Source organism: Wolbachia endosymbiont (group A) of Volucella inflata (genome assembly GCF_947250665.1).
Classification (GTDB): domain Bacteria; phylum Pseudomonadota; class Alphaproteobacteria; order Rickettsiales; family Anaplasmataceae; genus Wolbachia; species Wolbachia pipientis.
Map to the genome: position 1 here is coordinate 57,672 of NZ_OX366338.1, position 57,671 is coordinate 115,342.

Consider the following 57,671-nt stretch of genomic DNA (forward strand, 5'->3'; position numbering starts at 1 on the left):
GCAGAAAAACAAAAACTTGATTTTCTCAGCTAAATAGTGGACCATCAAAAGCACGCATAAATATCTACAATGAAAGAAAAAACTTTCACAATCATCGATGGCTATGGTTTTCTTTTCAGAGCTTACTATGTACTACCTCACTTAATTACCACAACAGGAATGCCAATAGGTGGTGTATATGGCTTTCTGAATATGGTTCTTAAGTACATTGCCCATTCGGACTACTTAACTATAGCACTTGATGCAGGGAAAAAGAATTTTAGGCACAATTTATATCCTGAATACAAAGCAAACAGAGTAACGCCTCCTGAGGATCTAATTCCACAGTTCACCATACTGAGGGAAGCTGTAGAAGCTTTTAACCTCAGCTATGAAGAAATTGAAGGTTATGAAGCAGATGACATAATCGCAACACTAGCTGCAAAATACGCCAACCACCAAGACTTTAAAGTGGTAGTCGTTTCATCAGATAAAGATTTATTTCAACTCTTGAACCACAATATTTTAATATTCGACCCCATTAAAAATATATATATAGATGAAAAACAAATAGTAGAAAAATTTGGTGTAAACTCACACAAGCTTCTTGATTTATTTTCTCTAACTGGTGATGCATCTGACAACATTCCAGGTGTTCCAGGAATAGGGCCGAAGACTGCAGCTAAATTACTAGATGAATTTGATTCATTGAATAATATTATAGAGAACATTGATAACATCGAGCAAATGAGGATTCGTAATATTCTCACCGAACATAAGGAAAAAGCGTTAATTTCAAGAGAACTTTTATCACTATGTGAAAAAGTAGATCTTCAACATGATATTGCAAAATATGAGGTCCATTCTCCAAATATGGAGAAATTATTATCCTTTTTAAAGAAGTATGAATTCAATTCCTTAATAGGTAAAATGGAAAAGCTTTTTTCTTATAATGGATCTAGCAGAGAAAAGAAAACAGAATATAGTAGTGAAGAGTTAGAGAAATTTTTGGAGCATTGTAGATATGAAGGCAAAATTGTAATTCATTACCACCTTGAAAACAATGTATTAAGTCTATCTTATAGCGAAAGTAATATTTTTTATATAGAGCAAGACAGCATACAAGATGCACTCATTACAATTAACTCAACTTTACTCTCAAATGGGGTGCTTAAAATAATACATAACATTAAAGAGATCAGGAAAATCTTCCCTGCAGTAGAGAAGATGCTAGATTCAGTTGATGATTTGATGATAATGTCGTATAGCTTGGATACAGGAAAGCATGATCACAGTATTCCAAACATAGTTGCGCATAATTTGAGTGAAAATGCAGAAATTTTCTCGGCAAAAACTTTAATAGCAATTCATGAAAAGCTAAAGCAGAGGTTATTTCAGGAAAAATTGTTCACAATTTACGAGCGCTTCGATAAGCCACTTATGAAAGTAATATTTGATATGGAGAAAAATGGAATACTACTGGACATACAAAAATTACAGGAGCTGTCCGATAAATTTCAGCAGGTAATTGCCGTGCTTGAAGATGAGATATATAACTTAGCAGAGGAAAGATTTAATATTGCGTCACCAAAACAATTAAGTGATATTTTATTTAATAAAATGGGGCTAAGTAAAAAGAAGAAGTCAAAGTCTGGATCGTATAGCACCAATTATGAAGTTCTAGAGGCACTCGAAGAAGAAGGGGTAGAAATTGCAGGTAAAATTTTAAGTTGGCGACATTTAAGTAAATTAAAAGGCACCTACACTGATGCGCTAATAAAGCAAGTTGATCCCATTGATGGTAGGATACACACAAACTTTTCGACGACTGCAACTGCAACTGGAAGGCTGAGCTCCAGCAATCCTAATTTACAGAATATTCCTATCAGAAGCGAAGAAGGAAATCTCATTAGACAAGCATTTATTGCGCCAAAAGGACATAAGATAATTTCTGCCGACTATTCACAAATAGAATTGAGACTCTTGGCACACGTTGCAAACGTTGCAGCATTTAAAGAAGCTTTTGCAAACGGACAAGATATTCATGAGATCACCGCAAGGCAAGTTTTTGGAGTGCAAGAAATAGATGAGCAATTAAGACGCAAAGCAAAATCCATCAATTTTGGAATTATATATGGCATTAGTCCGTTTGGCCTTGCAAAACGGCTTGGAATTACCATTGCAGAGGCTGCTGAATACATTAATTACTATTTTTCCTGTTACCCAGAAATAAAGGCCTATATGGAAAAAGCAGTGTCTATCGCAAGATTGCATGGTTATGTAGAAACTTTATTTGGCAGAAGATGCTTTGTAAGAGACATAAACAATACAATTCCTTATGTAAGACAATTTGCAGAAAGGGCAGCAATAAACGCACCACTGCAAGGAACCGCTGCTGATATAATAAAACGTGCGATGATTCAGCTTTTTGATCAATTGAAAATAGGCAAAATAATCCTCCAAGTTCACGATGAACTACTGGTTGAAGTAGAGGACGAAAAGGTACAAGAAACGGCAGAACTTATGAAAGATATAATGGAAAATGCAATAGAAATTTCTGTACCACTTGAAGTAGAAATAAAAGTTGGCGACAACTGGGCTCTTAATTATGACTTAAACATGGCGGATTCTAAGAGTATAGATTATTTGAATTAATATGAAAAATATGCTACAATTAAAGTATAGTAAATGTGAGTAACTCAGTTATGACAAAAATATTAACTCCACAAACAAAGAATTTGGAACCTTCAAATCAGGTAACTAACAAAGATGAGAAAATTTTTGAAAAAGAGGAATATCAGGCAATCTATCGTGCTTTCCTAGATACTTTAAAAAATCCAGAAAATCTAGAAAAGCAAACGAAACAGGAAATAGAAAAGAAGAAACAGAAATTGAAAGAAGAACTTTCAGATAAAGAAAAACAAAAATTACATCGTGATCTGGAGTCATTAAACAAACAATTAAAGCGATTACAGAATGGAAATGAAAAGAAAATTTTTACTTTTGCATTTGAGAATAATAAAGATATATTCAAAAATGTCGATCCAGAAGATATAAAGTCACTTAGTGAAGAAAATTTCCTTCAGTTTTTAATTTCCGTATTTGAGAAAATTAGAGAAAAAAATTTAGCTAGCGGAGAGAATTTAGAGAATGGCGAAATAGGAAAAATAGTAAAGGGGTGTGTAGATGATATACGCGGTACAGAAGCTAAAGATTCACTAGTAAAGCTTGTTGGGTTACCATTTGGAATAAAGGTAGATCCTGAAAATATTTCCAGCTCTTTTATGAATGGGGTGAAAGAAAAAATACCATTCTTAGGTAAAGACAAAAAAGAGGAAGATGAACCACCGCTCAGTGATGAAGAGATGGTAACAACGTTCTTACGTAAGATTTTTCTTCCTATTTCTTTTTCCATTGCTTCAATATTAATTTTTGGTCCTACTACACTTGCGATAGTTGCTGCTGTTATTGGTACAATATTTGCCGTAAAGGGAGGAGTTGAAGTTCTTTTTTCAAATAACAGACCAGGTACTTTGTATAACCCTCATTCACTAGAAAAAGAAAGAAAAAAATGGGATAATGAAATTAGCGATGGTATCAATAAAATTTTAGAAATCGAAGTCGAAATAATTCCTGAAGGAGGCAAAAAACAGTCTATCTCTGAAAAAAATTCCCAGCCAGAAAACGAAAAGTCTACTACCCTTAAACAAGTTACTTTAGATCAGCCAACTAAAAATGTAAGACAGCAATCAAAACAAGACCTAGAGTGCCATAAGTGAATTGTGTAATAGGTTTACTATTAATTTATCACACATACAACAGGAGTATGATCAGACGGATTTTCTAGCTTACGCAATCTATCATCTATGTAGCATGTTTCCAATTTATCTACAGCTTGTGGCGATAATAGCATATAATCTATTCGCATTCCTTGATTATTTCTGAGTGAATTGCCTTGATAATGCCACCAAGTGAATTGTTGCAAATTTGGGTGAGATATTCTAAACGCGTCTTTAAACCCAAGATTCAAGACTGCTCTTAACTTCTCACGTTCTTTTATATGAAAGCACACTTGGCCATTCAATAAATTTGAATCAAAGACATCAATTTCATCCGGTGCAACATTATAATCGCCAGCTATAATAGTTAACTCTTCATTCTTTAACAAAGTGCTCATCCTTTCATATAGATTATCAAAAAACTTGAGTTTATATTCAAATGCTTGAGAGTCCGGGCTTTGACCGTTTGGAACGTATACACTTCCCACCCTTACCTTCTGATTATTGTGCTTTATTATGCACTCTATATAACGCGCTTCTTGATAACCTTCTACGATATCAATCTTAAACTTCTCCAGTATTGGATATTTAGATAAAACACAAACGCCATTTCTTGCAACTTGTCCATAGATAGCATATTCATATCCTAACTTTTCTATCTCCGCATAAGGAAATTGCTCTTCCGTACATTTTATCTCTTGCAGCAAAACTATATCTATCTGACTATCAACTATAAAACTACAAAGTTGGTTAACTCTTTTACGTATGGAGTTTACATTCCAAGTTGCAATCTTTAGCATCAGCAATCCTTATTAATTATATCAATTAAACTCTCCCCAGTAGGCAACCTCGATGTTATAATTTTTTTCCACTTGATTAACTTTAAACTATCAGCAATGTTTTTACTCATGGTATATGCAACTGTATTATTCATCACATGAGATAGCCCACTTTTTAGAACTAATGAACAAAATACCCTTGCTGTCTGTGAGGAAAAAAAAGCAACACTACTAATTTTACCATCCAACAGTAAATTTTTACACCTATTAGTTAGACTCCTTTTAATAATTGTTTTATAGAGTACAACTTCTCTTACGTTAAAATCTTCTTCAGATAATCTCTTTTTTAGGTCACATGATACTTCTTGTCCTCTTATATATAAGAACTTTATTGCACTTGAATAGTGAGCTTTTATGAATGATATCAGACCATCAACGTTGCTGTCTGCTGAGATTATATCAGAAAATCCCAAATTTTTTGCAGCCTGCATGGTTGAATTACCAACTGTAATAATCGGAAAGTCATCCTCTTTGCATATTTGACTAAAAGCCTTTACACTGTTTTTACTTGTAGATATCACAACGTCAAATTCGTACGCAGATATATCAGGATTTAAGTACTTTATTGTGAATACTGGTTCTATAAAAACTTTGTATCCATACTTTCTCAATATATTTCTTGTATTGAACGAGTCCAATAAAGGCCTCGTTAATAAAATAGACTTCATTCTGATTTATTTCACTACTAGTAAAATAGTACCCTTTATACACAAATTACTGAATAAAAACTTTTATTTTGATAGCTTGAGCAATTATTCAAGTAATTGATGTTGAAATAAGGATACTCATTTACCACTAAGCTTTAAATTCACTTATATTTTTTTAATGCTAATTACGTTGAACTCTTTTGAATGGCTTCCTTCAGTGGAATTATATAGCTAATATTCCTGTATAAGTTAAATAAGTTAATACTTAAGCTGCTCCTGCAGCTAGGAAGTGGTCATCAGTAGGTTTTTCTGCCTGTGGTTCGCTAATCATAGTTCGAACGATATTAGCTGCCATAATAGCACAGCCTAGAATAAAAAAAGGCGTAGAAACAAAATAAATAACAGAAGACTCAAAAAGCGACATAGATGCAATACCTCCTATTAGAAATGAAGCACTGGATGCTATATCAAGATAGATCTTTGTTAACTTTTTTTGTCCTGGAGTGTTTTTTATGCCAGATTGCTTATTAAGATTCTGTTGTCGGGAATGATCATTTAGTGACCATATATTTAAAGCAAACGAAAGTGCACTGAATATAGTGCCAGCAATACTAAAATACAGACTTAAGACAGGAATATTCAAGACCAATGCCGCTATGTATCCAATGAAAAAGATAGTAGATAGTGTAGTAACTAAGCGTTTCGAGTAAGTTCGTACCTTCTTTCTGTAGGCTAACTTATCTTTTTCACCATACATAGCATAAATATTACCTAATACGTTATATTATAGCATTAATTAATTCAACAAGCAATATGGAAGCTAAGAGTGCCCGAGAGAAGACTTGAACTTCCACAACTTAAAAAGTTACTAGCACCTGAAGCTAGCGCGTCTACCAATTCCGCCACCCGGGCTTTTTATAGTTTACTATGTTAAAGTTAAATAATATACTTAAACAATTTTTAGTTCAAAGGTAATGCCAAATCTAGATCAAATATTTTTTGCTCAAAACAATGTTAATATTAATAACGTATATAAAATAGTCAATAACGCTTTGAGCAATAGCGATGGTGGTGAGCTGTTTCTAGAATTTTGCCAGTCGGAGTCCCTGCTTTTTGAGGATAACATATTAAAACACATGGACTTGAATACTAGAAGGGGATTTGGTTTAAGGTCTTTTTGCGGGGATAGTACATCTTTCGTTTGTTCTTCTGAGATCAGCGAAAAAGAAATTAGTAATGCTGCTTCTATGGTAAAAAGCTCAGTGTCTTTAAACAAGACAAATTCAATAAATTTAAACGAAGAGACAAAAAGCCTATATTCGAGGATTAACCCTATAAATGAAATGGATCTGAATTCAAAGATTAAGCTACTCAATGAGGTTAATGAGTATGTAAGGTCCAAAAATAACTGCGTGAAGCAAGTAAAAATAACTCTAAGTGGAGAATGGCAAGTTGTACAAATAATAAAGGGTGATCACAGATTAAGCGATATCAGGCCTCTGGTACGTTTTAATGTGCTAGTCATTGTAGAAAAAGATGGCCGTACCGAAAGAGGTTCTGCAGGGCATGGTGGAAGGGACTCTTATAGTAAGTTTATTTCTGAGAAAAAGTGGAAAGAAGTTGCAAACCAAGCGTTAGAACAAGCACTGGTAAATCTTGAAGCAATTCCAACTCCAGCCGGAGAAATGACAGTCGTTTTAGGTCCAGGCTGGCCAGGAATATTGTTACACGAAGCCGTGGGTCATGGACTTGAGGGCGACTTCAATCGCAAAAAAGTCTCAGCATTTTCAAATTCTGTGGGTAAACAAGTAGCAGCTAGTGACATCACAGTAGTTGATGACGGAACTCTGCCCAATTTGCGCGGCTCTATCAGCGTAGACGATGAAGGCACTCCACCCAGTTATAATATATTGATAGAGGATGGGATCCTAAAAGGATACATGCAGGATCATATGAACGCTAAACTCATGGGTGTAAGCCCAACTGGTAATGGTAGAAGAGAAAGTTATAAAGAAGTTATTATGCCGCGCATGACAAACACCTATATGTTGCCCGGAAAGTATACACCGAAGGAAATAATATCTAGCGTAAAGAAAGGTCTATATGCAGTAAATTTCGGTGGTGGGCAGGTTGATATAACGTCAGGAAAATTTGTTTTTTCATCTTCGGAAGCTTACCTAATAGAAAATGGCAAAATTACACAGCCAGTAAAAGGAGCAACACTAATTGGTGACGGTCCAACAGTGTTGAAAAAAGTATCTATGGTTGGTAATGACTTAAAGTTAGATCCTGGTGTTGGCACATGCTCGAAAGATGGACAAAATGTGCCCGTTGGAGTTGGTCAGCCGACACTCAAAGTTGACGCAATAACTGTTGGTGGAACTGAGATATAGATAAGGGCTAAAACGGATTCCAGCGCACGGCGCACAGCTGTACGAACATCGTGATTTGAGAGCAATCTTCATAAGGGAGGATGTCATCCCAGTGCCCAGACACTGGGATCCAGTTTTCCATGCAATCTCGCAAAGACATTTGTTTGAGTATAAGACAGCTACTTTTACGCTCACCAGTTCAGTGTGCTTCTACAATAAAATTTCTGGATGCCAGTGTCACGCACTGGCATGACACCATCTGTTGTGCGAATTACCTCAACAAAAGCAAATGTTCGTACAGTTAGTGCGACCCGAAAGTCGTGATTTTGTGATGGTTAAATTCCATCTTCCCTAGGCTCTGTGGACAAAATTTTAGAGAAGCCATACAAGAGCTCCAACAAAATTGAGAAAACCCATAAAAACCTCAGCAGTTTTATCAAATCTGGAAAAAATGCGCCTAAAATTTTTAATTTTACCAAAAAAACACTCAATCAAATGACGTTCTTTGTAGATATGCTCATCGTAATACCTTTGCACTTTTCGATTCCGTTTTGGCGGAATAACTACTGTACATCCCTTGTCTTCAAGACTTGTAACAAAGGCATTGCTATCGTAGCCCTTGTCAGCTACTACAGTAGAGTTATAGATACTTTCGGTCAACACTTGTGCCTGCGTAATTTCATTTCTTTGACCAGGAGTCAGAGTAAATTTAAGTGGATTTCCAAGTGCATCGACAAGCGCATGTATTTTAGTTGTAAAGCCACCTTTGCTCCTCCCTAAAGCTTCTTGATCCTTGGAGTTTTTTGTATATCCAGATGAACATGGATGGCCTCGGATGATCGTACCGTCGATTATAGCAACTTCTAAATCAGGCTCTTGTTTAGTATATTCAAGCAATTTTTTCCAGACATCTCTTTCACACCATCTTTTAAATCGCTTATGTATACTCCTGTAATTACCATAAGTTTTTGGTAAAAGTCTCCATTGGCAACCACTTCGCACTATGTACCACACTGCCTCTATGAATATTCTTAAACGTTTTTCATCTTTGCTGTGCATTCCTTTTACGCTTTTTATGAACTCTAAAATTTGTTTCCAATTTTCCTCTTTGATGTAATATTGCATATGGTAGTTTCTCCATTTTTTACCTATTAGGCTAAACTACCATCTTTTTCTCTCTTTTCATATTTTTTGTCCACAGAGCCTAGGAGCACCAAAAGCAATAACAGCTACTGCAAGAAAAATGGCATGCATATTTTATAGTATGCTCAAATACGGACAGGAATATGTAGAAAAAGGAATGGAATACTATGAAACACGCTATAAAGATAGAACTGTAAAAAATTTGATCAAAAAAGCGAGCAAATTTGGCTACATATTAGTTCAACAAGAAGAGTTAGTTGAGTGAGTTTCTTAGGAGAAGTCTATTCCTTCATAAGGAGATGTAGTTAAAGGAATTTACTCTATTTCTCCCTCTTTTTTTATTATTTTTAATCTATAGTTAACGTAAAAGAGATATGCAAAAACTCTATTGATCCATAGTCTGCAAATTATTAATAACACTTACTTTAAAGAACCTCACTTTACGCTGATTTTTGAGCGCTCTTCTGTGGTATTTTGTAAGAGTATAACTTGTGAAATCGTCTTCCCTATAGATTAAAGAGTTACACTGCTTTATATGCGATGCTATCCACTCTGCATAGTCCTGATGATCGGTTGCAATGAATATTTCCCCTGTTATAAGTATTTTTTTTGCTAATAAATTTAAAAATTCCGTATTAATTAATCGTCTTTTATTGTGACTTCTTTTTGGCCATGGATCTGGAAAGAGAATAAAGAATTTTTCAACACTGTTATCAGGAAAATTTGCAATCAATTCTCTTGCATCTTCTGTCCATATTAAAATGTTTTTTATGTTTTGTATTTCTATGTTTGTTAGCAAGCGAGAAACCCCCTTTAAGTAGGGCTCACATCCTATAAATAATAGATCAGGTTCATTGAGCACCTGGTAAAGCATATTTTCACCGTTGCCAAAGCCTATTTCTACCCATATTCTTTTTTGTGAATTTACAATCTTCTCTATAGATTCCTTGCTGTTTTGAATAGAATATTTTTCCAATATTTCATCAACATCAGGTTTTAGCCTGGACCTTCTGGAGAACGATCTAATCCACTTGCTATTCTTAAATAGCATATTCTTGATACATATATAATTTTCTCACTATATTTTATATAGCTTAAACAATTCTCGAAATGAGTTAATGAAAAATTACTTGTCAATAATTGTTAATATTATATAATATATGAGTTCTAATAAAGTTTAAGTTAAAGGTATGAATAATAATAATCCAGTCGTAAATCTACCGGTTACTATCAGAAAGCTATCATCAAACAAATTTATAGAAGAGATATGTCAAGGCCAATTTGAGGATCAAGATAATACCTTGTTTGAAGATTCTTTTGTTAACAAAATTAAAGAAGGAGATGTGGTAGAAGGTGTAATTACAAGAATAAACCCTAACGACGTTGTGGTTGATATTGGTTTAAAATCTGACGGGAGAATTCTGATCAAGGAACTCGGTTGTAATGATGAGGTCATTATTGGCTCGAAAGTCAGAGTTTATGTGGAAAGAATTGAAGATTATCATGGTAATGTTGTTCTTAGTCGTGAAAAAGCAATTAGGGACGAAAAATGGAATAAGTTGGAAGAAGATACAGTTACAAGGGCTGAAGTAAGCGGAGTTATTAAACGCTCAATTAAATGTGGCTTTATTGTTGATCTTGGTGACGGAATAAGCGCTTTTTTACCGCTGAGTCATGTGGATTTGAAGCAAGTAAAAGATGCGAAGCACCTTATTGAAACTGAACAAAAGTTCATCGTGCTTAAAATGGATAAGAAGCAGGGCAATATTGTAGTATCAAGAAAGCTGGTGTTAGAAAAATTGCACGCTGGTGAAAAAATTAAATTTTTAGAATCTTTAAATGAAGGCGATATAATAGAAGGGAAAATAAAAAGTATCACTCATTACGGTGTATTTGTCGGTATTCATGAATCAGATGTAGTGGGAGTTATAGATGGATTGTTACATATTACAGATATCTCTTGGAGTAGGGTAAGTCATCCGTCTGCAGTTTTTACTTGTGGTCAGACTATAAAAGTTAAAATTATAAAAATAGACAAGGAAAATGCTAAAATTTCCTTGGGTGTGAAGCAGCTAGAAGATAGCCCTTGGCAAGATGCAGAGTCAAAATATCCAGTTGATAGTGTGCATAAGGGTTATGTAACAAGCATAGAAGATTATGGATTATTTGTTGAGCTTAGACCTGGAATTGAAGGTTTAGTGCACTCGTCGGAAATAACTTGGGTTAAGAGTAATTTACCAGTTAGTAGTCTCGTAACAAGGGGACAAGAAGTATATGTAAAAATTCTCAATATTGACATTGCTAAGAGTAGGATGAGTTTAAGCATGAAAAGGTGTGTAGACAACCCTTGGCAAGTATTTATCAATAAATATCCTCCTGGTTCTATTGTTTCTGGTGAAGTGAAGAATAATACCGGCTCATATGTATCTGTTGCTTTCGGTGATTCTGAAATAGATGAGAACGTAGAAGGGACAATATATGTGAAAGATTTTAGTTGGTCTAAAAATGGTTCAGATGAGATAAAGAAGTATAATGTAGGTGATAAAATAGAAGCAAAAGTAATAAGGGCTAACGTGAATCGGGCAAGAATTTATCTTGGAATAAAACAAATAGAGTATGATCCTCTTGAAGAACTGATAAAGAAAGTTAAGGTAGGTGATAAAATACAGGTTATTGTAGGTAAGAGAGAAGATAATGGACTAGTCGTTGAAGTTGAGAACGATGTAACCCTTCTAATAGATCAAGAGCATTTACCAGAGAATAAAAAATTCTCTATATCAGAAAAAATAGAAGTTGAAGTATTGGGTGTTGAAGAATATAACATAGCATTATCTGCTAAGTGATAAGGTTTACTTATTTTGGCTTCATATAAATGGCAACAAAGTCTGATATAATAGCGAGGGTAGCAAAAAGACATCCTTTTTTAGATAAGATTGTTATAGCAGCTATAGTTGATAGATTTTTTGGGATACTTTCAAGCACATTGAAACATCATAATAGAGTTGAAATTAGGGGGTTTGGTTCTTTTTCAGTTAGAAGTTATAACTTGAAAGAAACAAGCCATTTAATGTTACAGAAGTTTACAAAGAATCAATACTTTAAAACATATTTTCGTAGCAGTAAAAAATTATCTGATTTGATAAATGAATAAAAATTTATACCATAAATAAGATGAAAGTAGGGGTTTGAGTTTATACTGTACGATAGAAATTTTTAGCACCATATGCAAGTAGTAGAAATAGTTATACGTAATAACACATATAAAATATCTTGCGAAAGTGGGAAGGGGAATCATTTATTACGCCTTGCTAATAGTTTTGACAAGTTAGTTAGTTCTGTATCTCAAAAAACTGGAGGTAAGGGTTCGGATGCATTAAATTTCTTACTTGCAGCACTAATTCTTGAGGATAAAATTTTAGAATTAACAAAGCGATTAGATGAAGTAAATCAAGAGCGCGAAAAGTATAGAAACGAGAAAAGAATAGAATATACTAAGGTACTAGATAAGGTAAATAAGATTATCACTAATCTTGAGTGCATAAAGGATTAGCTTCAATAAAGCAAGCAATTAAATTGACTATCTGACTATTCAAGCCAGGAGGGAGGTTTGTCTTACGAGTTATGTAACAATATAATTCGTAATCATCAAGATCAACTATTTTTTCGTATTCGATTAGTTCGCTTAAGGAAAATTTATCAAGATATTTCAATGCGAAATGCCCTAAAAGTATATCGGTTTCTTTGCAACCCCTATGCCAGCTTCTATATATTAATTTTCTTCTGAGTAGTGAGGTATCTGTCATTACAATTAAACTTTTTTTAATTTAAAAGTTAAACTAAATACTTGTCAAGCGAGGCGCATTTTAATATACTTAATATTTTGTTAAGATCTAAATATACAGGTGGAATTAATTTCTAATCTTATCCATCAATTTAGCGATGGAATATATTATTTTTTATCATTTTCTTTAATAATTTCTGTCATAGTATTCGTGCATGAATATGGGCATTATGTTGTTGCCAAAGCATGCAAAGTTAAAGTTGAATCTTTTTCCATAGGTTTTGGTCCTGAAATTTTTGGTTTTAACGATAAGTCTGGAACTAGATGGAAATTAAGCGTTGTTCCATTGGGTGGTTATGTTAAAATGCTAGGGGACAACAATGCAGCAAGTGTCCCAGCTGATCAACAAAATTTAACCGAAGAAGAAAAGTTGTATTCATTTCATACAAAACCGCGGCATAAAAAAGCAGCAGTAGTTTTTGCAGGACCATTTGCAAACATGGTACTCGCTGTTATAGCTTTTACAATATTTTTTAGCGTGGCAGGCTATTATCGCACTCCACCGGTGATTGGAAATGTAATCGAAGGCAGTGCAGCCAAGCAAGCTGGTTTGTTGCCAGGTGACACTATTACACAAATCAATGAGCATAAAATAAAATACTTTGAAGATATTTCGCGTGTAATAACGTCGAATCCCAAGACGAGAATGGAAATTAAATATAGCAGAAATAATGAGGAGCATAGGACTAACTTAACTCCATTAACAATTGAGGATAAAGATGTTTTTGGTAACGTAATAGAAAGAGAAACTATAGGGATTATTTCAGTCAATACATTAAAGCAGTCGTCTTTTCTTGAGGCTGTGAGCTTATCAGTAAGTGAAACTTACCACACTATGTGCTTAACGATCAAAGCTCTCTTTCACATTATTGTTGGTAAAAGGAGTATCAATGAAATAGGTGGGCCAATAAAAATCGCAAAGTATTCAGGGCAATCAGCTAAAAAGGGGTTCGTTATGGTTGTGTATTTCATGGCAATTATTTCAGCTAATTTAGCTGCAATTAACTTGCTACCAATTCCGCTACTGGATGGTGGGCATTTATTTTGTTATATCATAGAAGCAGTTATACGTAGAGATTTAAGTTTGAAATGTCAAAAATATGCAGCTATTTTTGGTGCTACAGTATTGTTCTTGCTTATGGCAATTGGAATGTCAAATGATATTAGGAATCTTTTTTAAGACAAGATATGAAAAAGCTATTCCACATACTAATAATAATTTTTATCTCTTTTCCTACTCTACTTGTTGCTTTAGAAAATAAGGAAAAAACGCAGATAAAAGATATCAAATATATTGGTAATGAGCGTGTAAGCAATCAAACAATAGGTTTTTATATAAAATTGGAACCTGGTAATTATGTAAATGACGATGATATAGATTTGATTATAAAAGGTTTATATAAAACAAAGCTATTTGCTAGTGTTAATGCTTACATAGATGATAAAAAAAATTTGGTAATAAAAATTCAAGAAAATCGACTAATTAACAAGATAATATTAAAGGGTAATAAGTTATTTAATAGCAAAGAGTTACTAAATAATGTGATTCAGTCAAAATCGCTAACTATTTTCACTGAAACAAAATTGCAAAACGATTTAATGAATTTAATCACTACTTATAGAAATAACGGTAAGGTTGGCGTTAAAATTGAATATGAGTTGGAGAAGCTCGATAGTAATAGGGTCAATCTAATTTTCAAAATAAAAGAAGGCAAAACCTCTAAAATTAAGGATATAAGATTTATAGGCAATAAAAACTTTTCTGAAAATGAGCTAGAGCAAGTTATTAAAAGACATAGTAATGACATATTTAGTAAGTTATTTAGAGCCATTTTTAAAGGCGAAAATCATTATTCACCGCAATATCTATTGATTAACACAGAATTGCTCGATCGTTTTTATTCGTCTAAGGGATATATTCAAAATAATATTCAACCAATTGTTGAGGTTGATAATAACAATCAAACAGAGTTAACTTTTTTGATTGACGAAGGACAGCAGTATTTGTTTGGAAATAATGAGGTTAATATTGAAACTGAAATTCAGGATTTGAGCCTAAAAGAAGAAATATTGGATTTTATAACAGAGGAAAACGATAAGATATTTAATAGAGTTAAAATTAATAATACAGTAGAAAAAATAAACAAATATTTAAATGAAAAAGGATATATATTTGCAAAAGTTAATCCAGAGTATGCACAACGTGACAACGTTGTAGATGTAACCTACAGAGTGCTGCCGGGTAAAAAGATTTATATAAATCAAATTACAATTGATGGTAACGATCGCACTTTAGATAAAGTGATCAGAAGTAAGCTAAGTGTAGCAGAAGGTGATGCGTACAATATATCTGAGATTCAAAAGTCACGTAAAAAACTAATGAGTAGTGATTTTTTTGAAACAGTGAAAGTAAATAGTTACGCAGTTAATGACAATACAGTAAATCTTGACTTAAATGTTAAAGAAAAAAACACTACTTCGTTGTATTTGGGAGGCGGTGTGTCTCTTCCTGGTGGAGCATTGATTAAAATTGACCTCAAAGACCGTAATTTATTTGGTACTGGAAAAGAGCTCTCTTTTGCTCTTGAAAAAAGTCAATACGTATTTTCTACTGATTTAGAGTTTGTTGAAAATAATTTTAATGATTCTGATACGTCACTAGGTGTAGACGTATTTTACGAAAAACAAGATAAGCCAAACACTACTTTTGATAGTTGCGATATAGGATTTTTTACAAAGTTATCATATAAAGTCACAGAGAACTTAACTAATTCCCTTCGCTATTCTTATAAGTATAATCATATACACATGGATAATAAGGGTGGACAAGACACCGATATCTCTGAAATAATACTGGACCGAAAAGGTGAACATCAGATTTCATCAGTGGGATACACGTTGGCATATAATAAACTGGATAACCTCTATACTCCAAAAGAAGGGTATTTACTGCGCTTAAGTCAGGATATTTCAGGATTGGGAGGAAACGTGAATTTCCTAAAATCTGAATTCTTATCTTTTTATACACACCCTATATTAAGCAAAATTGACGATGATATAACGCTACGCTTTAAGATGGCGGCAGGTCATATTTTTTCTTATACTGATAAAAATCTAAACATTGGCCAGCACTTTTTTAAAGGGGGTAATGAGATTAGAGGGTTTGACCTTTCCGGTATTGGACCAAGAGCAGAAGACAAAAATAAAAGCTCATTAGGAGGCAAAACTTATTTTAATCTAACACAGCAAGTGGATTTTCCTCTACCAAAACTATATGACTATGCTGGTATCAAAGGCTCACTATTTGTTGACTATGCAACACTTTTTGGCTTAGATGATAAAAATAAGAAGTATGAAGGGAAATACTACGATAGCAAGCTTGTGAGAGTGTCACCAGGTTTTGGCTTTTCAATGCTTTCTCCTTTTGGTAGACTTAGATTGGATTTCGGGTTTCCTTTAGTAAAGGAATCTTATGATATAATACCATCACCAAATGTTAAATTTTCTATTGAAGCGGGGATTTGAATGAAATATATACAGTTATTTATATCAGTTATTGCCTTAATTATTTCCTTATTTGTGGGGTATAAGTTTGTAGGATATCAACCTCAGAACACAAAAGCTGCAATTATCGATAGTGACAAAGTCATCAATGAATCTCTTGCTCTGCAAAATATACAACAACAAATAAAGGAGCAGAATTCTAGATTACAACAAGAATTTGAAAGTGAGTTAGAAAAACTTAAGCCATCAAAAGAAGAATTTGAACTTTTGTCAGAAGAAGCAAAAAAAGAAAAGACAGAACAGTTTAATAAGCACACTGTAAATACTAGAGATAATTACGCTAAAAAAATGTTACATTTAGAAGAAAGCTATAGAGACGCAGTAGAGAGTGTTTTTAACAAGATAAAAGAAGTCGCTAAAAAAACGGCAGAAAAAAACAACATAGATTTGGTACTATTTATTTCAAAAAAGAACCAAGTTTTATACTCCATGGATGAAGTTGATTTATCAGATGTGGTATTAAACAATATAAACAAGGAAATACCTGAATTTGCTTTAAAAGGCATTGAGTAGGCTTATGCAATTTAATATCAGTGATATTATAAAAATATTACCCCATTCTTATCCGTTTCTCTTAGTAGATAGGGTTATAGAGTGTGATCCTGGTAAAAGTATAAAAGCAATCAAAAATGTGACTTTCAATGAGCCATTTTTTATTGGCCATTTCCCTGGTCACCCAATAATGCCAGGAGTCTTGATAATTGAATCTCTAGCTCAGGCATCTGCTATATGTGTTCTAGGTAAAGAAACAATAGAAAATAAAGTTGTTTACTTGAGATCCATTGAAAATGCAAAATTCAGAAAGCTAGTTACTCCAGGGGACACATTGATTCTTCAAGCTAACATTCAAAGTATGTGTTTAGGTGTACACAAATTTAGGTGTATTGCATCTGTTAGCGAAGAAAAAGTTGCAGAAGCAACAATCTCAGCAGTATTGCAAAATAAATAAAATCTTCATCTGTAAGAAACAGCATGTACACTGTATAGTATAGCAATGAAGCTGAATTTCAACATCTCATTTTCTAATCTATATACTCGCAATGGATTAATAAAATTAGATGAGACATTTTTGAATTATATCAAATCATGTGATGAGAGCTTGTTTTGTTCATTAATTGAAGCAAGAGAAAAAGCAGCTTCTTCTTCGATGTCATCCCAGTGTCACCTCCCATCATCCCAGTGCTTGACACTGGGATCTAGAAAACAAGAAGGACGGTCAGCTACTTGGATGACAGATAGTCAGTTAATAGTAGACCTCTCATATTTACTTGATGAATTTATTGCAAAACTTTTCAATGTTGAAAAAGAAATAGAGGAGCTAAAGAAAAAGCACAACGACTTTGCTGTAATATATAAGTGCAAAAGATTATTTGTCCAACGCTATGCATTGAAGAAATACACTAATGTGGCGAATATAGATATTACTAACAAACTAAGTCATTTTCTCACTTTGCCAACAACAGAAAAAAATTTTGCTGAGCAGGTGATGCATTGGTTTGAAGATAAAGAAAATCACAAAGAAGAAATAGAACTTGCAGCACAATATGCAGTGTGGAGAGTAAAAAATAAACAGAGTATATTATTCAGTATTCATAAAAAAATCGACCACGAAAACCTCATATCATTTTCTAAAAAAGAAGTAGACAAAGTTGAAGTGCTGCATTCAAATGAAGTAAAAAGACGATATGGTTTTGATCTAACAAGCAAAAAGGTGAGTTTGAATAAAGCACTAGATAATGCTCACTACTGTATATTTTGTCATAAGCAAAGTAAGGACAGCTGCTCAAAGGGGCTAATCAATGATGACAACACTTTCAAAAAGTCTCCACTTAGAGTTGAGCTGCACGGCTGCCCACTAGAGCAGAAAATATCAGAAATGAATCTGGTGAAAAGCGAAGGGTACAGCATAGCAAGTCTTGCAATTGTGATGATAGATAACCCGTTATGTGCAGCTACTGGACACAGAATATGCAATGACTGCATGAATTCGTGCATATATCAAAAACAAGAACCCGTAAATGTGCCAGCAATTGAAACAAGGATTCTGGATGATGTACTCAGTTTACCGTACGGATTTGAAATATATTCTCTGCTCAGCCGTTGGAATCCTTTAAATTTTCAGCGTTCATTGCCAAGAGAAAACACCGGAAAAAACATTCTAATTGTAGGCCTTGGTCCTGCTGGTTTTAATTTAGCTCATCATTTGTTGAACGATGGGCATAACGTTATCACCATTGATGGACTAAAGATTGAACCTTTGATCGATAATTTCCAGCTAATTAAAGATTTCAAACACGAAAAATTGAGTGAACGCACGGCAGGAGGGTTTGGTGGGGTGGCAGAATATGGTATTACTTCTCGGTGGGATAAGAATTACTTAAAGATTATTAGATTACTGCTGGAAAGACGTGAGCATTTCGCACTTTATGGAGGCATTCGTTTTGGTGGCACGATTAATGTTGATGACGCGTTCAACTCGGGTTTTGATCACATCGCCCTAGCACTTGGCTCTGGCAAGCCACGAATGATCAAAATAAAGAATATACTAGCTCGTGGAGTGCGTATGGCATCTGACTTTCTTATGTCGTTACAACTGACTGGCGCTCTTAAATTTGATTCTATAGCAAATCTGCAAGTTCGTATGCCGATAGTTGTAATAGGGGCTGGGCTTACTGCGATTGACACTGCCACTGAAGCTTTAGCGTATTATCCAATTCAAGTAGAAAAATTTCTCCTTCGTTATGAGATATTAGTTGATAAGTATGGAAAGGACTGTGTTGAAAAAGATTGGACAGAAGAAGAGCACGAAATTGCGAATGAGCTCATATCGCACGCAAAGTTGATCCAAGCAGAGCAAGAATTAGCAAAAAAAGAGAGTAGAGAAATAAAAATATTAGAGTTAATGCAGAGTCTTGGGGAAGTGAAAGTTGTATATAGAAAAGAGCTGAAAGACTCGCCAAGTTATCGATTAAATAGCGAAGAGGTGCAAAACGCATTATCAGAAGGGATTTACTTTATTGAAAACTTAGAGCCAGTTGAAGTTGTGACAGATAAATATAACCATGCTGAGTCAATAAAACTGATAGACACAAAATCCGGCGAAATCAAACGTATAAAAGCACGTTCTATTTTTATAGCAGCAGGTACTGAGCCAAATACAGTTATTGCAACAGAAGATAAAAAGCATTTTAAATTAAGTAATGGGTATTTTACTCATTTGAATTCATCAGGAAAAGAAATAGACCCAATATTTTCTCCTAAAATGCAAAATAAAGATAGAATATTAGTGTATAAGCAAGGCAATAAAACAATCAGCTTTTTTGGTGATCTTCACCCTTCGTATAGTGGCAGCGTCGTGAAAGCTATGGCAAGTGCTAAGAACGGCTACCCTATTATTTCTCAGCTTTTGAGCGGAGTTAATAGCTTCGTTTCTGTCATTCCAGTGTGTGATGTTGTGGGCCAGAAAAAAAATACGTGGTCAAGTGTTGAAGACCTGGCTAATAAAGAATTCTTTAATAGAATCAAAGAGCAATTCACTGCAAAGGTTATAAAAGTTCAATATTTAACAGACAAAGTTGTGGAAATAGTGATCAAAGCACCACTTGCGGCAAAGAATTTTAAGCCTGGGCAATTCTTTAGATTGCAAAATTTTGAAACCAATGGCAGAAAAGCCAATAATACAAACCTTGCTATGGAAGGTATAGCCGTAACCGGCACTGAAGTAGACAAAAAAAAAGGAATTATTTCCACTATTGTGCTGGAAATCGGCGGCTCCACTAATTTATGCAGACACTTAAGAGAAGGCGAGCAAATAATTCTTATGGGCCCAACTGGCAGACCTACTGAGGTTTACTAAGTCTCAATATTAAAGTGATGCCAAATTTTATTTCAAAAAGTAAATAATTTACTAACGCTCGTGCACAAATTAAAAATAAATTATGCACGAGTGTAGCGTTATGAATTAGGAGTGCTATATTAAAGCTTACCTCACTATTAAAGCTATCGGTCAGATTAGATTAAAAACCTAATCTGACCGGTTTCTCTATAACCCTCTAAACCCTGATATAATTATATGATAATTAGTTTAATTAGTGGTTAATATGCAAATTGATTTTATTCATATATTGAGATAGCATAAACCATATTGGTTTTAATTATTGTGCAACTTTATAAATCGTCACTGTTACTTCTACTGACTGTATTAATAGTTATAGTCCTAAAATTACCTGAAAATTTGAGCATTGCAGTAAATTGGTCTCTCCCAATTCTAGATTTTGATTTATCTTTTCGTACCATACTAATATCTTTTTTATCAGTTGCATTTTTAGCTGTTCTACCAGCACAAAATTTGACTTTTTCAGAGATGCTATCTTTTGCTGCTTACACTATTAGTTCACTTTATGCAGTTTTATCTGAACATATGATATTGGTTATAATATTCTGTGAATTAATGACCGTCAGTGCATTTTTTACTATCGCAGCTGGCTGTAGAGATAGTGAACCTGCAATAAGGTACGCTTGTGTACACTTTTTCGTTGGAGTTATATTAATAGCAGGATTGGCACTTCAAAGCACTAACCTGATAATTTTGGGTTTATTGATAAACTGCGCTTGTTTTCCTTTTTCATTTTGGGTTGTTGATGCATATCCTGCTGCATCGCTACATGGCACCACATATCTCTCTTTATTTACCACTAAAGTCTCTTTTTTAGTGATGCTTTTACACACTTATAACCTATGGCAAGATTGTACTGAAATATTAGCGCTTGTAGGCGCCATCACTGCAATTTACAGCATTATATTTGCTTCTCTTGAGCAAAATATTCGCAGATTTTTATGCTATAACGTTGTAGGACAAATGGGCTTGCTGATTATTGCAGGAAGTTTGCTCAGTCCTTCGGAAAAAGCAATACCAATTTTGATACTGCATATAATCTTCTCTCTTGTTTATCAATCATTATTGTTTGTGGTCAGTAATTCGATTATTTCACAAACAAAAACAATTAGTTTTAATGGAGTGGGTAAACTGATGTCAATGGAAGGCATGTGTGCTATAATCGCAATACTTACAATGGCTGCATTTCCTGGAACCGTTGGATTTATCAGTAAATCATATATCACAGCTGAAATTGAAATGAACACTGTTGCCTTAAAAGGGTATAAAAATTTATATAAGCTTCTAAATTTGCTGCTTCATTTAAGCGTGGGGCTAAAGTTTCTTTATTACTTATTTATTGCAAAAAGTAAGTCAAAACCTTTAGCAGAGAGAGGAGGCAAAATGACTATGATTATTTTAGCATTTATATGCGTAATCGCTGGCAATCCTTACTTACCTATTTACAATAAACCTTCGATTTTCGATTTTGTGTACAACACAAAAAATATTTTGTCGCAATTTAATTTGTTACTATGTACCACTTTATTGTTTATTCCTTTACGCAAGTTATTTTACCCGAGAGTAAATTTTAAAATGGATGTTGATTGGATTTTTAGAACTTTCATATCCTATATTGTCTTGTTGTTCAATCAGTTAGTCTCTAAAACTAGAGAAATGTTTGCCAGCGTAGTGCAAAACTTGACTAATCCACTTACTGGTTTATACTTTAATAATATTACTAAACTTAAAGAAGTGCTGGGTTATAACTCAGTGAGTTTTGTTTCAGCTTCTTCTCTCTTTTTAATGAGTATTCTACTAATGCTATTATGTTTAAATCGTTAACTGAAAGTTTAAATTCTGTATTTAGTAAACTGAGAGGAAAGTCAATCATTTCTGAAGATGATTTTAATCTTGCCATGCGTGAAATACGTATAGCTTTAATTGAAGCTGACGTTTCACTTGAAGTTGCAAAAAAATTCATCAACGACATTAAAGATAAAGTGATTGGGGAAAAAGTCATAAAAAGTGTTTCTCCAGCACAAATGATAATTAAAATTGTGCAGGATAATTTAGTTGCAGTTCTCGGATCAGAGAAAAGTGACTTAAATCTAGCAGTTAAATCTCCTGCTGTGATTATGATGGTGGGCTTACAAGGTGCAGGTAAAACAACTACCTCAGGAAAGCTTGCTTTAAAACTAAAAAAGCAAAAGAAAAAAGTGATGCTTGCCTCTTTAGACATTTATAGGCCTGCTGCCCAGAAACAACTTGAGGTGCTGGGTAAACAAATAGACGTACAAACTTTATCTATAGTAATAAATGAGGAGCCTATTGCAATTACAAAAAGGGCACTGGCAGCAGCAAAGAACGATAATTATGATGTATTAATACTAGACACCGCAGGCAGGCTTCATATTGACAATAATATGATGAATGAGTTGAAAGCCGTAAAGGAAATAGCTTCACCTGCAGAAGTTATTTTAGTAGCCGACGCAATGATAGGCCAGGATGCGGTCAACATTGCCAAATCATTCAATGAGGTAATAGGTGTAACTGGCATTATTCTTACTCGTGTTGATGGTGATGCACGTGGTGGTGCTGCTCTTTCTATGAAAATGATCACCGATTGTCCAATTAAATTTATTGCTTGTGGTGAAAAATTAAGTGACCTCGATGATTTTTATCCTGATAGAATTGCAAAAAGGATACTTAGCATGGGTGATGTTGTATCATTGGTTGAAAAAGCTGCTGAGATTGTTGGTCAGGAAGAAATTGATAAGTTACAAAAGAAAGTAAAAAAGGGTAAATTCGACCTAAATGACCTAGTGGGAATGTTAAAAACTCTGAGTAAAATGGATGGTATTAGCAACATAATGAAATTCATTCCTAGTTCATTCACAAAAAAGCTAAGTAGCAGTGTGCCAGATGACAATAAAGTGAAAAAATATATAGCCATCATAAACTCAATGACCGAAAAAGAAAGGCAAAAACCAGATATTTTAAATGGCAAAAGAAGACTTAGAATTTCTAAGGGGTCCGGAACAAGTGTAACTGACGTTAATCTTCTGATTAAGCAGTATAATCAAATGAGCTCTATGGTAAATAAGTTCAGTAAAGTTGACCATAGTAAACTCAAAGAATCTGATTTGATGGATATGCTAAGCAGAAAGTAAGTAACCTTACCTTTAGCTATATCAAAAGCCGGCTTAGGTCTCGCAAAAAGATTTACAGCTTCCCTGTTTGCACTCCTAACCTTTTCTTATTGATTAACAGCAGGTTCTTTGTTACAGTTCATAGTTATGCAAAGAAACTTAAAGCCTCATGAGTTTATTTACAGCCAGTGATTTACATAATTTGGAACTGTATAGCTGAGTATTGTATATGATAATATTAATAACAAACGATGATGGTTTTGGAAGTGAAGGAATAAAATTACTCAAAGAGGTTGCACGGAATTTTGCGTCAGAAATATGGATAGTGGCACCAGATACTGATAGAAGCGGAGCTGCAAGATCTCTTGATTATCCAGTGAAACAATCTATTGGAATAAAACAACATAGTGAAAGGGAATTTAGTGTGTCTGGTACTCCTGCAGATTGTGTCATTATTGCGCTAAATAAAGTTATGAATAAAAAACCAGACTTAATATTGTCCGGAGTAAATATTGGATCAAATGTCGGGAACGATATTTGTTATTCAGGAACAATTGGTGCTGTAATGGAAGGTGCTGCAAGGTCTATACCTTCTATTGCGCTGAGCCAAGTTTATCATGATAAAATAGACTGGCACAATACAAAGGTTTTTGCACCAAAGGTTATTGCCAAGCTAGTTAAGGTTGGTTGGCCTAAAAACATAGTGATGAGTGTAAATTTTCCTGCTACGGAAAAAGTAAAAGGAGTAGAATTTGCTGAACAAGGTGAATATAACATTGATGGGGATTTAACTTTTACTGAAAATTCGAATGGCTCTTTTAGCTTAAATTGGTCTCGAGAACACTCAGGCAGTGGTAGTGTAAATAAAATAAAAGAAGGATTTATTACTATCACACCAGTAAAATTAGATTTTACAGATTATGATACATTGAATGCTATGAAAAATTCTTGTGCAAACGAATTTTCTTCTATAGCTGACTGAGAAAAACATTTGCATTGCTCCTAATTAGATGTTTTCTATTGTGTTATCGCGAGCAATTATTTTTTCTTCACCTGTATCCATGTTTTTAATCTTTAAAGTTTTACTACTCAATTCTTCATCGCCAAAAATTAAAGCAGCTTTAGCATTTGCTTGATTTGCTTTTTTCATTCGGGTTCTGAGCGTTCCGCTATATTCATAGATTACATATAAACCATTTCTGCGCAATTCATTTGCAAGTGTTAAAGCATGTTTTTCAACCTCTCTACCGATTGGAATTAGGTAAATAGGCCGCTCTTCTTTCGGAGAATAATTGATTAACTCCATTATGCGCTCAATACCCCCTGCAAATCCTATTGCTGGAGTGTGTTTTCCACCTACTGAAGATACTAAATTATCGTATCTTCCACCGGCAAAAACTGCCCCTTGTGCACCTAAATCCTCTGTAACAAACTCAAACACTGTGTGGCAATAATAATCCAAACCTCGAACTAGTTTATTGTTTACGGTATAAGGTATATCAAGAATTGTTAATCCATTTAGTATTTGTTCAAAGAAATCTGAGGACTCTTTCGTATAATAATTGCTGATTTTAGGCGCATCAGAAATTATTGATTTATCTTTCTCATCCTTGGAATCCAGTATTCTGAGTGGATTTTTGATCAACCTATTTTTGCTATCTTCTGATAGATCATTTTGATACTTTGTAAAGTATAAGATCAAAGCTTCTCTATATTTAGTTATTGTTTCACCATCACCTAAAGAGTTGATTTCCAGCTTTACATTTTTATTGATGCCAAATTCAGTTAGTAAGTGCTGAGTGAGTGATATCAATTCAACATCGGCTTTTGAATCTTCTACACCAAAAACCTCAAAATTTATCTGATGAAATTGCCTCTGTCTTCCCTTTTGCGGTCTTTCGTAACGAAATGCAGGCCCTGTTGAAAATAATTTTATCGGCGTTTGCAGTTTTTTTTCAATGAGTAGCCTGACAACTGCTGCAGTGAACTCAGGACGTAAAGTTATGCTCTTTTCCCCTTTATCATTAAAGGTGTACATCTCTTTAGTGATGATGTCTGAGCTATCACCTAAAGTCTTTGTGAAAACTTCCGTATATTCAAATATCGGAGTTTGAGCAGGCAAAAAGCCATATAGACTTGAGATTCTGCTTGCTGTTTGCTCTATGTGTTTAAACTTGTACCATTCATCAAACAGGAGATCTTTTGTTCCTCTAACCGTTTGATTAGTCATAGTGTGGTCTCTATACCTGCAACCTCTGGTATGTGGTAGCTCAGCATATTCTGCACTCCTTGCTTTAAAGTAATTGCAGCACTTGGGCATCCAGAGCAAGCTCCTTGTAGCTCAACATAAACTATCCCGTCTTTATAGCTACGAAATTTGATATCGCCACCATCTTGAGCAACTGCAGGTTTGATACAACTTTCCATCAATTCTTTTATTCTATTTACAATTTCTATATCACTTTCATCAAAAAATTCCTTATCTGGATCATTCACTCCTTCTTTATCTAGTGCTTTTCCACCTGAAGTAAAGTGATCCATAATTGTAGTTAAAATTTCCACTTTTAATATATCCCAATTAATCCCACCAGATTTTGTCACTGAAATAAAATCATGGCCAAAAAATACTCTCACTACATGTTCTATTTGAAAAAGATTTGCTGCTAACTTGGAGTTTTTTGTTTCGTCCGCATTTGAAAAATCAGCCGTTTCTCCTTCGTTTAGAATTGCAAATCCAGGAAGAAATTTCAGTGTGTTTGGATTTGGTGTTTCTTCAATCTGGATGAACATGTTATTTACCATGACGATTATAATTGTTACTATTTAATCATAAAATGATAAAAAAATATACATGTCATTCATCTTTTTTCTTTTTTTAGTATTCATAGTAATTATATTTATTTTGCCTAGGTGTACAGTCCCAGAGTGTGATGGTATGATAAAATATGAGAAAAAAATACCATCAAAGGAGGAGTTATGGGACAAATATTACATGGGTGCGCCAAAACAACACAGACGATTCGTAGAGCAATACAAAATAGAAAAGAGAGCATAGCAAAACTCTCCAAGCATTATAACCTTAATCCAAAAACTATTATTAAGTGGAGAAAACGTTCATTTACGAAAGATGCTGATATGGGTCCAAAGCGTCCAAGATCGACTGTTTTAACGCTAGAAGAGGAAGCTATAATAGTTACATTTCGCAAGTATACACTACTGCCACTAGATGATTGCCTTTACGCTCTGCAGTCTACAATTCCGCATTTGACTCGCTCTAGCTTGCATCGTTGTTTACAAAGACACAACATTAGCAGATTACCAACTGTTGATGGAGAAGTTAAGTCAAAAAAGAAATTCAAACAATATCCTATCGGTTACTTTCATATTGATATTGCTGAAGTTAGAACTGAGGAGGGCAAATTACATTTGTTTGTTGCTATTGATAGGACATCCAAATTTACCTATGTTGAGTTGCGTAACAGTGCTACAAAACCCATAGCTGCTGAGTTCTTACGTAATTTGATTAGAATTTTACCGTATAAAATCCATACTATTTTGACAGATAACGGTATACAATTTACAAACCAGAAGCGTCATAAGTATGCTTTCCAACATATATTTGATAGAGTTTGCGAAGAGAATGTTATTGAACATCGTTTGACAAAAGTTAGCCATCCTTGGACGAATGGGCAAGTCGAGCGTATGAATAAAACTTTAAAGGATGCTACAGTTAAGAAGTATTACTATCAATCGCACCAGCAACTTAAAGAACACCTTTATAACTTTGTTATGGCTTATAATTATGCAAAGAGACTCAAAACTCTTAAGGGTCTTACTCCTTATGAATTTATATGTTATCAGTGGACACAGTCTCCAGAATTATTTATACTAAATCCACACCATCACACTCTGGGACCATACACCTAGTAATATAGAGAATGCTGTATTTAAGCTATAAAAACAAATTTACCAAGCTTTGAAATGTTAATTACATGGAGAAGTATGTATGACAAACACCAAGTTAGAGAGAAGCCGGATGTGGTGAAAGTCACAAGTCCGGTTTTGAAGTCGAGTGGGGAGAGGTGACTTTCTCCACTTAGATAACTGGATTTAATCCTGAAGCAAGTCAAAATGAAGTCAATAAAGCATATCAAAATTTAATGAAATTAGTTCACCCAGATATAAGGAGGCTCAGAGTATTTTGCACAGAAATTAAACGCAGCACGTGATAGGTTGCTGAAGAGGTAATTAATATTGCTTTAAAGTTTTTATTTGTGCGTAAAGGATAAGTTGCTACAATAAAAAAATAAGATAAAAGTAGCAATGGACATGTGTTCAGAAAGGTTTAAGTTATGCAGGAAGATAACAAAAAAGAAACAATAAAAGAAGAAAAAGGCATATTAGGATGGATAGAATATAGATTGCCTATATTTTCTTTTCTAAGACACACTGCTTCTTACCAAGTGCCAAAAAACTTAAATTATGCTTGGAACTTTGGCTCTTTGGCTGGTATAGCGCTGATTTTACAAATAATAACAGGTATATTTCTTGCTATGCACTACACTCCGCATGTTGATTATGCGTTTAATAGTGTAGAGCGCATAATGCGAGATGTGAATTACGGGTGGTTAATACGCTACACTCATGCTGTTGGAGCATCGCTCTTCTTTATGGTAGTCTATGTTCATATAATGCGTGGATTATATTACGGATCTTATAAAAGACCGAGAGAGATGGTGTGGTTTATTGGAATATTTATATTTTTTGCAATGATGGCAACTGCCTTTATGGGATATGTATTGCCTTGGGGACAAATGAGTTTCTGGGGTGCAACAGTTATAACCAACTTATTTTCTGCTATACCTTTAATTGGCAATAAAATAGTTATATGGTTATGGGGTGGTTTTTCAGTGGATAACCCAACACTTAACCGTTTTTTTGCTCTGCATTATCTTCTGCCTTTTGTTATTATTGCTTTAGCTATGCTTCATGTGATAGCTCTGCATAGGTTTGGCTCTGGTAACCCAAGTGGAGTGGAGGTAAAATCAGATAAGGATACCATCCCTCTCTATCCTTATTATATAGTCAAGGATTGCATAACTTTTGGTCTGTTTTTTGTAGTTTTGTTCGCATTTGTTTTCTATGCTCCCAATTATCTTGGGCATCCAGACAATTATATAGAAGCTGATTCTATGGTCACTCCGGTACATATAGTGCCAGAGTGGTATTTTTTACCTTTTTATGCAATGCTACGTTCAATTCCAGATAAACTTACTGGTGTGCTTACCATGTTTGCGTCTATTTTAGTGTGGTTTTTGTTACCTTGGCTTGATAAATCAAAAGTTAAAAGTGGTGCTTATCGCCCGGTGTTTAAGAAATTTTTTTGGGTTTTTGCAATAAATTTTGTACTTCTTGCCTGGCTTGGAGGACAAGAGGTAAAAGAGCCTTACATCACTATGAGTAGGCTATCTACTCTTTATTACTTTGCATACTTTGTGATAGCTTTACCACTGCTTAGTAAGTATGAAAAGCCAAAAGAACCACCAAAAACCTTAAGTGATTCTGTGCCGGAGATGAGGTGATGTCAATTCAAAGCAGATCTCTTACAAAATTCTCTGTCATCCCAGAACTCTCTTCTGTCATCCCAGAGCCCTCTTCTTTCACCCCAGAGCTCTCTTCTGTCATCCCAGAGCCCTCTTTTGTCATCCCAGTGCTTGACACTGGGATCCAGAAAAAAAATAAATGGATTCCAGCATCATGTACACAATTGTATGAACGTTGTATACAACACACAGTGTCATTCCACTATCTTCCGTTGTCATCCCAGTGCTTGACACTGGGATCCAGGTATAAAAATACTTACAAATCATGCAATGGACAACAGATTCTAGGAGTGCATGATAACCATAATGTCAGTGATGAAATAAGCTGGATTCCAGTGTCAGCTACTTGCATGACATCAATTCGAAATTTACTAAAACAGTGGTTATGCATGGGATCTAATGTATTTGCAATCTTCTGCATGTTATTTCTATCTAGTCTTATATCTGCAGAAGAATTTAAATCATCACCAAATAAGAAAATAGACTGGAAATTTGATGGAATTGTCGGATCTTTCGATAGAGAGTCAATTCAGCGTGGCTATAAAGTGTATAAAGAAGTCTGTGCTGCTTGTCATTCAATGAATAGGGTAGCATTTCGTAATTTGCAAGATGTCGGTTTTTCTGAAGAAGATGTAAAACAAATAGCAGCTTCTTATCAAGTTAAAGATGGTCCGAATGATTTGGGTGAAATGTTTGACAGACCTGGAGTACCTTCGGATTATTTTATTGCGCCTTTTGATACAAAAGAAGCAGCTGCAGCAAGCAACAATGGTGCAGTCCCACCAGACTTATCATTAATTATTAAAGCAAGGCATGATGGTGCAAATTATGTCTATTCATTGTTAACAGGCTATCAAAACGGCGAACACGATGAAAATGATTTATATTTTAATTCGTATTTTCCAACAGGCAGATTAGCTATGGCGCCACCACTTTCTGAAGGAATGGTGGAATATGATGGTGCAAGGCAAGCCACAGTTGAAAATATGGCGTATGATGTGATAAATTTTTTACAATGGGCAGCAGAGCCAGAATTAGAGCGCCGGCATAAACTTGGATTAAAAGTAGTGGCGTATTTTATAATTTTAACAGTGTTTTTTGTATTAACTAACAACAAAGTTTGGAGCAAGCTCTATAAAAAGAAGTGATAGTCAATTTTGCCTCAAGCACAATGGTTGTCATCCAAGTAGCTAACACTGGTTCCTTTATGACGGTGTCATCCGAGTAGCTGACACTGGGATGGCTTTGTCGCATCGTACCTTATACGGTAATAATTTACGATAAATTCATGTAGCCATTTCGAATTTAGCCATACCAATGTCAGTAAATTTATTAAGCAAATAGCACTTAATGAGCAGTTCTTTTTCACGATTTATAGCTCTTTTCATAGAAGTCCGGATGTGATAAGGATAGATAATGATAAGGAGGTTGAATGCCAGCAGCATATAGTTATGATTTAAGAAAAAAAGCAATGGAGGCGCTAGGCTCTGTGGACAAAAAATATGAAAAGAGAGAAAAAGATGGTAGTTTAGCCTAATAGGTAAAAAATGGAGAAACTACCATATGCAATATTACATCAAAGAGGAAAATTGGAAACAAATTTTAGAGTTCATAAAAAGCGTAAAAGGAATGCACAGCAAAGATGAAAAACGTTTAAGAATATTCATAGAGGCAGTGTGGTACATAGTGCGAAGTGGTTGCCAATGGAGACTTTTACCAAAAACTTATGGTAATTACAGGAATATACATAAGCGATTTAAAAGATGGTGTGAAAGAGATGTCTGGAAAAAATTGCTTGAATATACTAAACAAGAGCCTGATTTAGAAGTTGCTATAATCGACGGTACGATCATCCGAGGCCATCCATGTTCATCTGGATATACAAAAAACTCCAAGGATCAAGAAGCTTTAGGGAGGAGCAAAGGTGGCTTTACAACTAAAATACATGCGCTTGTCGATGCACTTGGAAATCCACTTAAATTTACTCTGACTCCTGGTCAAAGAAATGAAATTACGCAGGCACAAGTGTTGACCGAAAGTATCTATAACTCTACTGTAGTAGCTGACAAGGGCTACGATAGCAATGCCTTTGTTACAAGTCTTGAAGACAAGGGATGTACAGTAGTTATTCCGCCAAAACGGAATCGAAAAGTGCAAAGGTATTACGATGAGCATATCTACAAAGAACGTCATTTGATTGAGTGTTTTTTTGGTAAAATTAAAAATTTTAGGCGCATTTTTTCCAGATTTGATAAAACTGCTGAGGTTTTTATGGGTTTTCTCAATTTTGTTGGAGCTCTTGTATGGCTTCTCTAAAATTTTGTCCACAGAGCCTAGGAAAAACATTCCTCTATTCACATCTTTTCGTCATGCTGTTGATTCTGCTTTTCTATGAACTTTCCGGACTATTATGAAAAGAGCTATACTACCCATATGCTGCACTTGGAGTAATATTTGTAAAAAATACAACCAAAGTGCAGGATTATTTGTGGGAACTCCTGATAACACAAATGCTAATAAGTCAAGAATTTCAAGGATAACGTGGAAAAATGTTTACGTACACACGGGTTATAGTAGCAGCTTTGCTGGATCTGGGAATGTAGAAATTCCAGCAGGAAAAACAGTTGCAGTATTACTTTATACATCATCTTATCTATATTCCAGAGGAAAAGTTAGTGAAGGTATGCTTTCAGGTGATATACATATCTATAGTCAATTTATCCAGTGGGGGATTTATAACATACGTAACAATTTTCTAACCACAGGACTTGAAGTAGATGTGGAAAGGACGCTAAGGGCTTGGCAATGTCCAGGATTGGACGCTACATATAAAATTTGGGTGTGAGAAGAAATTGTGACCATTTACATACATTTTGAAAACAACAAGCAAATTGAAACAACAACGCTTGAAAGTAAGCCAACAGGGAATGATTGGTATGAAGCACCAAAGAGTTTTGACTGGCAAAAAAGTTATTGTTTAACAGAAGGAGGGAAAATTGTTGAAAGGAGTAAAGAGGATATTGAGCTGGAATTACTGGAAACTGCGAAACTTTCTGCACTTTCTAGTCTCCGTACTTATTATAATAACTATACTCACCAATACGCAGGAGCTTCTCATCAGAAGTCTAAGTCGTATGAGATACAAGCGAAAGCCGCAAAGAACATTCTAGGCTCTGTGGACAAAATTTTAGAGAAGCCATACAAGAGCTCCAACAAAATTGAGAAAACCCATAAAAACCTCAGCAGTTTTATCAAATCTGGAAAAAATGCGCCTAAAATTTTTAATTTTACCAAAAAAACACTCAATCAAATGACGTTCTTTGTAGATATGCTCATCGTAATACCTTTGCACTTTTCGATTCCGTTTTGGCGGAATAACTACTGTACATCCCTTGTCTTCAAGACTTATAACAAAGGCATTGCTATCGTAGCCCTTGTCAGCTACTACAGTAGAGTTATAGATACTTTCGGTCAACACTTGTGCCTGCGTAATTTCATTTCTTTGACCAGGAGTCAGAGTAAATTTAAGTGGATTTCCAAGTGCATCGACAAGCGCATGTATTTTAGTTGTAAAGCCACCTTTGCTCCTCCCTAAAGCTTCTTGATCCTTGGAGTTTTTTGTATATCCAGATGAACATGGATGGCCTCGGATGATCGTACCGTCGATTATAGCAACTTCTAAATCAGGCTCTTGTTTAGTATATTCAAGCAATTTTTTCCAGACATCTCTTTCACACCATCTTTTAAATCGCTTATGTATACTCCTGTAATTACCATAAGTTTTTGGTAAAAGTCTCCATTGGCAACCACTTCGCACTATGTACCACACTGCCTCTATGAATATTCTTAAACGTTTTTCATTTTTGCTGTGCATTCCTTTTACGCTTTTTATGAACTCTAAAATTTGTTTCCAATTTTCCTCTTTGATGTAATATTGCATATGGTAGTTTCTCCATTTTTTACCTATTAGGCTAAACTACCATCTTTTTCTCTCTTTTCATATTTTTTGTCCACAGAGCCTAGAATGTTGAAACATCTCCTTAAAAACCTCTTTTGCAAATGAACGATAATTCTTTTCTCCATCTTTATTATTTTTAACCAAGCTAATATGTTTTTTATATAATCGGTCAACAAAATCCCTATCTATATTCTCTCCGTTAATGATGAAATCCATTCTATTAATGTCTTTATATGCTTGCTCACCAGAATTTGCGCTTTTATTATCTTTAGCTCTTAATTTATTAAAACCAAATTCTTTAATTTTAGCCTTTAATGTAACTATTGGATTTGCTTCTGTCATACTTCCCCCTTACTAAAGCCTTCAAAATTAATTATACTATAGGAATTGTTAATAGATTATTGACGATATATAAGTGTAACGATGGCTTTGTACTACCTGTATAATAAATACGCTAAGGCAAAAATTTAGCTGTAGAAAGAATAATGCAACTTTATCGCATTTCATTTTACTATAACTTGACTATAAGAAAAAATCTTATTTTGATTACTACGAGTAGTTCTATAAACCAAATTAATTGTAAAAAAGAGCGAGTGATTTGTGTAGAGCTTAAGATAATTCGTTTCTTAGATTGCTAATTATCTTAGTTAATATTTAATACCTTCTACCTAGCAATTTCTTCCCTCGAATTAGAAACCCTTCTTAATTCTTCACGTTCTGCCCATGAAACCTTTTTGTTGTTAGACTCGCTTATTACTTCAGGACGAATTAATCCACCAGATCTTTCAAAATATCCCTGTTCAATAGCATCGTAGACATAATAATTACCAAGTGCACAATCCTCGCCTAATTCTTCTTTATGACCTTCGAATTTTTCCAATACTTCCTCTTTATTACTCACTTCTACTATAATTTTGCTTTTATTCTGTATGTCAGGATACAGCCTAACGTCTACATTTCCCAAACTAGTATAGAAGGTTAATACTATATCGCTGCCTTCTGTAAGATCTGTGTAATACCTTATTCCACCTTCGGTTTGAATTTCTACTTCACTACTACCGATCTTTACTATATTTCTTCCACACTTTACATCTCCATCGGTTAGACCTAAATCCCTTGCCCCATCTGTTATCTTTATAATGTCTATTTTACTATCTTTAGAATATTCTAAGTAAAAAACGGAGTTGTCTACTCTTGCATCTTTTAGCTCGCTATTGGTTGCACTTTTTGCGATTTCAATAAACTTATGAGAATTGCTAATATAATCTCTATAAGCTTTTTTTAGGTTAGTTTTATGCTCTTTAAATTTTGATGTCAGTGTGTTAGCATCAACTGTATTACCAAACACTGCCCCTTTTGATACTAATTGACATATTATATTACTAGCAACTTTAGGATTTTTTTCTAATTCACTGATTTTTTTCATCACATAATCGGTAAAAGTGTACTCATTACCTGAAAAGAAATCTTGTGAAGAAGAATAGTTTAATCGTACACCAGACTTTATAGCATCGTTTACAATCTCTTCAAGTTCAGCCATGTTTTGAGCCTGAAACACCTTATCAGAAAACTCATTTAACTTTTCCTTTTGATTTGAGGTTAAATTAACGAGTAATTTACTGGCCTGTCCTTTCTTTTGCTGACGATAAATAATATTTATACCATAATCTAATGCTCCTGCTTCTAGAAATACTTTTCTTAACTCTTGAGCAAGATCTTCATTATCCCAAGCAAAACGATCAACATACGAAAACACTTTTGATTCACCCATTCCTTGCCGAATATTTAGCACTACTTTTAGGTCTGAATCTCTTTTATGCTTACTTAAAAACTCCTTTAAATTTTTAGTGCAGTCTGAATCACATACAAGTAAGTCATACAATTCCTTATTCATCTTTTTCTGTTTATCAGTTAAAAATAATTCTTCAATATCATAGCAGAGATTATTAGTTGCTATTCGTTGTGGAGTTTTGCCCTTTCTACTTGTTATATTAGGTTTAGCTCCTTTCAAAAGAAGAGAGTTTGCATTATCGTAATGACCTTTGGCAGCAGCAAGGTATAATGGTGTTTTTCCTTTATTATCTTGTATGTTAGGATCTGCGCCTGCTTCTAAGAGTAAATCTATAGCCTGATTTCCTGTGCGACGAAATCCACCAATCTTTGCTCCTGCAATTGCATGTAATACTGTTGACTCAGATTCTCCTCTCTTTAGGTTAAGAATTACTTTTAAATCTTTATTACTTTTATTGTCATATAAAAATTCTTCAAGGGGATCAGTATTATCAAATGAACCACAGTTAGAAGCTAAACATTTTAGAGCACTAAGTAACTTTTTGTTTAAATTTTTTTGACTTGGCGTAAGATCGTGATCTAGAGCAAACCAAACACAAATTTGTTCGCTTAGTTCAAGTTTACTATCCATTAAAGATGGTGGTTCATTATAATTTCTAACTGATGGCAAATCCCCTGAGTACCACATATCATTCATCAGCTCATTTAATAAATGTTCTTTAGATGATAGATGTTCTATAATGGATTCATATTCAATATCATATAGTTCTGATTTGGATTTTGGCTTTAGTAGATTGATGATAGATTTTACCATCCCAGTAGACTCACCCATACTTACCCCTTAAGCTAAGATACATGATATATTGTATGCGATATGTAACATTAAGTCAATAACCATAATCTTTTTACTACTCATATGATTAAGCTTTTGTTAAGCTTTTATGGTAAGCAATATAAGATCTTTAGACAATCAAGCAGTATAGCATTTACCCTACAGTACGGCTTGTTGTCTGTTTTGAATTTGTTACTATCTCACACCAACTATTTTTTTTCTTTTCATTAGATAAGGTAATTTTTTCAGAAGATTGACGTAGTGTTTCATGTTTTTCAAAATATCCTCGTTTAATCGCATCATGTACTGAATATCCACCAAGTAAGCAATTTTCTCCTATTTCTTCCTTATCTTTTAATTGATCAAGTTTCTTCTTATCATCGTCACTTATCTTTACTTCAATTGTATTGTTGTCTTTATCACTAGAACGTAGATGAATACTAATCTTTCCTACTTCAGTAGTAAAAGACATTTCAATGCCACCTTCTAAAACGTCTGTATAATTTCTTTTTCCTCCTACATTTTCAACTCTTACTATACTCTTTCCAACATGAAATATATGATGTCTAAAACTTAAATCTTTCACTTTTGGATTATTTATAACTTTTGCAACCTCAACAGTGCTATCTTGCGAATATTTTACATAAAAATATCCATTATCCATTTCTACGTGTAAAGCTTTGCCTTGGGCACTACTGTTTATAATACCTTCATCTGCTACACTTTTTAGCTTGTTATCGATTTCTTCACGTTCTGCAAAAATCTCATAACTGAACCCATAAGTTGCATACAATAACTTATCATCATAAAAGGAACTGCATTTTACTCTTCCACCTTTTAATAGTAAATTACTCATGATATTGCGTATAATACCTATATTTTTGTCATCTGATACACCCTCGTAGGCAGGAATATCTCTTATTCCCTTAGAAACTAAACTTGTTATAGTCTCACTATCGTCTGATAAACTCTCATAAGGTGGTAATCCCTTATGCTGTCGTATTCTATCAGGGATATTTCTTATTTCCTTAAAAATTAAACTTGTTATAGTATACTTATCATCGTTATATTTTGAATTGAGTCTTATCCCTTTTTGCAAATATTTATTTGTTATGCACTCTATACGCTCTAAAGCAGTGTTTGTAAAATTTTCATGCTTATCCCTATAACCTTGATCATTTTTTGCTACTACATCTTTTAACTCTTTACAAAATTCATCAATTAGACTTCTCTCACTTTCAGTCAGTGGTAGATCTAGCTTAATTAAAGCAGAGTCTCTTGGACTAATAGGGTAATTTTTCCAATATAAATCACTATCATCAGTTTCACTCTGATACGACAATGTATGTTTTACACATGTGTCAACAGCCTCCCTAGTTTCATGTCTCTGATCAAGGTCATAACATTCCGAACGATTACTTATTCCTTGAACAAACAAACTATAATCATCTAAATCTGTTATGTCATCTTCAGGCGTTGTTCCCTCATTGCTATTACGCTCAATTTTTGAATGCCATGGCTCAGTATTTAATTCCTCTCCTAGCTTTTGTTCACTGATAGATTCTACAACATATTTTACTGACTCTGTACCCATACTACCTCCTAGCCTAGATATAGAATATATTATGTACAATATATAATATTAGTCAAGCTAATTTCAACATAATATTTTTACTACTCATATTTTTGTTAAGTTTTTATGGTGAGTACTACTACTAGGTTAAAAGTTGTTTATTACTGGAAGTTTTAGCCAATTTTACTATAGATCAACAAAATTGAGAACACCAGCTATATTTAATATATAGGAATATGATGGATTATGCTTTATAAGAAGTGCAAAAACTGCTCAAGCTTATACAGTAACCTGCGGAGCCACTTCAGCAGAATAAACAAACATATGCCACTATTAGTAGAGAATTATTTATAAGTCAACTAACTTTTTCAAAAAATACTTTAGTAAAAGTACCATGCTAGTTAGTGTTATAAAGAATTCAATTGTTTACTCTTTCAAAAAAGGTCGTATATTTTTGAGAACGAGTTGCGTAAAAATAGGGTTATAAAAATAGAAGCTTAAAATTCTTGCACCGAAGCTAGGCTCTGTGGACAAAAAATATGAAAAGAGAGAAAAAGATGGTAGTTTAGCCTAATAGGTAAAAAATGGAGAAACTACCATATGCAATATTACATCAAAGAGGAAAATTGGAAACAAATTTTAGAGTTCATAAAAAGCGTAAAAGGAATGCACAGCAAAGATGAAAAACGTTTAAGAATATTCATAGAGGCAGTGTGGTACATAGTGCGAAGTGGTTGCCAATGGAGACTTTTACCAAAAACTTATGGTAATTACAGGAATATACATAAGCGATTTAAAAGATGGTGTGAAAGAGATGTCTGGAAAAAATTGCTTGAATATACTAAACAAGAGCCTGATTTAGAAGTTGCTATAATCGACGGTACGATCATCCGAGCCCATCCATGTTCATCTGGATATACAAAAAACTCCAAGGATCAAGAAGCTTTAGGGAGGAGCAAAGGTGGCTTTACAACTAAAATACATGCGCTTGTCGATGCACTTGGAAATCCACTTAAATTTACTCTGACTCCTGGTCAAAGAAATGAAATTACGCAGGCACAAGTGTTGACCGAAAGTATCTATAACTCTACTGTAGTAGCTGACAAGGGCTACGATAGCAATGCCTTTGTTACAAGTCTTGAAGACAAGGGATGTACAGTAGTTATTCCGCCAAAACGGAATCGAAAAGTGCAAAGGTATTACGATGAGCATATCTACAAAGAACGTCATTTGATTGAGTGTTTTTTTGGTAAAATTAAAAATTTTAGGCGCATTTTTTCCAGATTTGATAAAACTGCTGAGGTTTTTATGGGTTTTCTCAATTTTGTTGGAGCTCTTGTATGGCTTCTCTAAAATTTTGTCCACAGAGCCTAGGTAAATTAGTTCGTATGTAGATTTAGCGAAAGTGAGCCAATATGAATGATTTTAGCGTATAATAAAATCACCATATAAAAAAGTTCGCACGGATCTAGCGGTAGACCATGCCATCCCAAAGAAAAATGTTCTCACGGTTATTATTTTTAATTAAACAAAAGCGACCATATTATTAATTTAATGACAAAAAATATTGAAATATATACCTATTGAAATAATGTTATTAATCATAAAAAGATAACTTTACTTTGTTGATTTTTTCAACTATCATGTAAATAGTTTAGTATAGCGATTCAATATGTTAGCAGGGAATAAAGAGTCCGGTAAATCACCTAATAGTAAGAGCACTCTAGAAAAGTCAGATTTTGTTACTAGAGAACCTATTTCCATTTTCAATGGGATAAAAAATGCAAAGAATGAAGAGGAAAAAAAGAAGCTTAATCAACTTTTAGAGACACTAAGGAAGAAATTGCCTGAGGGCTTTAAGATAGGAGCTGCTATAGGTGAAGGGGATTGTTTCTTTGATTCCATAGCTCAAGGATTGAACGAGCTAAAGGATAAAGGTCTGATTGCAGGTAGTAAAGGATTTAGTGTAAAGTCTTTGCGGGAAAATTGTAAGCAATATGCACAACAAGTTAGTCAATCAAAAAAAGGTTCATGGCTGGGTAGTGCTTTAAAAGGAGAAGGTGAAAAACTTTGTGAATATATTCCGCGTATTGAATTTACTGCAGAAGACATTGAAAATACAAGCTCTGATTCAGAAATAAAAATTCTAAAGTTGGAAAACGCTATATGGGGAAGACCTGAAATTGAAGGAAAAATGATATGCGAAAAGTATGGCGTGAAAGTTAGGACTATAGAATTGAGAGATAAAGAGATAGATGGATTATATGTTACTAAAGGTAAGGTAGGTACAGGTAATAATATTATTTACATAGTGAATTACAGGAACCATTTTGTACCACTTCTTAGTAATATTGAAAAAGATATAAGGAGAAGCATAAAAGTTTCTAGAGAGGAAGCTTACGGTAATGTGGTAGGTTCAAATTCAAACAATATTTCTCAATCTTACATTTCTACACCATTACAAGATATTGAAAACCCCACATACAAACAAAGTGGTTGCTCAAGAAGTCCAAGTAAGGAAAATCATAAAACGAGTAAAAAACGTGGACGTTCTGTCACAGACAAAGATAATAAAGCACCAAAAAGGGTGCGCATGGATGTCAATGTTACTAGTAATGAAGATTCAGAATTCCCTAGTGATTTACAAGATGAACCTAAACAGAATGAATTAGATAATACTTGTCAAACTAAGCAATACATTCCTCATCATTTGATAGGGCTTATGTATCGATTAGACTTATCAGTGCTTTGCTCACTTAGAAAGTCTACGTATGAACATAAATATCCTTCATTGTCATTAGCGTTTGAAGATTCTGAAATTGATATGTTTAGTAATATTGTTCTTCGTTACGAAAAGAAGTCTATTCATATACGAATTGAAAATGTAGACGAATATTGTATAGATAATGATATTAGCTATGCTAAATTATTTACTAAAGAAAGACGAAGTTCTTCTATTAATAGTTACTTTGGTAGTTTTGTTAAACATCTAATCTCTAAATCAGGTAGTTTATCAAATAATGTAGAATATCTTATTGTCTATACTAATTCAGGCTTGGATCTTACAGAAAAAAAGGAATTAAAAAAAGGACAGTTGAGAAATTTTTATCCTTTTAAATTTGATAGCATAAATACAGAGGAATGTGACATTTTAAAAGACTTTTTGTTTACAAATGATAATACGCAAGGGAGTGGTTTTTATCAATTTTTGCAGGATGAGGCAACAAGAGAAGAACTTTTAGGACAATTAGAATTTTCTCCTGCTATGCGAAAAGCAATAAAAGGGAGAAAACTTTCTCAAGAGTTTGAAAAAGAAACAAAAGAAGCATTTTTGGATAAATTAGTACTTGCAGTTAATCAGCCTAATAGAGAAGAACTGAGCAACATCGTTAAAAACGAAATAAAAAAAAATAGTAAAGTTCAAGACGATTATATAGCATTACAAGAAAGAATATTGTGTGATTTAACAGCTCCAGAAAAGGATAAAAAACTTAAGAATTATATATCTGGAGTTATATATGAATTCAATTTATTAATACTCTTCTTGCATGAAATGTTCTTGAATAAAAACATGCTTTCCATGAGTTTTGAGGAAAAAAGCCGTGATACATCTAATAATATTACTATTAATTATAAAGATAGAGTTACTTATGTAAAAGCTCATAATGCAGATAGTAATATTGGTTATGATCAGTTATTTCCCTCCAAAAGACAGGAAAGAAAGAATACGTTTTCTATTAATAAATGTTTTACTCTTTTCATTGAAAAATTAGAAAATGATAAGGATATAAAATATTTTATTATCTATACTGATGCAGATCTAGACCTTACAGAAGAAAAAAAATTAAAAAAAGGGCAATCTAAAGATTCTTATCCTTTAAAATTTGATAGTATAGATATTCGAGAAAAAAGATATAAAATTTTAAGAAATTATTCGTGTATAAATGGGAATGGTCTTTATCAATTTGTGCAAGAAGGAACAACAAGAGAGAAACTTTTAAGTCTATTAAAGCTTCCACCTTCTTTGCATAAAGAAGAAGAGAAAGGAAGACTCTCTGATGAGAATGAAATAGAAATAAAAGAGAAATTTTTAGATAAACTAATACTTGCAGTTAACCAACCTAATAGGGGAAATTTGAATAGTGTTATTAGAAATGAGATAGGTAAGTCTGATATTCCATATAATTACGAGAAATTACATGAAGTAGCGTTACGTTGGTCAGAATCTCATGAATTTGACCCTATTACGAAAGGAATAATGGAAAAGCTTTTGGAAGATATAAAAAATAATAGATCTAGTTATCAGAAAATTCAAAATAAAAACATTGATGAAGAAATTAAATTTGCTAAAAGTTTGGTTGGTAAAAAAGGAACACCTGCATTTAATCAGTTCTTAAGTTTTTTAATTAAAGGAGAAGGAAAAAAATATCTGAAAGTCATGAAAAAAGAAGGAATAAGCTTAACTAATGTGTCCAGTATCTTAGGCGGAGCGAGAGGTAAAGCTCCTACAGCATTTAAAGGCTTATATGGTCTATGGTTTGACAAAGAGGGAAACAAAACTCAATATTTAAAAACCCTAGAAAAAGAGGGAATAAATCTAGCTAATATATCTAGTATTTTGAATAGAGCAAGAGGTAAAGCTCCCACAGCGTTTAAAGACTTATATGATCTGTGGTTTGATGAAGAAGGAAATAAAACTCAATATTTAAAAACTCTAGAAAGAAAAGGAGTAAATTTGGCTAGCACGTCTAGTATTTTAAGTGGAGCAAGAGCTAAAGCTTCTACGGCATTTAAAGACTTACATGATCTATGGTTTGATAAAGATGGGAATGAAACTCAATATTTAAAAACTCTAGGAGAAGAAAAAATAAATTTAACTAATATGTCCAGTATTTTAAGTGGGGCTGGGGCTAATGCTGCAACAGCATTTAAAGGCTTGTATGATCTGTGGTTTGATGAAGATGGGAATAAAACTCAATATTTAAAAACTCTAGGAGAAGAAAAAATAAATTTAACTAATATGTCCAGTATTTTAAGTGGGGCTGGGGCTAATGCTGCAACAGCATTTAAAGGCTTATATGATCTGTGGTTTGATGAAGATGGGAATAAAACTCAATATCTAAAAACTCTAGAAGAGGAAGGAATAGATCTAACTAATATGTCCAGTATTTTGCATGGAGTAGGAGCTAATGCTACAAAAGCATTTAAAGGCTTATATGATCTGTGGTTTGATGAAGACGGGAATAAAACTCAATATCTGAAAACTCTAGAAGAAGAAGGAATAAGTCTAACTAATATGTCCAGTATTTTGCATGGAGTAGGAGCTAATGCTACAAAAGCATTTAAAGGCTTATATGATCTGTGGTTTGATGAAGACGGGAATAAAACTCAATATCTGAAAACTCTAGAAGAAGAAGGAATAAGTCTAACTAATATGTCCAATATCTTGCATGGAGTAGGAACTAATGCTGCAACAGCTTTTAAAAACTTATATAATCTATGGTTTGACGTGAAAGGAAATAAAACTCAACATCTGAAAATTCTGGAAGAAAAAGGAATAGATCTAACTAATATGTCCAGTATTTTAGGTGGATCAGGAACTAATATTGCAACAGCTTTCAAAGACTTATATGACCTTTGGCTTGATGAAGAAGGAAATAAAACTCAATGTTTAAAAACTCTAGACAAAGAAGGAGTAAGTCTAACTAATATGTCCAATATTTTAGGCGGAGCAGGAGCTAATGCTGCAACAGCTTTTAAAAATCTATATTACCTATGGTTTGGTGAAGAAGGAAATAAAACTCAATATTTAAAAACCCTAGAAAAAGAGGGAATAAATCTAGCTAATATATCCAGTATTTTGCATGGAGTAGGTACTAATGCTGTAACAGCTTTCAAAGACTTATATGGTCTGTGGTTTGATGAAGAAGGAAATAAAACTCAATACTTAAAAACTCTAGAAGAAAAAGGGATAAACCTAACTAATATGTCTAGTATTTTGAATGGAGCAGGAGTTAATGCTGCAGCAGCTTTCAAAAGTTTGTATGATCTGTGGTTTGATGAAGAAGGAAATAAAACTCAATATTTAAAAATTTTAGAAAAAGACGGAATGAGTCTAACTAATATATCCAGTATTTTGCATGGAGCAGGAGCTAATGCTTCTAAAGCTTTTAAAGAACTATGTGATACTTTTTTTGATGAGCAAGGAAATAGAGAACAGCTTTTAAAGCACTTTTGTATTGAGGAAAAAGGTGGAGAAAAAAGCTTTAAGCCAAGTAACTTATCCGGTATTTTAAGTAAAGCAGGAACTAGAGCTAGATATGCTTTTGAAAAATTGCATAATGTCTGTTTTAATGATGAAGGAAAAAGAACAAAACTTTTAGATGATTTCTATAAAGCAGGCTTTAGCCCAAGTAACTTATCCTCTGCATTATGTGGAACAGGAGCTCGTGCTTCTTCTATCTTAAAAAGATTGCATAATGTCTGTTTTAATGATGAAGGAAAAAGAACAAAACTTTTAGATGATTTCTGTAAGGTAGGTTTTAGGCCGGGTAATTTATGTAGTATGTTGAGTGGAGCAAAGAATAATCTAGAAAAGAGTCTGAAGAGGTTTCATGATTTTTGTTTTATAGGAGACACAAAAAGATACTTAAATCGTTTCTTAAGCAAGAAAGAAAGTTTTACGCTGAGTAACTTATCTAAGATATTACATGGAGCAGGAGATAATATTTGCCCTACTTTAAAAAATTTTCATGATGTTTGTTTTGATGAGAAAGGAAACGAAACACAGCTTTTAGGTAACTTTCGTAAGGCAGGTTTTACGCCAAGTGATTTATCTAATATATTATCCATGTCGGGAAATAATGCCACTTTTGTTTTAAGAAACTTTCATAAAGTTTGTTTTAATGAAGAAAATTATTTAAATCACTTCTTGGCCGAGAAAAAGCTTTTTACGCCGAAAGATTTATCTAGAATACTACATGGAGTAGGAATTGATGTTTGTTCTATTTTTGAAAGATTGCATGACCTTTGTTTTGATAAAGAGGGAAACAAAACAAAATATTTAAACAATCTCATCAAAAATGGTCGTTATAAGATATCTGATATATTACATGAACAAGTTAAAAAAGCTTCTCCTATTTTTTTAGATAAACAGAATATTAGTAAAGGAGACAAAGTAACTAATGCATCGAGTAATTCATCCGGTAAAACGGAGCAAGAACAAAACTTGGGTAGTTTACAACAAGGTGATTCTAAAATTAAGAGAAAAACCCGGAAGAGTACCGTAAACTGGAGCGAAAACGTGCAAGAAACTGATGACGTAATAGACGATAATCCTGAAACTTATTTAAGTTGTATGGTCCCAGAGTGTGATGGTGTGGATTTAGTATAAATAATTCTGGAGACTGTGTCCACTGATAACATATAAATTCATAAGGAGTAAGACCCTTAAGAGTTTTGAGTCTCTTTGCATAATTATAAGCCATAACAAAGTTATAAAGGTGTTCTTTAAGTTGCTGGTGCGATTGATAGTAATACTTCTTAACTGTAGCATCCTTTAAAGTTTTATTCATACGCTCGACTTGCCCATTCGTCCAAGGATGGCTAACTTTTGTCAAACGATGTTCAATAACATTCTCTTCGCAAACTCTATCAAATATATGTTGGAAAGCATACTTATGACGCTTCTGGTTTGTAAATTGTATACCGTTATCTGTCAAAATAGTATGGATTTTATACGGTAAAATTCTAATCAAATTACGTAAGAACTCAGCAGCTATGGGTTTTGTAGCACTGTTACGCAACTCAACATAGGTAAATTTGGATGTCCTATCAATAGCAACAAACAAATGTAATTTGCCCTCCTCAGTTCTAACTTCAGCAATATCAATATGAAAGTAACCGATAGGATATTGTTTGAATTTCTTTTTTGACTTAACTTCTCCATCAACAGTTGGTAATCTGCTAATGTTGTGTCTTTGTAAACAACGATGCAAGCTAGAGCGAGTCAAATGCGGAATTGTAGACTGCAGAGCGTAAAGGCAATCATCTAGTGGCAGTAGTGTATACTTGCGAAATGTAACTATTATAGCTTCCTCTTCTAGCGTTAAAACAGTCGATCTTGGACGCTTTGGACCCATATCAGCATCTTTCGTAAATGAACGTTTTCTCCACTTAATAATAGTTTTTGGATTAAGGTTATAATGCTTGGAGAGTTTTGCTATGCTCTCTTTTCTATTTTGTATTGCTCTACGAATCGTCTGTGTTGTTTTGGCGCACCCATGTAATATTTGTCCCATAACTCCTCCTTTGATGGTATTTTTTTCTCATATTTTATCATACCATCACACTCTGGGACTGTACATGAACAATATATTTAGTAATGATAATAAGGAACTTAAAAAACTACGGGACAAACTCTTTGGTAAATTAAAAAAGAAAATAATGACTGATGAAAAGAACAACCAGGCAGCTAAGAACGTTAATGATCAAATCACAAAGTCTAAAACTACTGAAAGTAAATTAAGTAATTTACTGGAATTTAAAAAACAGCTAGAAGCTTTCCTGAAGGATCAAGATAATCGCGGTATTGTGTTGAATGAGATTGACTCTATAAGTGTTGCCCCAGTTGTTGAAGTTAATGGTATAAATCCAAAATGGAGTAAGATTAAAAAGTTAAAAAAAGCTCAACCTCTCACCTCTAACAGACAAGACTTTGAAAACGCTCTAGGCTCTGTGGACAAAAAATATGAAAAGAGAGAAAAAGATGGTAGTTTAGCCTAATAGGTAAAAAATGGAGAAACTACCATATGCAATATTACATCAAAGAGGAAAATTGGAAACAAATTTTAGAGTTCATAAAAAGCGTAAAAGGAATGCACAGCAAAGATGAAAAACGTTTAAGAATATTCATAGAGGCAGTGTGGTACATAGTGCGAAGTGGTTGCCAATGGAGACTTTTACCAAAAACTTATGGTAATTACAGGAGTATACATAAGCGATTTAAAAGATGGTGTGAAAGAGATGTCTGGAAAAAATTGCTTGAATATACTAAACAAGAGCCTGATTTAGAAGTTGCTATAATCGACGGTACGATCATCCGAGGCCATCCATGTTCATCTGGATATACAAAAAACTCCAAGGATCAAGAAGCTTTAGGGAGGAGCAAAGGTGGCTTTACAACTAAAATACATGCGCTTGTCGATGCACTTGGAAATCCACTTAAATTTACTCTGACTCCTGGTCAAAGAAATGAAATTACGCAGGCACAAGTGTTGACCGAAAGTATCTATAACTCTACTGTAGTAGCTGACAAGGGCTACGATAGCAATGCCTTTGTTACAAGTCTTGAAGACAAGGGATGTACAGTAGTTATTCCGCCAAAACGGAATCGAAAAGTGCAAAGGTATTACGATGAGCATATCTACAAAGAACGTCATTTGATTGAGTGTTTTTTTGGTAAAATTAAAAATTTTAGGCGCATTTTTTCCAGATTTGATAAAACTGCTGAGGTTTTTATGGGTTTTCTCAATTTTGTTGGAGCTCTTGTATGGCTTCTCTAAAATTTTGTCCACAGAGCCTAGTTTACTACAGAAAGAAATTTATATCAAACAACTACCACTGCTTAGACCGTATGGTTGATGAATATGTGCTTTAAATTTGTGTGGGCGCACATATTCATCAACCTATTTTCTATACAGATTTTAAAAATTTACGTTGACTGCTTCTTTAAGTCTTGCATTAGCAATCACTATAATTTTACGCATTAGAGCTGTTATAGCTACCATCTTTTTTTTACCTCTACCAATGAGATCAGAATAAAAAGCACCAAGTACAGATTTAGACTTTGCAGCAGCCATAGCAGCAGTAAAAAGCTTTGCACGAACATTGCTTCTACCACCTGTTATCCTTCGGTAACCAATAGTTTTACCGCTTTCTTTTGGATGCGGGGCAACTCAAGCAAGACTTGCAACTTCTTTTTTGTTTAAGTAGCCAAGTTCTGGCATCAGGCATACAAAATCTTGAGATAACTTGATACCTATTCCCGGTACTGTTCTAAGTATTTTTTGGCGCTTTTGTAACTCTAGATTTTCATCAATGATTTTTTGTATTGCATTATTGATCTCATTTATCTGACCGTTAAAAAAGTCAATGGTTTTTTGGCAACTTTCTTTTATATGCTCGTTTTCAGGTGCTTTCAGTCTACATTTCTCTTGAACTCTCATTTGTGTAATGTCATCACGTCGTTGACAAAGTGCAACTAAGGCTGTTTGTTCTTTTGACATAGGCACAAATAGAGATAGAGTACTATAGCATTCACATCCATATTGAGCAAGAGCTCTTGCATCTGATTGATCAGACTTTGCTAAAGTTCCATGAGATATGACAAAGCTTTTTACTTTGCGAGTATTAGCTCGATGTACAGCAACATTCTTATCAACAAGAAAATGTGCTAAGCCAAGCTCATATTTTCCAGTGTTTTCCAAAGTTACTAGGCTCTGTGGACAAAATTTTAGAGAAGCCATACAAGAGCTCCAACAAAATTGAGAAAACCCATAAAAACCTCAGCAGTTTTATCAAATCTGGAAAAAATGCGCCTAAAATTTTTAATTTTACCAAAAAAACACTCAATCAAATGACGTTCTTTGTAGATATGCTCATCGTAATACCTTTGCACTTTTCGATTCCGTTTTGGCGGAATAACTACTGTACATCCCTTGTCTTCAAGACTTGTAACAAAGGCATTGCTATCGTAGCCCTTGTCAGCTACTACAGTAGAGTTATAGATACTTTCGGTCAACACTTGTGCCTGCGTAATTTCATTTCTTTGACCAGGAGTCAGAGTAAATTTAAGTGGATTTCCAAGTGCATCGACAAGCGCATGTATTTTAGTTGTAAAGCCACCTTTGCTCCTCCCTAAAGCTTCTTGATCCTTGGAGTTTTTTGTATATCCAGATGAACATGGATGGCCTCGGATGATCGTACCGTCGATTATAGCAACTTCTAAATCAGGCTCTTGTTTAGTATATTCAAGCAATTTTTTCCAGACATCTCTTTCACACCATCTTTTAAATCGCTTATGTATACTCCTGTAATTACCATAAGTTTTTGGTAAAAGTCTCCATTGGCAACCACTTCGCACTATGTACCACACTGCCTCTATGAATATTCTTAAACGTTTTTCATCTTTGCTGTGCATTCCTTTTACGCTTTTTATGAACTCTAAAATTTGTTTCCAATTTTCCTCTTTGATGTAATATTGCATATGGTAGTTTCTCCATTTTTTACCTATTAGGCTAAACTACCATCTTTTTCTCTCTTTTCATATTTTTTGTCCACAGAGCCTAGGAAAGATGGAATTTAACCATCACAAAATCACGACTTTCGGGTCGCACTAGCTGTACGAACATTGTGATTTGAGAGCAATTTCCACAAGGGAGGATGTCATCCCAGTGCTCCTTTTTTTGTCATCCCAGTGCTTGACACTGGGATCCAGCTTTTTTGTAATTTTATTGAAAATGTTGTATAGTCGTTTGTTTACAATCAATTTTTCTGGATCCAAGTAGTCTGGGCACTGCCTTTGTGTTTGAGGCAAAACCTGCTATAACATTTAACATACTGCTTTCACAAACGAATGTTTGTACAGTTGTGGGCGGTATGACGTAGGGAAACCTTTCTTGGGTTAGCTATAATTACTGGATATCTTCAGTTTTTACATATAACATTTTAATATAAAATATAGATTCAAATTAATGTTTTTAAGAGTATTTAAAAATATATTCTTATTTCTAGTAAGTATATTATTCATCTGCCCAATATTATCATTAATATCAATTCTATTTACAGAATCAGCAAGTTCTGGATGGGTAATTAGTACACTTTTCCCTGAATATATACTGAATACGTTAATTTTGATGATAGGAGTGGGGGGAATATCTTTCATATTTGGAGTAATTCCAGCGTGGCTCACCACATTTTTTTCATTTCCTGGAAGTAAAATTTTTGAGATTGCTTTGTTCTTTCCGATATCGATTCCCGGATATATAGTAGCGTTTGTCTATGTAAATACACTAGAGTTTTCAGGTCCGGTGCAGAGCTCATTAAGAGACATTTTAGATTGGAGCAAAGGTGACTATTGGTTTCCTGAAATAAAATCTCTAGGTGGTGGAATATTAGTAATGGGATTTAGTTTATATCCATACGTTTATATGTTAGTCCGCTCAAGTCTAAAGAATGTTAGTAACTCAGTCACTATTGCATCAACACTTGGGTTCTCCTCATTGAAGAGCCTGTTTTCTGTCATCATACCCTCCATACGCCCATCAATTATAGCAGGGTTATCCTTGGTACTAATGGAAGTAATTACAGATTTCGGCACACCACAGTTTCTTGCTATTGATACTTTCACGACAGGAATATATCGCACCTGGTTTTTACTGCATGACAAATATTCAACTACTGTTTTAGCAGTTGCAGAATTGATTTTCGTTGTAACACTAATAGCTATCGAAAAAAAACTACAAAAAAAAGGAATATCCTACTCTTCAATCAATACCAATTCAGATTATCACAATAAACGGAGTGTGAGTGGTGCTATACCGTTAATTTGCACTTATATTATGTGTGCATTACCAATATTGATAGGTTTTGCTTTGCCAGTGATCCCACTTATATATTGGAGCATAGAGAAGGGGTTGTTCATATACGAAGCAAGATTCTATAATATAATAGCAAATAGCGTTAGTTTATCATTCATCACTGCACTAATCTCAATTAGCATTGCAATAATTATTGGATATACGGCGCGTAAAAATAAGGTAATCAATAATGTAGCACGTCTCATTTCTTTAGGCTACGCAATTCCAAATGCAATTATCGCAATTAGCATAATAATATTTTTAAGCAGAATATCCTCTTTCATTACTCAATATATTGTGGAAATTAGCTTGGTAGGAACTATTGGCGCTTTAATTTACTCATATTTATTTCGTTTTTTTGCTATATCTTTCAAGGCGGTAGAGTCAGGGCTCAAAAAAACACCAAATGAAATTGAGTGGACTGCATATACCATGGGTCATGGGCCTATTTCCACATGTTTGAATGTTCATATCCCTCTCATCAAGAAGAGTATATTATCGGGATTTTTGCTCATATTTATGGATACTATCAAAGAGCTCACAGCAACACTCATTATAAGACCATTTAATTTTGAAACTATATCAACTAGAATATATGAACTTGTAAGCGATGAGCGCTATAGAGAAGCTGCCCCATTTTCGTTAATGATAGTTATAATAGGCTTAATCTCTACAATAACCTTATTTACACTTGATGATAAGGATAAAAAATAAACTATTTTGATAGTTAATGGGGTCTAGTTTTGATGTATGGACTATCCAAAGAAAAGGGTGGTATCATAACTTCAAAAACTTTTATGCTTTCTTCATTCAGAAATTCATACTTACCCTGCATTATTCCTGACGGTACATTTAAGTATGTTCCACTTGTGTATTTAAATACCTCTCCAGATTTTATCACAGGCTGTTCTCCGATAACACCAACTCCGGCAATTTCATTTACTTTGCCCTTATAATCTATTATTTGCCAATGACGACTTAACAATTGAATAGTTGATTGGCTTTTGTTTTTTATCTTAACGTTATACATCCATACATAGCAATTTTCATAAGGAATGGATTGCTCTTCAATGTAAATTGGTAAAACTGTAACTTCAACAAAGTTGGTAGTCAATGTGTATTCTAGAATCATTATAGAATATTCATGATAAAAAGATAATATTCTAATTATATACTTTTTTCATAGATTTTTCAAGTATACTTTAATTAGGAAATTGTAAGTTAAAAATGTGATATAAAAGAGATAAGAGGGAAAGATAACCCTACTCACTATAGGAATAGGGCTATCACGGGCATGTGCGACCGAAGAGCCATTGGTATTACAACCGTTCAGATCAAGGTACACTAGCCCCATCTCTCGATACGTTTGAATAGTTGCATGGGACATATGTATGCACCCGTTTACAATCTTAAATTAATTAAACTATCGAGGTTATTTATTATGATTACATCTTATCAAAATTTCATTGGAATTGATATCGGAAAATTTAAAAATGTTGCCGCAACTCACAACCAAAAGAGCACTATCAAGTTTGACAATGATGCTACTGGTTGGCAACAGTTGTTTCAAAAATTTTCAGATATCCTACCTAATTCTCTAGGCTCTGTGGACAAAAAATATGAAAAGAGAGAAAAAGATGGTAGTTTAGCCTAATAGGTAAAAAATGGAGAAACTACCATATGCAATATTACATCAAAGAGGAAAATTGGAAACAAATTTTAGAGTTCATAAAAAGCGTAAAAGGAATGCACAGCAAAGATGAAAAACGTTTAAGAATATTCATAGAGGCAGTGTGGTACATAGTGCGAAGTGGTTGCCAATGGAGACTTTTACCAAAAACTTATGGTAATTACAGGAGTATACATAAGCGATTTAAAAGATGGTGTGAAAGAGATGTCTGGAAAAAATTGCTTGAATATACTAAACAAGAGCCTGATTTAGAAGTTGCTATAATCGACGGTACGATCATCCGAGGCCATCCATGTTCATCTGGATATACAAAAAACTCCAAGGATCAAGAAGCTTTAGGGAGGAGCAAAGGTGGCTTTACAACTAAAATACATGCGCTTGTCGATGCACTTGGAAATCCACTTAAATTTACTCTGACTCCTGGTCAAAGAAATGAAATTACGCAGGCACAAGTGTTGACCGAAAGTATCTATAACTCTACTGTAGTAGCTGACAAGGGCTACGATAGCAATGCCTTTGTTACAAGTCTTGAAGACAAGGGATGTACAGTAGTTATTCCGCCAAAACGGAATCGAAAAGTGCAAAGGTATTACGATGAGCATATCTACAAAGAACGTCATTTGATTGAGTGTTTTTTTGGTAAAATTAAAAATTTTAGGCGCATTTTTTCCAGATTTGATAAAACTGCTGAGGTTTTTATGGGTTTTCTCAATTTTGTTGGAGCTCTTGTATGGCTTCTCTAAAATTTTGTCCACAGAGCCTAGAGAATTAGGTAGGATATCTGAAAATTTTTGAAACAACTGTTGCCAACCAGTAGCATCATTGTCAAACTTGATAGTGCTCTTTTGGTTGTGAGTTGCGGCAACATTTTTAAATTTTCCGATATCAATTCCAATGAAATTTTGATAAGATGTAATCATAATAAATAACCTCGATAGTTTAATTAATTTAAGATTGTAAACGGGTGCATACATATGTCCCATGCAACTATTCAAACGTATCGAGAGATGGGGCTAGTGTACCTTGATCTGAACGGTTGTAATACCAATGGCTCTTCGGTCGCACATGCCCGTGATAGCCCTATTCCTATAGTGAGTAGGGTTATCTTTCCCTCTTATCTCTTTTATATCACATTTTTAACTTACAATGGCTCTAAACTTCCTCCAGGGTGGTTGTGAGCTAATATTATTGATGCTGCCTTCCTTCCGATTGCATTTTCTACCACTTCCCTTTCATATAGATGCACTTCATCTATTGTACCAAAATGCACGTCGTCGTCTATAAAACGGCGCTGTGTATCCAAATATATTATCTGGACAGCTTCTCTCGCTGAGAGGCCTATACTTACCCTTATATATTCTATGAGCTTTTCGTTACCCATTACCGGTCCTCTCTTTAACCCTTCTCTTAGTGCCCTCTTGTTAGCTTCCTTAACACATGTAATCACTACAACTGCAGGTTTAGTTACTCCTTTTATCATTTGCAGTTCATCTATTTCCCGACCTAGAATGCCTCCTATTCCTGTACAAGTATTCACTAGATTTTTAGTGATAGCTTGAGCTTGGTTACTGTCGTGTACTGAACTTAGAAGCGTTTCTATTATTTCATCATCACGTAGAGCTTTACCTCCACTGTTCAATGCTCTAAATTCTATTTCTTTTCTACGATCTTTACTTTTATTCTTATTATTCATATAATATATCCTTCACTAATAATAAATTTTTTTAAATGTTTACTGCTATTTTTTTAGCAGTATTGGCATAAGGCCATAGCTTTCGGGCGAAGTCAAATCAATTTTTCAATTTTTTTGTTTATTTTTTTATGGAAATATAAAAGATATTAATAACTGCTGATTTCTTTAAGCAATGTCGTTTTTAGACTCGTATTTTCAAAGGCGACATAAATCTATTGCTTCAGCAGGTATACCTATTGTTTGGGAAATGGCGTCAACAGAAACACCTAATATAAGTAGGTTATTTGCAACTTTGATTCCCTCTGCTTTGTCAATCTTTTCTTTGTAAATTTGCCTTCTTTGGGATAAAAATTCTACCCATATACCCAGTTCGTCTAGTGATTCTTGATCGTCAATTTTTTGACACTCTCTCGCCAAACTTAATCGCTCATTTTCTCCTTCACTATCTTCATAATAATCTTCTTTCGTTGGTTTAGTTATAAGATCGTCAACATCCTTTGATAATTCTACTGCTATTCCCCATAACGTTTCACCTAAAATGATAACGTTCCCTTGTTCACAGTTGTGTATTTTCGAACGTGATACACCGAGCTTTTCTGCTAAATATTCTTGAGCATATCCTTGTACTATCCTCCAATTTTTTATCTCTTCTCCTTCGTTTTGACGCTTAGGTATTTTTTTCTCTTTGTCGTCGTATTCATCAGCTAATAAACCAGTCGCTTGGTAGATAATGTCAACAGAAAACCCTGCTTTAAGTAGATTTTGCGCTATTCTTACCCTTGCCTCTTTTGCATTACTTTCCTTCTGAGCTCGGACAGATTGGGTCAATGCATAAATTGCCTTGCGTGATTCTCGCGTTCTTGTTTGTGTCGTGAGATTGTATATTGCTTGTTCCTTGGCTTTATCAAAACAACAGTTTTCTCTTAGGTGTACAGTCCCAGAGTGTGATGGTATGATAAAATATGAGAAAAAAATACCATCAAAGGAGGAGTTATGGGACAAATATTACATGGGTGCGCCAAAACAACACAGACGATTCGTAGAGCAATACAAAATAGAAAAGAGAGCATAGCAAAACTCTCCAAGCATTATAACCTTAATCCAAAAACTATTATTAAGTGGAGAAAACGTTCATTTACGAAAGATGCTGATATGGGTCCAAAGCGTCCAAGATCGACTGTTTTAACGCTAGAAGAGGAAGCTATAATAGTTACATTTCGCAAGTATACACTACTGCCACTAGATGATTGCCTTTACGCTCTGCAGTCTACAATTCCGCATTTGACTCGCTCTAGCTTGCATCGTTGTTTACAAAGACACAACATTAGCAGATTACCAACTGTTGATGGAGAAGTTAAGTCAAAAAAGAAATTCAAACAATATCCTATCGGTTACTTTCATATTGATATTGCTGAAGTTAGAACTGAGGAGGGCAAATTACATTTGTTTGTTGCTATTGATAGGACATCCAAATTTACCTATGTTGAGTTGCGTAACAGTGCTACAAAACCCATAGCTGCTGAGTTCTTACGTAATTTGATTAGAATTTTACCGTATAAAATCCATACTATTTTGACAGATAACGGTATACAATTTACAAACCAGAAGCGTCATAAGTATGCTTTCCAACATATATTTGATAGAGTTTGCGAAGAGAATGTTATTGAACATCGTTTGACAAAAGTTAGCCATCCTTGGACGAATGGGCAAGTCGAGCGTATGAATAAAACTTTAAAGGATGCTACAGTTAAGAAGTATTACTATCAATCGCACCAGCAACTTAAAGAACACCTTTATAACTTTGTTATGGCTTATAATTATGCAAAGAGACTCAAAACTCTTAAGGGTCTTACTCCTTATGAATTTATATGTTATCAGTGGACACAGTCTCCAGAATTATTTATACTAAATCCACACCATCACACTCTGGGACCATACACCTAGGGTTTTTGTTGCCAAAAATACATTTTTTAATTGAATAAAAATACAAAGTTATAAACAAGAGTTGTAATAAGACTAAATTCAAAAAATTTAAAAAAACATAGTTGATATCAATTTATAGTATGAACGAACCAGATGCGCTTAGCAAAAAAGTAATAGGAATAATAGGTGGTGGACAATTAGGTAAAATGACTGCTATCGCTGCAACAAAACTTGGACAAAAAACACATGTTTTTGCCAGTGCTAAAGACGATCCGGCTTGCTCTGTTGCTGATGATTTCACAATAGCAGATTTCTCTGATAAGAAAGCTCTTGAATCTTTTGCACAGAGTGTGGATTTAGTTACTATTGAGTCTGAAAATATTCCATGTAGTGCAATTGATATCGATGTAAATTTTTATCCGGGTAAAAAAGCGTTACACATTTCGCAGAACAGACTGAGAGAAAAGGATTTTATTAAAAACTTGGGTATAAAAACTGCTAACTATAAGAGTATACAAAATTATAATGAGCTACTGAAAAGCAGTAGAGCTTTTGGCTATCCAATAAGGCTGAAAACAACAGAAATGGGTTACGATGGAAAAGGACAATATGTGCTTGAGAATGATTCTGAAGTGAAGCAATTTGCTTCCTTTGATTGGAATACAGAGTACATTCTTGAAGCAAGTGTTGATTTACTGAAAGAGGTTTCAATAGTCGTTGCAAGAGATAAAAACTGTAAAGTAGCTTTTTTTCCTATAGCAGAAAATTACCACGTTGATGGAATACTTGATACTTCAACAGTGCCAGCTAAAATAGATAGCAAATTAACTCAAGAGGTACAACGAGCTGCAAAGAAAATAGCAAATGCGCTTGATGTAATAGGAATTCTGGCTATTGAATTTTTTGTTACTAAAGATAACGAATTGTTAGTTAATGAACTAGCTCCCAGACCTCACAATTCTTGCCACTGGAGCTTGGATGCATGTAACGTTAGTCAATTTGAACAGCTAGTTAGGATAATATGCGGGCTACCTATGCAGGAAGTAGTATTACGCTTTCCTTGTATGACGAAAAATATAATAGGTAATGATATATATGATTCTCATAAGTATTTGAGCAACGAAAAAGCTAGTTTAACCATATATGGGAAAAAAGAGGTTAGGGATAAGCGTAAAATGGGACATGTCAATATAGATTTAAGTTAACAGTTTTTCTACGTCATACCGCCAGTTATCTAAGTGGAGAAAGTCACCTCTCCCCACTCGACTTCAAAACCGGACTTGTGACTTTCACCACATCCGGCTTCTCTCTAACTTGGTGTTTGTCATACATACTTCTCCATGTAATTAACATTTCAAAGCTTGGTAAATTTGTTTTTATAGCTTAAATACAGCATTCTCTATATTACTAGGCTCTGTGGACAAAAAATATGAAAAGAGAGAAAAAGATGGTAGTTTAGCCTAATAGGTAAAAAATGGAGAAACTACCATATGCAATATTACATCAAAGAGGAAAATTGGAAACAAATTTTAGAGTTCATAAAAAGCGTAAAAGGAATGCACAGCAAAGATGAAAAACGTTTAAGAATATTCATAGAGGCAGTGTGGTACATAGTGCGAAGTGGTTGCCAATGGAGACTTTTACCAAAAACTTATGGTAATTACAGGAGTATACATAAGCGATTTAAAAGATGGTGTGAAAGAGATGTCTGGAAAAAATTGCTTGAATATACTAAACAAGAGCCTGATTTAGAAGTTGCTATAATCGACGGTACGATCATCCGAGGCCATCCATGTTCATCTGGATATACAAAAAACTCCAAGGATCAAGAAGCTTTAGGGAGGAGCAAAGGTGGCTTTACAACTAAAATACATGCGCTTGTCGATGCACTTGGAAATCCACTTAAATTTACTCTGACTCCTGGTCAAAGAAATGAAATTACGCAGGCACAAGTGTTGACCGAAAGTATCTATAACTCTACTGTAGTAGCTGACAAGGGCTACGATAGCAATGCCTTTGTTACAAGTCTTGAAGACAAGGGATGTACAGTAGTTATTCCGCCAAAACGGAATCGAAAAGTGCAAAGGTATTACGATGAGCATATCTACAAAGAACGTCATTTGATTGAGTGTTTTTTTGGTAAAATTAAAAATTTTAGGCGCATTTTTTCCAGATTTGATAAAACTGCTGAGGTTTTTATGGGTTTTCTCAATTTTGTTGGAGCTCTTGTATGGCTTCTCTAAAATTTTGTCCACAGAGCCTAGGATGCAAGCATGAGATAAAAGCAGGTAACACTAAACCTTATAGTGAATCCCTGCAAACAGAGTTAGATATGGTTACGAGAGGAACCAATGCCTGAATTGTCGTAACGAACGATATGCGAAATAAGGTTGGTTAACGCATAGACCAAAAGGTACGGAGAAAGTGGATAATTAGAACTTGACTGGTCTGATTAAGATGTTTCCCATCTCCCGGCAAAAAGTTGGAACCTAAGTCTAACATGAAACAATTTCATGGAACGGAGTAACATTATAGATGCTCTTATTCTTTAAGCAGGGAGCCACCCGTATGCACCTATAATGAGGGATTGTCTAAGAAGCCAAGGCCTAAAGTAATGTTTAAGATATGCTGACGTGGACACTGTAATTTGGAAGGTAAAGTTGTGAGTAGTGGTTAATATGTTATGAGCCAACATTAAGTGTTAGGTATGAATGAATACGACTTCTCTAGTAATATAGAGAATGCTGTATTTAAGCTATAAAAACAAATTTACCAAGCTT

45 protein-coding genes, 1 tRNA gene and 7 pseudogenes are annotated in these 57,671 nt (G+C 34.1%); 32 read left to right on the forward strand and 21 right to left on the reverse strand.

Annotated features, from left to right (window positions below; genetic code table 11):
- Nucleotides 1-69: 69 nt before the first annotated feature.
- Together polA and OOK85_RS00320 are read left to right on the forward strand one after the other, a co-directional pair.
- Entirely contained in the window at nt 70-2,634 is a 2,565-nt protein-coding gene (gene polA / locus OOK85_RS00315) for a DNA polymerase I (protein ID WP_264703302.1), read from the forward strand.
- A 50-nt stretch (nt 2,635-2,684) separates the two neighbouring features.
- Nucleotides 2,685-3,758: a hypothetical protein gene (locus tag OOK85_RS00320; RefSeq protein ID WP_264703304.1), complete on the forward strand. Its 1,074-nt coding sequence runs from the start codon at nt 2,685-2,687 to the stop codon at nt 3,756-3,758.
- Between the two features lie 20 nt (nt 3,759-3,778).
- Here OOK85_RS00320 and OOK85_RS00325 read toward each other — a convergent pair whose 3' ends face one another.
- From OOK85_RS00325 to OOK85_RS00340, 4 genes are all read right to left on the reverse strand, one after another.
- The gene (locus tag OOK85_RS00325) at nt 3,779-4,558 is read right to left on the reverse strand and encodes an exodeoxyribonuclease III (protein ID WP_264703307.1); all 780 of its coding nucleotides are present in this window, start codon (nt 4,556-4,558) and stop codon (nt 3,779-3,781) included.
- Entirely contained in the window at nt 4,558-5,265 is a 708-nt protein-coding gene (locus OOK85_RS00330) for a uroporphyrinogen-III synthase (protein WP_264703311.1), read from the reverse strand. Before OOK85_RS00330 ends, OOK85_RS00325 begins: the two co-directional genes overlap by 1 nt.
- A gap of 244 nt (nt 5,266-5,509) precedes the next feature.
- The gene (locus OOK85_RS00335; protein ID WP_264703313.1) at nt 5,510-6,001 is read right to left on the reverse strand and encodes a hypothetical protein; all 492 of its coding nucleotides are present in this window, start codon (nt 5,999-6,001) and stop codon (nt 5,510-5,512) included.
- Between the two features lie 70 nt (nt 6,002-6,071).
- Nucleotides 6,072-6,156, reverse strand: a tRNA-Leu gene (locus tag OOK85_RS00340).
- A 62-nt stretch (nt 6,157-6,218) separates the two neighbouring features.
- Here OOK85_RS00340 and tldD point away from each other — a divergent pair.
- Nucleotides 6,219-7,637 carry a metalloprotease TldD gene (tldD, locus tag OOK85_RS00345; protein WP_264703315.1) on the forward strand — a complete coding sequence of 473 codons (1,419 nt, stop codon included), beginning with the start codon at nt 6,219-6,221 and terminating at the stop codon, nt 7,635-7,637.
- A 351-nt stretch (nt 7,638-7,988) separates the two neighbouring features.
- Here the strand turns inward: tldD and OOK85_RS00350 are convergent, their stop codons facing one another.
- Nucleotides 7,989-8,741 carry an IS5 family transposase gene (locus OOK85_RS00350; protein ID WP_264702164.1) on the reverse strand — a complete coding sequence of 251 codons (753 nt, stop codon included), beginning with the start codon at nt 8,739-8,741 and terminating at the stop codon, nt 7,989-7,991.
- A 79-nt stretch (nt 8,742-8,820) separates the two neighbouring features.
- Here OOK85_RS00350 and OOK85_RS00355 point away from each other — a divergent pair.
- A pseudogene (locus OOK85_RS00355) lies at nt 8,821-9,024 on the forward strand (IS110 family transposase); the annotation flags it as partial.
- Nucleotides 9,025-9,144: 120 nt separating this feature from the next.
- On the opposite strand, the gene trmB reads toward OOK85_RS00355, so the two are convergent.
- Nucleotides 9,145-9,810 (reverse strand): tRNA (guanosine(46)-N7)-methyltransferase TrmB, encoded by a 666-nt coding sequence (trmB, locus tag OOK85_RS00360; RefSeq protein ID WP_264703317.1) that lies wholly within the window; start codon nt 9,808-9,810, stop codon nt 9,145-9,147.
- A 139-nt stretch (nt 9,811-9,949) separates the two neighbouring features.
- Between trmB and OOK85_RS00365 the strand changes: the two genes are divergently transcribed.
- From OOK85_RS00365 to OOK85_RS00375, 3 genes are all read left to right on the forward strand, one after another.
- Nucleotides 9,950-11,602: a 30S ribosomal protein S1 gene (locus tag OOK85_RS00365; RefSeq protein WP_264703319.1), complete on the forward strand. Its 1,653-nt coding sequence runs from the start codon at nt 9,950-9,952 to the stop codon at nt 11,600-11,602.
- A 29-nt stretch (nt 11,603-11,631) separates the two neighbouring features.
- On the forward strand, nt 11,632-11,910 hold the full coding sequence (locus OOK85_RS00370; protein WP_010963035.1) for an HU family DNA-binding protein: 279 nt from the start codon (nt 11,632-11,634) through the stop codon (nt 11,908-11,910).
- Between the two features lie 72 nt (nt 11,911-11,982).
- The gene (locus OOK85_RS00375; protein WP_264703321.1) at nt 11,983-12,309 is read left to right on the forward strand and encodes a cell division protein ZapA; all 327 of its coding nucleotides are present in this window, start codon (nt 11,983-11,985) and stop codon (nt 12,307-12,309) included.
- Here the strand turns inward: OOK85_RS00375 and OOK85_RS00380 are convergent.
- Nucleotides 12,284-12,562: an FAD assembly factor SdhE gene (locus OOK85_RS00380; protein WP_006279484.1), complete on the reverse strand. Its 279-nt coding sequence runs from the start codon at nt 12,560-12,562 to the stop codon at nt 12,284-12,286. The two genes, OOK85_RS00375 and OOK85_RS00380, sit on opposite strands and share 26 nt — an antisense overlap.
- 99 nt (nt 12,563-12,661) lie before the next feature.
- Between OOK85_RS00380 and rseP the strand changes: the two genes are divergently transcribed.
- The 8 genes from rseP (at nt 12,662) to surE (ending at nt 24,172) form a co-directional block, all read left to right on the forward strand.
- Nucleotides 12,662-13,780, forward strand: coding sequence for an RIP metalloprotease RseP (rseP, locus tag OOK85_RS00385; protein WP_264703324.1), 1,119 nt, complete (start codon nt 12,662-12,664; stop codon nt 13,778-13,780).
- An 8-nt stretch (nt 13,781-13,788) separates the two neighbouring features.
- Entirely contained in the window at nt 13,789-16,125 is a 2,337-nt protein-coding gene (bamA, locus tag OOK85_RS00390; protein WP_264703325.1) for an outer membrane protein assembly factor BamA, read from the forward strand.
- Nucleotides 16,126-16,677, forward strand: a complete 552-nt coding sequence (locus tag OOK85_RS00395) for an OmpH family outer membrane protein (RefSeq protein ID WP_182365804.1) — start codon at nt 16,126-16,128, stop codon at nt 16,675-16,677. It begins immediately after the preceding gene.
- A 4-nt stretch (nt 16,678-16,681) separates the two neighbouring features.
- Nucleotides 16,682-17,113: a 3-hydroxyacyl-ACP dehydratase FabZ gene (fabZ, locus tag OOK85_RS00400; protein ID WP_264703328.1), complete on the forward strand. Its 432-nt coding sequence runs from the start codon at nt 16,682-16,684 to the stop codon at nt 17,111-17,113.
- Between the two features lie 45 nt (nt 17,114-17,158).
- Entirely contained in the window at nt 17,159-20,020 is a 2,862-nt protein-coding gene (locus tag OOK85_RS00405; RefSeq protein WP_264703330.1) for an FAD-dependent oxidoreductase, read from the forward strand.
- Nucleotides 20,021-20,323: 303 nt separating this feature from the next.
- Entirely contained in the window at nt 20,324-21,883 is a 1,560-nt protein-coding gene (locus tag OOK85_RS00410) for a proton-conducting transporter transmembrane domain-containing protein (protein ID WP_264703332.1), read from the forward strand.
- Nucleotides 21,868-23,211, forward strand: coding sequence for a signal recognition particle protein (ffh, locus tag OOK85_RS00415; RefSeq protein ID WP_264703334.1), 1,344 nt, complete (start codon nt 21,868-21,870; stop codon nt 23,209-23,211). The genes OOK85_RS00410 and ffh overlap by 16 nt, the downstream gene beginning before the upstream one ends.
- 208 nt (nt 23,212-23,419) lie before the next feature.
- On the forward strand, nt 23,420-24,172 hold the full coding sequence (surE, locus tag OOK85_RS00420; protein ID WP_264703336.1) for a 5'/3'-nucleotidase SurE: 753 nt from the start codon (nt 23,420-23,422) through the stop codon (nt 24,170-24,172).
- 24 nt (nt 24,173-24,196) lie between these two features.
- Here surE and hisS read toward each other — a convergent pair whose 3' ends face one another.
- A complete protein-coding gene (gene hisS, locus OOK85_RS00425; RefSeq protein WP_264703338.1) occupies nt 24,197-25,420 on the reverse strand; it encodes a histidine--tRNA ligase in 1,224 nt (407 codons plus the stop codon).
- Nucleotides 25,417-25,980 (reverse strand): NifU family protein, encoded by a 564-nt coding sequence (locus OOK85_RS00430; RefSeq protein ID WP_458694283.1) that lies wholly within the window; start codon nt 25,978-25,980, stop codon nt 25,417-25,419. Before OOK85_RS00430 ends, hisS begins: the two co-directional genes overlap by 4 nt.
- A 186-nt stretch (nt 25,981-26,166) precedes the next feature.
- On the opposite strand from OOK85_RS00430, the gene OOK85_RS00435 reads away from it, so the two are divergent.
- A complete protein-coding gene (locus OOK85_RS00435) occupies nt 26,167-27,117 on the forward strand; it encodes an IS481 family transposase (protein WP_264702189.1) in 951 nt (316 codons plus the stop codon).
- Nucleotides 27,118-27,542: 425 nt separating this feature from the next.
- The gene (locus OOK85_RS00440) at nt 27,543-28,772 is read left to right on the forward strand and encodes a cytochrome b (protein WP_264703343.1); all 1,230 of its coding nucleotides are present in this window, start codon (nt 27,543-27,545) and stop codon (nt 28,770-28,772) included.
- 7 nt (nt 28,773-28,779) lie between these two features.
- Here the strand turns inward: OOK85_RS00440 and OOK85_RS00445 are convergent, their stop codons facing one another.
- Entirely contained in the window at nt 28,780-28,983 is a 204-nt protein-coding gene (locus tag OOK85_RS00445; protein WP_264703345.1) for a hypothetical protein, read from the reverse strand.
- Nucleotides 28,984-29,182: 199 nt separating this feature from the next.
- Between OOK85_RS00445 and OOK85_RS00450 the strand changes: the two genes are divergently transcribed.
- Nucleotides 29,183-29,941 carry a cytochrome c1 gene (locus OOK85_RS00450; RefSeq protein ID WP_010963022.1) on the forward strand — a complete coding sequence of 253 codons (759 nt, stop codon included), beginning with the start codon at nt 29,183-29,185 and terminating at the stop codon, nt 29,939-29,941.
- Nucleotides 29,942-30,079: 138 nt separating this feature from the next.
- Here the strand turns inward: OOK85_RS00450 and OOK85_RS07945 are convergent.
- A pseudogene (locus OOK85_RS07945) lies at nt 30,080-30,178 on the reverse strand (IS5 family transposase); the annotation flags it as partial.
- Nucleotides 30,179-30,356: 178 nt separating this feature from the next.
- Here OOK85_RS07945 and OOK85_RS00455 point away from each other — a divergent pair.
- The 3 genes and pseudogenes from OOK85_RS00455 to OOK85_RS00465 form a co-directional block, all read left to right on the forward strand.
- Nucleotides 30,357-31,109 carry an IS5 family transposase gene (locus OOK85_RS00455; RefSeq protein WP_264702253.1) on the forward strand — a complete coding sequence of 251 codons (753 nt, stop codon included), beginning with the start codon at nt 30,357-30,359 and terminating at the stop codon, nt 31,107-31,109.
- Between the two features lie 107 nt (nt 31,110-31,216).
- Nucleotides 31,217-31,638 (forward strand): annotated as a pseudogene (locus OOK85_RS00460) (hypothetical protein); the annotation flags it as partial.
- Between the two features lie 9 nt (nt 31,639-31,647).
- Nucleotides 31,648-31,989: pseudogene (locus OOK85_RS00465) on the forward strand (hypothetical protein); the annotation flags it as partial.
- Here the strand turns inward: OOK85_RS00465 and OOK85_RS00470 are convergent.
- The 4 genes from OOK85_RS00470 to OOK85_RS00485 form a co-directional block, all read right to left on the reverse strand.
- Complete coding sequence (locus OOK85_RS00470) at nt 31,981-32,733, reverse strand: IS5 family transposase (RefSeq protein WP_264702624.1); 753 nt, start codon at nt 32,731-32,733, stop codon at nt 31,981-31,983. The pseudogene OOK85_RS00465 and the gene OOK85_RS00470 sit on opposite strands and share 9 nt — an antisense overlap.
- Nucleotides 32,734-32,790: 57 nt before the next feature.
- Nucleotides 32,791-33,093: a hypothetical protein gene (locus tag OOK85_RS00475; RefSeq protein ID WP_264702622.1), complete on the reverse strand. Its 303-nt coding sequence runs from the start codon at nt 33,091-33,093 to the stop codon at nt 32,791-32,793.
- Between the two features lie 322 nt (nt 33,094-33,415).
- A complete protein-coding gene (locus tag OOK85_RS00480; protein ID WP_264702620.1) occupies nt 33,416-35,374 on the reverse strand; it encodes an ankyrin repeat domain-containing protein in 1,959 nt (652 codons plus the stop codon).
- A 154-nt stretch (nt 35,375-35,528) separates the two neighbouring features.
- The gene (locus OOK85_RS00485) at nt 35,529-36,968 is read right to left on the reverse strand and encodes a hypothetical protein (RefSeq protein WP_264702618.1); all 1,440 of its coding nucleotides are present in this window, start codon (nt 36,966-36,968) and stop codon (nt 35,529-35,531) included.
- Between the two features lie 579 nt (nt 36,969-37,547).
- On the opposite strand from OOK85_RS00485, the gene OOK85_RS00490 reads away from it, so the two are divergent.
- The 4 genes from OOK85_RS00490 to OOK85_RS00505 all read left to right on the forward strand — a co-directional run bounded on the left by OOK85_RS00490 (nt 37,548) and on the right by OOK85_RS00505 (nt 46,510).
- Nucleotides 37,548-38,300 carry an IS5 family transposase gene (locus OOK85_RS00490; RefSeq protein WP_264702604.1) on the forward strand — a complete coding sequence of 251 codons (753 nt, stop codon included), beginning with the start codon at nt 37,548-37,550 and terminating at the stop codon, nt 38,298-38,300.
- A gap of 319 nt (nt 38,301-38,619) precedes the next feature.
- Nucleotides 38,620-44,340, forward strand: a complete 5,721-nt coding sequence (locus OOK85_RS00495; RefSeq protein ID WP_264703348.1) for an OTU domain-containing protein — start codon at nt 38,620-38,622, stop codon at nt 44,338-44,340.
- A gap of 971 nt (nt 44,341-45,311) precedes the next feature.
- Nucleotides 45,312-45,731, forward strand: coding sequence for a hypothetical protein (locus tag OOK85_RS00500; protein WP_264703352.1), 420 nt, complete (start codon nt 45,312-45,314; stop codon nt 45,729-45,731).
- Nucleotides 45,732-45,757: 26 nt separating this feature from the next.
- Entirely contained in the window at nt 45,758-46,510 is a 753-nt protein-coding gene (locus OOK85_RS00505; RefSeq protein WP_264702164.1) for an IS5 family transposase, read from the forward strand.
- Nucleotides 46,511-46,651: 141 nt separating this feature from the next.
- On the opposite strand, the pseudogene OOK85_RS00510 reads toward OOK85_RS00505, so the two are convergent.
- A pseudogene (locus OOK85_RS00510) lies at nt 46,652-47,452 on the reverse strand (IS110 family RNA-guided transposase); the annotation flags it as partial.
- 8 nt (nt 47,453-47,460) lie between these two features.
- Nucleotides 47,461-48,213 carry an IS5 family transposase gene (locus tag OOK85_RS00515; RefSeq protein WP_264702164.1) on the reverse strand — a complete coding sequence of 251 codons (753 nt, stop codon included), beginning with the start codon at nt 48,211-48,213 and terminating at the stop codon, nt 47,461-47,463.
- Nucleotides 48,214-48,700: 487 nt separating this feature from the next.
- Here OOK85_RS00515 and OOK85_RS00520 point away from each other — a divergent pair, with 487 nt between their 5' ends.
- Entirely contained in the window at nt 48,701-50,299 is a 1,599-nt protein-coding gene (locus OOK85_RS00520) for an ABC transporter permease (RefSeq protein ID WP_264703354.1), read from the forward strand.
- Nucleotides 50,300-50,312: 13 nt separating this feature from the next.
- On the opposite strand, the gene apaG is transcribed toward OOK85_RS00520, so the two are convergent.
- The gene (apaG, locus tag OOK85_RS00525; protein WP_179951370.1) at nt 50,313-50,714 is read right to left on the reverse strand and encodes a Co2+/Mg2+ efflux protein ApaG; all 402 of its coding nucleotides are present in this window, start codon (nt 50,712-50,714) and stop codon (nt 50,313-50,315) included.
- Nucleotides 50,715-51,026: 312 nt separating this feature from the next.
- On the opposite strand from apaG, the pseudogene OOK85_RS00530 reads away from it, so the two are divergent.
- Both OOK85_RS00530 and OOK85_RS00535 read left to right on the forward strand, forming a co-directional pair.
- Nucleotides 51,027-51,209, forward strand: a pseudogene (locus OOK85_RS00530) (IS110 family transposase); the annotation flags it as partial.
- Between the two features lie 56 nt (nt 51,210-51,265).
- Nucleotides 51,266-52,018, forward strand: a complete 753-nt coding sequence (locus tag OOK85_RS00535) for an IS5 family transposase (protein ID WP_264702164.1) — start codon at nt 51,266-51,268, stop codon at nt 52,016-52,018.
- Nucleotides 52,019-52,024: 6 nt separating this feature from the next.
- On the opposite strand, the pseudogene OOK85_RS00540 reads toward OOK85_RS00535, so the two are convergent.
- The 3 genes and pseudogenes from OOK85_RS00540 to OOK85_RS00550 form a co-directional block, all read right to left on the reverse strand.
- Nucleotides 52,025-52,195, reverse strand: a pseudogene (locus tag OOK85_RS00540) (IS110 family transposase); the annotation flags it as partial.
- Nucleotides 52,196-52,416: 221 nt separating this feature from the next.
- Nucleotides 52,417-52,968 (reverse strand): JAB domain-containing protein, encoded by a 552-nt coding sequence (locus tag OOK85_RS00545; protein WP_264703356.1) that lies wholly within the window; start codon nt 52,966-52,968, stop codon nt 52,417-52,419.
- 195 nt (nt 52,969-53,163) lie between these two features.
- The gene (locus OOK85_RS00550) at nt 53,164-53,796 is read right to left on the reverse strand and encodes a helix-turn-helix domain-containing protein (RefSeq protein ID WP_264703358.1); all 633 of its coding nucleotides are present in this window, start codon (nt 53,794-53,796) and stop codon (nt 53,164-53,166) included.
- 165 nt (nt 53,797-53,961) lie between these two features.
- Between OOK85_RS00550 and OOK85_RS00555 the strand changes: the two genes are divergently transcribed.
- From OOK85_RS00555 to OOK85_RS00570, 4 genes are all read left to right on the forward strand, one after another.
- Entirely contained in the window at nt 53,962-54,912 is a 951-nt protein-coding gene (locus OOK85_RS00555) for an IS481 family transposase (protein WP_264702189.1), read from the forward strand.
- Between the two features lie 119 nt (nt 54,913-55,031).
- Entirely contained in the window at nt 55,032-56,096 is a 1,065-nt protein-coding gene (locus tag OOK85_RS00560; protein ID WP_006279559.1) for a 5-(carboxyamino)imidazole ribonucleotide synthase, read from the forward strand.
- Between the two features lie 285 nt (nt 56,097-56,381).
- Nucleotides 56,382-57,134, forward strand: coding sequence for an IS5 family transposase (locus tag OOK85_RS00565; protein ID WP_264702164.1), 753 nt, complete (start codon nt 56,382-56,384; stop codon nt 57,132-57,134).
- Nucleotides 57,122-57,250, forward strand: coding sequence for a hypothetical protein (locus OOK85_RS00570; RefSeq protein ID WP_264702676.1), 129 nt, complete (start codon nt 57,122-57,124; stop codon nt 57,248-57,250). The genes OOK85_RS00565 and OOK85_RS00570 overlap by 13 nt, the downstream gene beginning before the upstream one ends.
- Nucleotides 57,251-57,671: the final 421 nt, after the last annotated feature.

Bases quoted from the DNA above. Each gene is read 5' to 3' on its own strand.
- polA (WP_264703302.1), top strand. From the start codon at position 70: ATGAAAGAAAAAACTTTCACAATCATCGATGGCTATGGTTTTCTTTTC.
- OOK85_RS00490 (WP_264702604.1), top strand. From the start codon at position 37,548: ATGCAATATTACATCAAAGAGGAAAATTGGAAACAAATTTTAGAGTTC.
- OOK85_RS00430 (WP_458694283.1), bottom strand. From the start codon at position 25,980: ATGTTCATCCAGATTGAAGAAACACCAAATCCAAACACACTGAAATTT.
- OOK85_RS00560 (WP_006279559.1), top strand. From the start codon at position 55,032: ATGAACGAACCAGATGCGCTTAGCAAAAAAGTAATAGGAATAATAGGT.
- OOK85_RS00330 (WP_264703311.1), bottom strand. From the start codon at position 5,265: ATGAAGTCTATTTTATTAACGAGGCCTTTATTGGACTCGTTCAATACA.
- OOK85_RS00500 (WP_264703352.1), top strand. From the start codon at position 45,312: ATGAACAATATATTTAGTAATGATAATAAGGAACTTAAAAAACTACGG.
- OOK85_RS00515 (WP_264702164.1), bottom strand. From the start codon at position 48,213: ATGCAATATTACATCAAAGAGGAAAATTGGAAACAAATTTTAGAGTTC.
- OOK85_RS00395 (WP_182365804.1), top strand. From the start codon at position 16,126: ATGAAATATATACAGTTATTTATATCAGTTATTGCCTTAATTATTTCC.
- OOK85_RS00570 (WP_264702676.1), top strand. From the start codon at position 57,122: ATGGCTTCTCTAAAATTTTGTCCACAGAGCCTAGGATGCAAGCATGAG.
- hisS (WP_264703338.1), bottom strand. From the start codon at position 25,420: ATGACTAATCAAACGGTTAGAGGAACAAAAGATCTCCTGTTTGATGAA.
- OOK85_RS00480 (WP_264702620.1), bottom strand. From the start codon at position 35,374: ATGGGTGAGTCTACTGGGATGGTAAAATCTATCATCAATCTACTAAAG.
- OOK85_RS00545 (WP_264703356.1), bottom strand. From the start codon at position 52,968: ATGAATAATAAGAATAAAAGTAAAGATCGTAGAAAAGAAATAGAATTT.
- OOK85_RS00520 (WP_264703354.1), top strand. From the start codon at position 48,701: ATGTTTTTAAGAGTATTTAAAAATATATTCTTATTTCTAGTAAGTATA.
- tldD (WP_264703315.1), top strand. From the start codon at position 6,219: ATGCCAAATCTAGATCAAATATTTTTTGCTCAAAACAATGTTAATATT.
- OOK85_RS00505 (WP_264702164.1), top strand. From the start codon at position 45,758: ATGCAATATTACATCAAAGAGGAAAATTGGAAACAAATTTTAGAGTTC.
- OOK85_RS00470 (WP_264702624.1), bottom strand. From the start codon at position 32,733: ATGCAATATTACATCAAAGAGGAAAATTGGAAACAAATTTTAGAGTTC.
- OOK85_RS00325 (WP_264703307.1), bottom strand. From the start codon at position 4,558: ATGCTAAAGATTGCAACTTGGAATGTAAACTCCATACGTAAAAGAGTT.
- OOK85_RS00535 (WP_264702164.1), top strand. From the start codon at position 51,266: ATGCAATATTACATCAAAGAGGAAAATTGGAAACAAATTTTAGAGTTC.
- fabZ (WP_264703328.1), top strand. From the start codon at position 16,682: ATGCAATTTAATATCAGTGATATTATAAAAATATTACCCCATTCTTAT.
- OOK85_RS00365 (WP_264703319.1), top strand. From the start codon at position 9,950: ATGAATAATAATAATCCAGTCGTAAATCTACCGGTTACTATCAGAAAG.
- OOK85_RS00475 (WP_264702622.1), bottom strand. From the start codon at position 33,093: ATGACAGAAGCAAATCCAATAGTTACATTAAAGGCTAAAATTAAAGAA.
- OOK85_RS00380 (WP_006279484.1), bottom strand. From the start codon at position 12,562: ATGACAGATACCTCACTACTCAGAAGAAAATTAATATATAGAAGCTGG.
- OOK85_RS00370 (WP_010963035.1), top strand. From the start codon at position 11,632: ATGGCAACAAAGTCTGATATAATAGCGAGGGTAGCAAAAAGACATCCT.
- OOK85_RS00455 (WP_264702253.1), top strand. From the start codon at position 30,357: ATGCAATATTACATCAAAGAGGAAAATTGGAAACAAATTTTAGAGTTC.
- OOK85_RS00335 (WP_264703313.1), bottom strand. From the start codon at position 6,001: ATGTATGGTGAAAAAGATAAGTTAGCCTACAGAAAGAAGGTACGAACT.
- OOK85_RS00320 (WP_264703304.1), top strand. From the start codon at position 2,685: ATGACAAAAATATTAACTCCACAAACAAAGAATTTGGAACCTTCAAAT.
- OOK85_RS00565 (WP_264702164.1), top strand. From the start codon at position 56,382: ATGCAATATTACATCAAAGAGGAAAATTGGAAACAAATTTTAGAGTTC.
- bamA (WP_264703325.1), top strand. From the start codon at position 13,789: ATGAAAAAGCTATTCCACATACTAATAATAATTTTTATCTCTTTTCCT.
- OOK85_RS00485 (WP_264702618.1), bottom strand. From the start codon at position 36,968: ATGGGTACAGAGTCAGTAAAATATGTTGTAGAATCTATCAGTGAACAA.
- OOK85_RS00435 (WP_264702189.1), top strand. From the start codon at position 26,167: ATGGGACAAATATTACATGGGTGCGCCAAAACAACACAGACGATTCGT.
- ffh (WP_264703334.1), top strand. From the start codon at position 21,868: ATGTTTAAATCGTTAACTGAAAGTTTAAATTCTGTATTTAGTAAACTG.
- OOK85_RS00440 (WP_264703343.1), top strand. From the start codon at position 27,543: ATGCAGGAAGATAACAAAAAAGAAACAATAAAAGAAGAAAAAGGCATA.
- OOK85_RS00555 (WP_264702189.1), top strand. From the start codon at position 53,962: ATGGGACAAATATTACATGGGTGCGCCAAAACAACACAGACGATTCGT.
- OOK85_RS00450 (WP_010963022.1), top strand. From the start codon at position 29,183: ATGGGATCTAATGTATTTGCAATCTTCTGCATGTTATTTCTATCTAGT.
- OOK85_RS00350 (WP_264702164.1), bottom strand. From the start codon at position 8,741: ATGCAATATTACATCAAAGAGGAAAATTGGAAACAAATTTTAGAGTTC.
- surE (WP_264703336.1), top strand. From the start codon at position 23,420: ATGATAATATTAATAACAAACGATGATGGTTTTGGAAGTGAAGGAATA.
- OOK85_RS00405 (WP_264703330.1), top strand. From the start codon at position 17,159: ATGAAGCTGAATTTCAACATCTCATTTTCTAATCTATATACTCGCAAT.
- OOK85_RS00375 (WP_264703321.1), top strand. From the start codon at position 11,983: ATGCAAGTAGTAGAAATAGTTATACGTAATAACACATATAAAATATCT.
- OOK85_RS00495 (WP_264703348.1), top strand. From the start codon at position 38,620: ATGTTAGCAGGGAATAAAGAGTCCGGTAAATCACCTAATAGTAAGAGC.
- trmB (WP_264703317.1), bottom strand. From the start codon at position 9,810: ATGCTATTTAAGAATAGCAAGTGGATTAGATCGTTCTCCAGAAGGTCC.